Below are 57,671 nucleotides of genomic sequence, written 5' to 3' on the forward strand. Positions count from 1 at the left end.
TGGTTCAAGCCACTCTAAGCATGCAAACAGTCGTGCAAGTGAGTTGGGTATCGCTGGACTGGTTTCTCTGGTCAACGGTTGTACTGCGAACAACACGGTGGCGATTATTGTATCGGGTAGCGTTGCGCGTCAGTTAGCCGAAGAGAACAATGTCTCTCCTCGCCGCTCAGCAAGCTTGTTGGATATTTTCTCGTGTGTTGTGCAAGGTGTCTTACCTTACGGTGCACAGGTGCTGCTGCTAGGCTCAGTATTTAATTTGTCACCGCTGGAAGTGGTAGCAAATTCTTACTACTGTTTTGCACTGGCCATTGCCGCTATTGCTGCAGTATTTGTTAAGCACAAAGCTAGACAGCCAGAAGCGCAAACCGAACAATAACGACAAATTCAGAAGAGGCTCCAACAGGAGCCTTTTTTCATTCTGATAGAATATCTTTGCCTAACTGCAGATAGAAGATCTCAAACTACAGGCATCTTCCAAAGGAATATTCAAGTGTTGGCTTAGTTCGCTGAGCAGGCTGACTTGAGCCGCATTACTCTCGGCCAATCTTCCATTAGCGTCGAGATGGTTATTCTCAAAACCAACCCGAACATCGAGACCAAGCAGCATCGCAGACGTCAAACAATCCAACTCTTTTGCCCCAAAAGCACAAACGGCGCAGCGAATGCTCTCTTGTTTAAATCGCTCTAAATTCAGTCCTCGCAAATCCCACGGTGAAGACTGTTGCTGTTTGTGATACCGACCCAGTACAACAAGCGCATGTTGGTTAAAATTGGGCAATGCGCCCAATTTACGTAGGTGAAAGTAACGCTCAATATCCGCCTCATCGTAGAGAATTATTTGGCTGAGTATATTTTGCTCAGCAACCCAGTGGAAAAAGGCACTGCCTTCTCTTTCACTCTGCTTGTCAGGAAACAGCTCTCTTAATGCAAATGAAGCCGCTTCCGGCTGCACCGCTTTAATCAACGCTATCTGCTGCTCTGGGGAATACTGACCGACCGCTTCTGTGGTTAACTGAACCAGCATGTTCTCACCAACCGCTTCTTTCACGGCGTGATAAAGAGGCTCATTATCGTCAATGTCTAGCGAGTGCTTACCGTGGCCATCACGCGCATGCAAATGGATCATCGTAGCTCCTGCCGACTGACAGGCTCGCGCTTCAGTAATCAACTCCTCAGTGGTCATCGGCAAACTGACATGATCTTGCTTGGTTTTTCTCGCGCCATTCGGTGCCACTATTATCGCGACGGCCTCTCGATGAGGTGCTGAATCTATTGCCATGTACTTGATACCTCATTCAACGTGCGGGTCAGTTTTTCTATCAGTTCATCGACGTGAGCTGGCTGAAAAATGAAAGCCGGAGCGAGCAAAATATGGTGTCCGTTTACGCCGTCAATAGTGCCGCCCATGGGATAGCACATTAAGCCATTTTCCATCGCTCGCTGTTTAATTCGCTTATCTGCCATCGTGGCTTTGTTTAAAGGTGCTTTGCTCTCTTTATCCGCCACCAGCTCAATCCCTAAGAATAGACCTTTGCCTCGAATATCACCGATAAAAGGCAGTTCCGAAAGCGCTAAATTGAGCTCATTTCGCAATAACGCACCTTGTCGATTCACGGCTGTGAGTAGATCTTCCTCGAAGATCGTTTTGACGGTCGCAATCGCGGCTGCACAAGCAACGGGATGGGCCATAAAGGTATGACCGTGCTGGAAAAAACCACTTCCCGACTCAATCGCCCGGTACACTCTGTCGTTAGCCACAACGGCACCAATTGGCTGATAGCCCGCACCTAACCCTTTTGCCATGCAGACTAAATCTGGCTCGGCTTGCTCTTGTTCAAAAGCGAAGAAGCTACCACTACGACCAACGCCACACATGACTTCATCCATGATCAGAAGCACATCATATTGGTCGCAGATTTCTCGAATACGTTTGAAGTAACCGTCGGTTGCAGGTACCGCCCCGGCAGTCGCCCCCACGATTGGCTCAGCGATAAACGCCATCACATTTTCCGCGCCCAGTTGAAGAATTTTGACTTCTAACTCGTTCGCAGCGCGCAGTGAATATTCCAGCTCTGACTCATCCGCTTTCTGATAGCGGTAAGCGTAACAAGGCGCAATATGTTGGCCAGAGTGAAGAATTGGCCTGAACGGTTCACGTCGCCACTCATTCCCTCCTACCGACAATGCCCCAAGGGTATTGCCGTGGTAACTCTGTTGGCGGGCAATGAAATATTTTTTCTCTGGCTTGCCGGATTCGACAAAGTACTGGCGCGCCATTTTTAGCGCCGATTCAACCGCTTCAGAACCACCACTAACAAGGTAAACATGGTTGAATTGTTCTGGCATGTGCTGGCAAATTAACTCAGCAAGCTGTTCTCCGCTTTCGCTGGTAAAAAAGCCCGTATGAGCAAAAGGAACTCGCTCTATCTGCGCTAGCATCGCTTGTTTAACCGCTTGATGGCTGTGACCGAGGTTCGATACCGCAGCGCCGCCACACGCATCTAAATATTGTTTACCTTGTTTATCAAACAGGTACACCCCTTCTCCGCGGTCGATTACTGGCAACGTATTGTGACAATGACGATGAAAAACATAAGACATGTGAGTTCCTTCAAGTGAATGCCGTCTCGTCCCATCATCTTGAACAAACGTGATTCTCACAAGGGAATAAAATTCGACTGGTATGAGCTTTTGGAATACAGGAAACCCAAAACTATTAATTAATTGAAAATAAAACAATAAACATAAAAAAGACCAGCTTTATTAAAGGCTGGCCTATGGGTGACTAAAAGCTCTGTTCAGGTACGATGTTAGGCGTTTAGTGCCTGCTCTAAATCGGCCAAGATATCATCAATATGCTCAATACCCACTGACAGGCGAATCATCTCTGGCGACACGCCGGCTTGCTTTTGTTCTGCTTCGCTTAATTGGCGGTGAGTCGTAGATGCCGGATGACAAGCCAGTGATTTGGCATCACCGATATTGACCAAGCGCTTAAAGATTTTTAGTGCATCATAAAAACGAACACCCGCTTCGTAGCCGTCTTTGAGCCCGAACGACAAAATCGCTGAAGGCTTGCCTTTCATATATTTCTGCGCTAATTCATGGTGCTCTGATTCTGGCAAACCTGCGTAGCTGACCCAACTGACTTTCTCATGCTGGTTGAGATATTCCGCCACTTTCAACGCGTTCTCGGTGTGGCGCTCCATGCGTAAAGATAAGGTTTCTAATCCCTGCATTAACATAAACGCATTCATTGGCGAAAGCGCCGACCCCGTATTTCGTAACGGAACGGTTCGCGCGCGACCGATAAAGGCCGCATCACCAAATGCTTCGGTATACACCACACCATGATAGGACGGTTCAGGTTGATTAAACACCGGGAAGCGGTTGCTGTGCAGTGCCCAAGGGAACCTACCCGAATCGACAATCACTCCACCTAATGTCGTACCATGACCACCGACATATTTGGTCAGAGAGTGCACCACAATATCGGCTCCAAATTCGATTGGCTTACACAGCACCGGCGTTGCAACGGTGTTGTCCACTATCACAGGCACACCCTGTGCGTGAGCAAGATCGGCAACGCGCTCTAAATCAATGATGTTACCAGCAGGATTACCAATGCTTTCGCAGTACACAGCTTTGGTATTTTCATCGATAAGTTCAGCCAGACTTTCCGGTTTGTCGTCTTTGGCAAACTTCACTTGGATGCCCTGATTAGGCAACATGTGGGCGAACAAGGTGAAAGTGCCACCGTAAAGTTGCGGAGTCGATACGATGTTATCGCCCGCCTGTGCCAAAGTCAGAATCGCATAGTTAATTGCTGCACTGCCTGCGCTCACAACCAAACCTGCAATACCACCTTCCAAGGCGGCCATACGCTTTTCCAGAACATCATTGGTTGGGTTCATAATGCGTGTGTAAATATTGCCAGGTACTTCCAGGTTAAAAAGATCCGCACCATGCTGAGCGTTATCAAATTCATACGCGACGGTCTGGTAAATTGGGGTCGCCACGGACTTAGTGGTAGGATCCGTTTCATAACCAAAATGGATCGATAGCGTTTCGTCTTTCATGTTCTTCCTTGTGCGTTATCTCTAAAAATAGCCGTATTCATCATGCCTATTTTTCGCTCAAAGAACCTCGCTATTGGTCACAATGCATATCATTAACCCTGTCACTGTTATGGTAATGGGCAGCAGAAAATCACTTACCCAGTTGCCACTTGTTGTAGTAGCCAATGACGAAACTTTACTGTCGAGTCATTTTTGGTATTGGTGATCAAATAGTAACCGGCGTTGGCAGGTATTGGGGCAAAAGGCGATACCAAGCGTCGAGTGTCCAATTCATCTTCGATTAGCGCCATCCTTGCCATTGCGATTCCCACCCCCGCTTCTGCCGCAGACATGGCCATGTCAGTACGGTTAAAAAAGTGTCCGACATCGGTTTTAAAATCGAGCCCCATTGCCGAAGCCCAATAAAGCCACTCATAATCACGGGTCGCCTTGTCCCACGGCAGAGCATCATGCAATAACGTCGCCTCTTTCCACTGAGCACTTGAAGCTAAAGCATTATTTTTGTCTGACGTAGCTTTCAGCCATGCATGATCCTCAAGGTATTTAGGGCTCATCACTGGCAATAACTGTTCGTCTAACAGCAATTCAGCGTCTTTATGTCGATAAGGGTGTAACCCGTAATCGATAGCGACGTCGTAATCTTTCAAATCGCTGTTAACCAATGCCACTTCTGCAAAGATCTGCACTTGGATATCTGGGTGTTCCAGATGGAAACTCTCTAGCTTTGGCACCAGCCATTTGAAGGCAAACGACGGCGTCAGTTTGAGTTTAATTTCATTGTTTTGCTTGTCGACTTTCAGCTCATCAAGCAGTTTTCCCAGCTCATTAAAGTGAAACTGAGCCGCTTGTTGCAACTGAACTCCCTTTGCCGTTAAGCGGATACCACGAGAGTGGCGTTCAAATAGATTAAAACCTAATGTCTCTTCTAAGTGAATAATTTGTTGACTAATTGCCCCCGTAGTCAGGTGCAAAGACTTTGCAGCACCAGTAAAACTGCTATGTTCAGCAACTTGACTAAATAACCACAAACCGCTTACTAGATTACCTCTCATACACAACCCTATAGTTTTTCTAAACTCTATATGTAATTTATATCGATTGTTAACAAAAGGTAAGCAAAAGAAACTAGCGACAAATAATTATTGTGTGTGGAGTGCAAAATGGAAGTCATCGTATTAGGCAGCGGCGTTATCGGTTTAACATCGGCTTGGTATTTATCTCAGGCAGGTTACCAAGTAACTGTCATTGACCGTCAAGCAAGCAGTGCTATGGAAACCAGCTTTGCCAACGCTGGGCAAATTTCTTATGGCTACTCTTCGCCTTGGGCTGCGCCGGGTATTCCGCTTAAAGCGATCAAATGGCTAATGGAAGAGCATGCTCCGCTGAAAATAAAGCCAACGCTAAATTCGGACATGATCAGCTGGGCATCAAAAATGGTCGCTAACTGCACTTTGCCACGTTATCAAGTTAACAAAGCGCGTATGCTTTCTATCGCGAATCACAGCCGCGCTTGTCTTGAGCAGCTACGTAAAGAACATGCAATTGAATACCAAGGTCGCCAGTTCGGTACTCTACAAGTATTCCGTACAGAGCAGCAGCTAAAAGCTATTGAAAAAGACCTGAAACTACTTGAGCAAAGCGGTACACGTTTCCAGTTGATGGACGTTGAACAGTGCATCAAACAAGAACCTGGGCTTGCTCTAGTGCAAGAGAAGATCGTGGGTGGTTTGTACCTTCCAGATGATGAGACGGGTGACTGCTTCCAGTTCTGCCAACAGCTTACTGAGCTGGCAAAAGCACATGGTGTTAGATTTGAATTCAATACTGAAGTGAGCAATTGGGTTACTGAAGGCAAAAAGATCACAGGTGTCCAAACGAACCGTGGCCTGTTCAAAGCGGACCAATTTGTCGTGGCTTCAGGAAGCTATTCAACAGCGTTGCTTAAACAGCTAGATGTGAATATTCCGGTTTACCCAGTCAAAGGTTATTCACTGACGGTTCCAATCGAAAACGAGCAATACGCACCTCGCTCTACGGTAATGGATGAGACGTACAAAGTCGCCATGACGCGTTTTGACGATAGAATTCGTGTTGCAGGCACTGCAGAACTTGCTGGTTTTGATGGCTCTATCCCACAGAAAAGAAAGAACACGATTGAAATGGTCATTCGTGATCTATTCCCTCGTAGCGGAGACTTTAGCCAAGCTGAATTCTGGACAGGTTTCAGACCGATGACACCAGATGGCACGCCAATCATTGGAGCAACGCCGTACGAGAACCTGTTTACGAATACCGGACATGGTACGTTAGGCTGGACAATGGCATGTGGTTCAGGCCAGCTTTTAGCAAGCATAATGACGAAAGAAAACTCCAAGGTTATTGAACAATCAGAGCTTAACTTATTCCGTTACGCCTGATTAATAAACAGCCTATTAAACCACAATATGCATTTACGTTAGCATAATTAACTTTTGCATTTTTGAGTAAATTTTAATAAAGATATACTGCATACTTAGTCAAACAAGGAATCTTAGCTAGGAAATACATTGAATAAGCAATGGTAACCAGATATGAATGGTAGTCTATCATTCTGTGTTCACCGTCACGCTATCAAGGATTTTAAGCTAAAAAGGTTAACAATTACGTTACAAAAAAAGGTAATGTGTTGTTGGGAAAATAACCGCAAACACAACTAACAGGGAAAATACTCATGCAGTCATTAGTTGATTTTCTGAATGGAATTATCTGGAGCCCAGTACTTATCTACTTGTGCCTTGGTGCTGGTTTATTCTATTCAATCATGACTCGTTTCGTTCAAGTTCGTCATTTCTTCGAAATGTGGCGTTTATTGCTATCAGGAAAGAGTTCAACAAAGGGGATTTCATCATTTCAGGCACTTGCCGTATCGCTATCTGGCCGTGTAGGTACAGGTAACATTGCCGGTGTTGCAGCCGCTATCGGTTTTGGTGGCCCGGGTGCCGTATTCTGGATGTGGGTAGTTGCGTTCTTCGGTGCTGCAACTGCTTACGCAGAATCAACACTAGCTCAAATTTATAAAGAAGAAGACGAAGGCGAATTCCGTGGTGGTCCTGCTTACTACATTGAAAAAGCAATGGGACAAAAATGGTACGCTTGGATCTTCGCAATCTCGACTATCTTTGCGTGTGGTGTTCTACTTCCAGGCGTTCAATCGAACAGCATTGGTAACGCAGTAGAAGCAGCATTCGGCACTGGTGACATGATCGAAACCGCTATCGGTACCATCAGTTTTGCTAAAATTTTAACTGGTACGGTTGTCTGTGTCATTCTTGCTTTCATCATCTTTGGTGGTGTAAAACGTATTGCAAACTTTACTCAAATCGTTGTTCCGTTTATGGCACTGGCTTACATCGTTACTGCCTTTGTTATTATTCTTCTGAACATCGGTGAGGTTCCACGCATCTTCGGTATGATCATTGGTGACGCGTTCACACCAATGGCAGGTATCGGTGCAGCTATCGGTTGGGGTGTAAAACGTGGTGTTTACTCTAACGAAGCTGGTCAAGGTACTGGTCCTCATGCAGCGGCAGCAGCAAGCGTAGAGCACCCAGCTCAACAAGGTCTTGTTCAGTCGTTCTCTATCTACATCGATACACTGCTTGTTTGTTCAGCAACAGCATTCATGATTCTTATCACTGGTGCTTACAACGTTCACGGTGCAGTGGAAGGTGCCTTCCTGGTACAAAACCTACCAGCAGATATTGGCGCTAACGGTCCTGTATTTACTCAGATGGCGATTGAAAGTGCGCTTCCGGGCGTGGGCAAATCATTTATTGCTGTTGCTCTGTTCTTCTTCGCATTTACAACGATTCTGGCTTACTACTACATTGCAGAAACAAACATCGCTTACATTCGCCGTACGTTTAAAGTGGATGGTCTAATGTTTGTTCTGAAGCTAATCCTTCTGTCAGCGGTATTCTACGGAACAGTGAAAACCGCAAACCTGGCATGGGCGATGGGTGACGTAGGCGTAGGCTTGATGGCATGGTTAAACATCGTCGGTATTCTGATTATCTTCTTCATGTCTAAGCCAGCACTTAAAGCGCTGACCGATTACGAAAGACAACAGAAAGAAGGCGTGACTGAATATACGTTCAACCCGGTAGCGCTTGGTATCAAAGGTGCTGATTACTGGGAAGAGAAATACAAACGTAAGACAGGTAAATCTGCTCACACTGCCGCTGTTGAAGCGACACAAAAAACAGCAGAAGAAACGTCTCTATAAATTTACAAAAATAAATACAGCATTACACAACAACAAGGGCCAGCAATTCGCTGGCCCTTTTATTTTCTTCATCAGAAACCGGCAGACTAGAAGTCGGGGTAGATATCTCGCATATCCTGCAATATGCCATCAAACAGCGCTGTCGCGCTCTGCGTCATAATATCCCTCTTCGGACGTACGACTGAAATGACGCTATCTGGGATATTGTCCAGCAGTGGCACTACCGCAAATTCATTTTTGATGTAATCCAAATCAAGCGATTCAGTAGAAAACAGGGCGGAAAAATCGGCGTTTTGAATCAGTGAACGGGCTAACGTCATCGAAGTACATTCACGAATACGCGATGGCAATGGTAGGCCATTAACGGAAAACAACTGGTAAAAATAGGTACTCGGATCATCGGGAGAGTCCAGCGTCAGCCAGTCACTCTGATGTAATGTCCTCAACGACCGAGTATTACACAGCGGATGGGACTTACGGGTCACCACGACATTAGGGATACGACAAACCGCTTGCCACTCCAGCGCACTATCAATCACCGGTATTTGCGATGTGATAGCAAAATCCACTTCTCCCTGACGCAAATGTGTCAGTAGAGGAGCAGGACGCAACTCTACGATACGCAGAGAAACTTCCGGATAACGCTGCATGAACGTGTTCAGACTGGAAGCCAATGACTTAAGTAATGAAGCAACGGGGGTCACTCCTATAGTTACGCTGCCGTTAGGAACCCCGCGCATGGTGTCAATCTCTTGCTTGGCGCGTCGGGCGGTTTCGTTCATTAAACGTGCGTATCCCATCAAGCGCTCACCATATGGCGTGAGAGTTAACCCACCAGCAGAACGCTCGAATAGAGCGACACCATATTGCTGTTCCAGTTCTTTAATGGCTTTGCTTAGGGCGGGCTGCGTCAGATGCAGTTGTTCTGCTGCTGCTTTCAGGCTCCCCGCCTGACTCACAGCCAGAAATGCTCTAACTTGATGTAACTTCATCTGTTATATACCCTCATTGTCCTTAATCAAAGCCATTCTACACCACTTATTCGCTGCTCAGGTATTCACTCACCAGCTCAACCCAACAAGCCGCACCAATCGTAACTAGCTGATCATTAAAATCATAGCCAGGGTTGTGTACAGAACAGCCATGCCAGTCGCCTACCCCATTAGCGAGGAAGAAATAACATCCCGGACGTTCTTTCAGCATCCAGGCAAAATCTTCACTGCCCGGAACAACTGGTGCTTCATCGCCAGCAACATTGTCTTCACCAAGCACAGCCTTGACCACTTTGCGAGCTCGAAGAGTTTCCTCTGATGAATTGAACACTGAAGGCACCTGACGCAGGTATTCAACTTCTCCCTGGATACCAAACGCCTGACACTGTCCAGCCACTACCTCACGAATTCGCTGCTCAATCAAATCCTGATTCGCTTCACTGAAATTACGTACTGAAAGCTTCATTAACGCATCATTTGGAATCACATTCGCTGTTTTTCCTGCCTCAATCTGACCAATGCTGATAATACTTTGGTCAGCTGGGTTTATATTGCGCGACACAATGCTTTGCAGCCCAAGAATGATATGACCAATGGCAATGGTGACATCATTTGATAGATGGGGCATTGCTGCGTGACCACCCTTCCCTGTCAGACGAATAGTCACCTTATCTGACGATGCTAACGATGCTCCACTGCGTACGGTTGCCTGCCCGACCTCATTGCCCGGCATATTGTGCAAAGCGAAGACCGCATCACAAGGGAAGCGATCAAACAAACCATCGTCAATCATCGCTTTTGCTCCCGATAACCCTTCTTCATCAGGCTGGAAGATGAGGTTAATCGTGCCGTCAAAAGAGACATGCTTCGCGATGTAATGGGCCGCAGCCAGCAAGATTGCGGTATGACCATCATGACCACAAGCGTGCATGTGTCCATCTATCTTACTGGCGTAAGGTAACCCTGTTTCTTCCTGAATAGGCAGAGCATCCATATCTGCACGGATACCAATACAGCGCTGCGAAGTGCCCTGCTTTAGAACACCGACCACACCATATCCGCCAATACCAGTATGAGTTTCATAGCCCCACTCTGTTAACAGTTCCGCCACCAGCTTAGCCGTGTTAGGAACTTCTGCTCCCAGCTCTGGATGGGCATGAATGGCATGGCGAGTCTGAATAAATGGCTCACAACTGGCAACAAAATCGGCGTTTTTGAGTAGCGATAATTCAGGTAATGTCATCATCAATTCCTTTTATTAATTTGGTTCTTTTAGCGGAGAGGATTATTGAGGCGCTTTCGCAGGGAAACGCCACATGGCCAGAGAGCTCACCACAATCGCAGTCATCAGATAAAACGCAGGGGCCATTTTATTGCCGCTAAACTCGATCAAAGTAGCGACTAACAGTGGAGTGAAGCCACCGAAAACGGTCACGCCAAAGCCATAAATCATTGAGATGCCACTCGCGCGGTACTGCTGAGTAAAGGCTTCCATAATCAGCACCAGTAACGATGCATTAGCCAGAGCAAATAACGTGATTAAACCACCGATGATCAGTAATGCTTTAGGTAGAGAGGCTTCACCACCAAGCAACGCGAACGCAGGATAAATACAGACAAAAGCACCGAACATACCAACCAGCGGCAAGGTTTTACGACTTTGCAAACGATCTGCCCATTTACCAAATAAAGGCATCAGCATCATCAACATAAAACCCGCCATCACCGCGACCGCAAAAGCCGTCGTCGGCGCGTAGCCCAACTCTTTAATCAGGTAAGTTGGCATGTAGAACACTTCAATATACATACATGCAGTACCACCCCAAATCATTAACATGCCAGTTAAGATCGTGCGGCCTTGTTTACGCAGAACGGTTTTAAATGGAGTATCTTTCGCGTGGGAATCTGCCTGATGTGACTCTTTTAGATGACGACGGATGTACCAACCTACAGGACCGATCAATAAACCAAGGATAAATGGAATACGCCAACCCCAGCTATGCACGTCCTCGGGTGTGAGCAGACCATTTACCGCAAAAGCAACGAGTGCACCAAACAGCGCAGCTGCACCTTGGCTTGCAAGCTGCCAACTCACCATGTAACAACGGCGCTTGTAGTTGTTTGACTCCATCAATGCCGCAGACGCAGCGCCAATTTCACCACCAGCAGACAAGCCCTGTAACAGGCGTCCAACCACCAAAATAATGGTTGCGGCTATACCGATACTTTCATAGGTAGGCGTCAGTGCAATCATGCCAGTACCGATCGTCATTAAAGCAATCGTGAGGGTCAGAGCGGCTTTACGTCCATGTTTATCCGCATAGTTACCAATCAGTACCGCACCGAGTGGACGCATAACAAACCCAACACCAAACGTAGCCAGTGATAACAATAACCCGGCCGCTGCACCACCGACGTTAAAAAATAACTCGCCAATAATGACGGCAAAAAAGCTGTATACCGTAAAGTCATACATCTCTAATCCATTGCCAAGTGAGATGGCAAAGATCGCTTTACGAGGTTCTGAAGAAGACTTATCGGCTTGACCAGCCGCGGTGGTCAATTCTGGTTCCAGTGAACTTGATAGTGTGCTACTCATGGTTTCCCTTCCTTGTACTAATGGCGACTCATTCGACATTGACTGTCTAGATAATAGCCAAGACAAGAAGCCTCACCACAAACCAAAAGTTATCCTCATAACCAAACATAAAAAACAAATACTCTTCTAAATGATCGCTCAGTGATCATGCGCTCTTGAACGGTGCAAACCCAATAGAGCAACAGAAGAAAAATCTGTGTAAGCAAAATAAAAACAGCAAAATAAACAAAAACACAAAATAAAAACTAAAGTGCAGTAGATTAACTAAAACTCATACTGATAAAAAAAAGAAAGGGGTTACCCTATGGATAACCCCTTTCTTATACAGAGATAGCACAAGCTATTTCGACGGATATATTTGTACCCAATCATTTTTCATATCCGCAACTAACCAGCCTTTCTCTTTTGCTTCGTCGAGACCCTTATCGAGTTTGCCTACGCTGGACTCACGATCGTACTTCCACTCTCGTTTCTCATCAGTATGGTGAACATACATTGCAAGACGCGGTCCGGGACCAGAGGTGGTCCACTGCAGCATTTGCAGGTCACCATCCGAGTTGCCAAATGAAGCAATTGGACGCTTACCGATGTGTTGATAAATCTGCAGTGGTTTTTCTACTTTGTCATTATTCACCACAACGCCCGGCATTCGCTTAACTTGATAGCTTCCGTCCACATTCACAAACTCAGTTGCAAGTTGGGTCCCAATAATTCGCTCCGACGGAATGTTATAGACATCGGAAGCCCAAGCGCGCATAAAAGCATTTCCTCCGCCAGAAACGATAAAGTTTTTGAATCCATTATCTTCCAAGAAATCTAAAAGCTCTAACATCGGCTGGAAAACCATGTCGGTGTATGGCGCGCCTGTTACTGGGTGTTTTGCCGTATTGATCCAGCTTTTAACCATAGCGGTAAATTCATCACTGATCACACCTGTATGAGTTTGTAGCACTAATTTGATGAGATCGTCTGCAGTCAATTTATCCAACTGGTCGTTCAATACGAGGGAGTAAGGGGTAGTGATTTTCCACTCTGGATGGTCCGCAGCTTGTGCTTTAATTTGGTCCAGAGCAAACAGTATCTGGAAGTACATCGGCTTTTCGGACCATAGCGTTCCATCGTTATCAAACGTAGCAATGCGATCCGCTGGAGCAACAAAATTAGCGGAATCTGAGTCGGTAACTTCGCTAACAAATTGGATGATAGCTTGTTTTGTCGAACCTTCATTCCAAGAAGGTAATGGATCGCTACTCTGAGCTAAGAGTGGAGATGAGATCACCGCAAAGGCGAATGTGAGAATAACTGACAAATGCTTTTTCATAGAATGTAACTCGTTGTATATGGATACGTAAATAATGAATTATTCTTTGAGAAAAAGCTCGCGTAATGTCACAACAATATATAAATCAGATAATTCCCACTTGGTGCAGTTAAGTTCAGACAATAAAAAAGCGGACCTGAGGTCCGCTTTTGAAATCTGCAAAATGTAGCGTTTAAGCCATTGCAACCGCTTCAACTTTACGAGCGATTTTAGCTTTGCCAACTGGTAGAACTTCACGACCAAACTCATTGTTTAGTACTTGAGCCATTGCGAAGTAAACCGCACTAGCACCACAGAAAATACCTTCAAAGCCAGCAATTGTACCGATCAGCTCGCTACCAGTGAAATCGCGCGCAGCAAGCAAGAAGAACAGAATAGTCAGAGAACCAAACACAACCTGTTTTGCTGTTGGGTAGCAAAGAGAGCCAATGAACATAAAGCCAGTAAAGATACCCCATAGTGCCAGGTACCAACCCATGAAGCTCGCTGGGCTTGCTGGTAGTCCCATGTGAGGCATAACAATCAGACCTACTAGAGTCAGCCAGAATAGGCCGTAAGATGTAAATGCAGTTGTACCGAACGTGTCACCGCGCTTAAAGCACATGATGCCAACGATAACTTGACTAAGGCCACCATAAAAGATGCCCATCGCTAGAATCATTGAGTCCAGTGGGAAAAATCCTGCATTATGAATGTTTAGCAGAATCGTGGTCATACCGAAACCCATTAGACCTAGCGGTGCTGGGTTAGCCAGTTTTGTCGACATGTACAAATACCTTTAAAAAAAGTTGATAAAAAATGCGCGCAAATTTTAATGGAGGCAGTCACAAAAGAGAAAAGCCGTTACTGGAAACTTAGATTTCACAAATAACCACCCACTGATTAAGAAACAACCTAATAACAAAGACGAAACCACCATCTACAGGTTTACTGGGGGAGTTACTGAAGGTTCAAGTTAGCGTGCTCAACTTTCTTTATCGTTGGCTAAAAAAGCGGGAGCTTAATAGCTCCCGATTTATGGTGACTTTTGCGCTAGCTCTCTGAGGTAAGCGGCTCGGCTTCCCTGTGTTGATTCTGTTTTGAGATGATAAAGTAAATAGCAAACTGCGCAGCAACTGCCAGCAATACAATAATCGGTGATGCGGCCACTCCTGCGATAAGAAAACACACCAGCGCTACAGCACCATTCAATAAAGCGTATGGTAGTTGAGTTCTAAAGTGCTCATATTGCTCACATCCAGCCCCTGTAGAAGACAGAATGGTGGTCTCAGATATTGGCGAGCAATGATCACCAAACAAGCCCCCAGAGAGTACTGCACCAATACAAACTAACAATGGGGCATCAATAGCGATGGCTGTAGGAATCACCAAAGGCATCATAATCGCAAATGTTCCCCATGATGAACCTGTCGCAAATGAAATAATTCCCGCTAATAGGAAGGCAACAGCAGGTAACAACCAATTAGGAAAGCCCGTTTGTGCCTGCTCGGCAATATAAGCAGCAGCCCCAAGCTCTTTGCCAACAGAGCTTAGTGACCATGCTAATACGAGTATTACCGCAACCGACATCATGTTCGACATACCTTTTAAGTACACCTGAATGCCATCTGATAACTTTCTAACGCCATAAAATGCCATCAGTGCAATAAGAGTAAATGCGGCAAAAAAGTAGGCTGATGAAAGCGCGGCACGGAATGTCGAACCCGCTACCTTTTGCAAAGGGAAACCATGCGGTACGAGAATAGTGCACAGAACAAGCAACATCACCAAGAGTGGAGCCCACACAAAGCTAGATTTTGCATTTTTATGCGTAAACACATTTAGTGACTCTTGAACTTTCCCAAAATCATCGCCCTGCTCTGCGAGTTTTTCTGCTTTGGCCATTGGTCCGAAGTCGAGTTTAAAAAAGGAAACGATGGGTACGATAGCAATCGCTAAGAACGCATAAAACTGGTAAGGAATGGCTCCAATGAAAGCATCCCAATCACTCATACTCACATTCAGTGCAGTGAACTCTTTTTGGATTAAGCCCATGATGTAAACGCCCCACCCGATAAAAGGAATCAAGATTGCGACGGGAGAGGAAGTGGAATCGATAATAAAAGCTAATTTTTGACGTGATACTTTTAGCTTATCAAATAAAGGTCGGAACACTGGGCCAACAATCAAGGGCGTACCAAGGTCTGAGAAGAATATTACTACACCGCCAAACCATGCAGAGATCTGAGCTTGGCATTTACTCGCCACCCATTGCGTTACCTTTTTAGCAAAGGCAACACCACCGCCAGACTTTTCCATTAAAGCGACGAAACCACCGATAAAGACTAATAACAAAATCACACCAGCGTTATAGCTGTCGGTAAGTTGCGGGAGTAGGTAACTTTTCATCAATGCACTAAACGATTCTAGCGGCCCTTTTTCAACAAATGTGCCTTCAAGCATGGCGACACCACTAACCACACCCGCGAATAAACCAACGACAACATTTCGTGTAGTCAGAGCGAGAAAAAGAGTAATAAGGATGGGAATGAGAGAGGTAACTTCAGCCTGTTCCATAGCAATACCATTTATATAATTAAACAATAAATATGAATATACATTCATTTTAACTGAGTGTATATAATCGCTAAGAAAAAACTGACGATTTCGATTCGAAGATTTTAGATATAAAAAAACCAGCCCGAAGGCTGGTTCTATCAAACAAAATCTTTGGGAATTATTCCCACTCGATTGTCGCTGGTGGCTTACCAGAAATGTCGTAAACAACACGTGAAATGCCATCAACTTCGTTAATAATGCGGTTAGAAACCTTACCTAGGAAGTCGTATGGTAGGTGCGCCCAATGCGCTGTCATAAAGTCGATGGTTTCTACTGCACGTAGAGATACAACCCAATCGTACTTACGGCCATCGCCCATTACGCCAACTGAACGTACAGGTAGGAATACCGTGAACGCTTGAGATACTTTGTTGTATAGGTCTGCTGCGTGAAGCTCTTCAATAAAGATAGCGTCAGCGCGACGTAGCAAATCACAGTACTCTTTCTTGATCTCGCCAAGAACACGAACACCTAGACCAGGACCCGGGAATGGGTGGCGGTAAAGCATGTTGTAAGGAAGACCTAACTCAAGGCCAATCTTACGAACTTCATCTTTAAATAGCTCACGTAGAGGCTCAACAAGACCCATTTCCATATCTTCAGGTAGGCCGCCCACGTTGTGGTGTGATTTAATCACGTGCGCTTTACCAGTTTTAGAAGCTGCTGATTCGATTACGTCTGGGTAGATAGTACCCTGAGCTAGCCATTTTGCATTAGCCAGTTTCTTAGACTCTTCATCGAATACGTCTACGAATACGTGACCGATTGTCTTACGCTTATCTTCTGGGTCAGACTTGCCTTTTAGCGCGTCAAGGAAACGATCTTCTGCGTCAACTTTGATGATGTTTAAACCGAACTTGTCGCCAAACATATCCATTACTTGCTGGCCTTCGTTTAGACGAAGTAGACCGTTGTCAACGAATACACACGTTAGCTTGTCGCCAATAGCGCGGTGAACCAACATAGCAACAACCGATGAATCCACACCACCAGACAGACCTAGGATAACTTCGTCGTCACCTACTTGCTCTTTAATGCGAGCGACTGCGTCTTCGATGATAGATTCAGAGGTCCATAGACGCTCACAACCACATACGCCAAGAACAAAGTTCTCTAGAATTTGTAGGCCTTGTTTTGTGTGCGTTACTTCTGGGTGGAACTGAACGCCGTAGTATTTCTTCTCTTCATTCGCCATCGCAGCGTAAGGACATGTATCTGTCTCACCTACTTTTACGAAGTCTGCTGGGATTTCTACTACTTTGTCACCGTGGCTCATCCATACGTCTTGAGTTGCTTCAAGATCTTTGAATAGTGCAGATTCGCCAGAAACTTTAACTTGTGCGTAGCCAAACTCACGCTCGTTTGAGCCTGCGACTTTACCACCTAGCTGCTCTGCCATGGTCTGCATGCCGTAACATACACCAAGAACAGGAACACCTGAGTCAAATACATATTGAGGAGCGCGTGGAGAGTTTTCTTCCGTTACGCTTTCAGGGCCGCCAGATAGGATGATGCCATCTGGGTTGAATTCACGAATATCCGCTTCTTCTACGTCCCAGCTCCATAGTTCACAGTAAACGCCGATTTCACGTACGCGACGAGCAACTAATTGAGTGTACTGAGAACCGAAGTCCAAGATCAGAATACGTTGGTCATGGATATTTTTAGTCATTTTGAGCAGTCTTTTTAGGCTAAGTGATTAAAACCGAGGCGAGTGTACTCGCCTCTTCTTAATGCTTCAAGGAAAAAGCAAACGTTTACTCTAGGCAATTAGTTACCTAGGCGGTAGTTTGGCGCTTCCTTAGTAATCTGAACGTCATGTACATGAGACTCTTGCATACCTGCACCAGAGATACGTACAAATTCAGCTTTAGTACGCATATCTTCGATAGTTGCAGACCCCGTTAGACCCATGCTTGAACGTAGACCACCCATTTGCTGGTGTACGATCTCTTTCAGACGACCTTTGTATGCGATACGACCTTCGATACCTTCAGGTACAAGCTTGTCTGCAGCGTTGTCAGACTGGAAGTAACGGTCAGAAGAACCTTGAGACATTGCACCCAAAGAACCCATGCCGCGGTAAGCTTTGTAAGAACGGCCGTTGTAAAGAATAACTTCGCCCGGTGCTTCTTCTGTACCTGCAAACATAGAACCAACCATCACACATGATGCGCCAGCTACGATTGCTTTACAGATGTCACCTGAGAAACGGATACCGCCATCTGCGATAACAGGAACACCGTATTCATTCGCTACTTCAGCCGCATCTGCGATTGCTGTAATTTGAGGAACACCAACACCAGTTACGATACGAGTCGTACAGATAGAACCAGGGCCGATACCAACTTTTACTGCGCTTACGCCAGCTTCGATAAGTGCTTTCGCGCCAGCACCTGTTGCAACGTTACCGCCGATGATATCTAGATCTGGGTAAGCAGCACGAGTATCACGAATACGTTGTAGAACGCCTTCAGAGTGACCGTGAGAAGAGTCGATTAGCAGTACGTCAACGCCAGCTTCAACTAGTGCAGCAACACGTTCTTCGTTACCTGCACCAGCACCAACTGCTGCACCAACGCGTAGACGACCACGTCCATCTTTACATGCATTTGGTTTACGTTCTGCTTTGTGGAAGTCTTTCGCTGTGATCATACCAGTCAGTTTGAAATCATCATTTACAACCAGTACTTTCTCTACACGTGCTTCGTGCATTTTTTCCTGCACTTCTTCACGAGTCGCACCTTCTTCTACAGCCGCCAATTTTTCTTTTGGCGTCATAACAGAAGATACTTTCTTAGAAAGGTCAGTAACAAAGCGAACGTCACGGCCAGTGATGATACCAACAAGTTCATTGTGCTCAGTGACAACAGGGAAGCCAGCAAAACCGTGTTTTTCAGTCAGTGCGACTACGTCAGCGATGGTTGCATCAGGGTTTACTGTCACAGGGTCTGTAACAACACCTGATTCGAATTTTTTAACTTTACGAACTTCAGCTGCCTGCTGCTCAATAGACATGTTTTTGTGGATAAAGCCAATGCCACCTTCCTGCGCAAGTGCAATAGCGAGACGAGCTTCCGTCACGGTATCCATAGACGCAGAAATCATTGGAATATTCAGAGCAATATTTTTCGTTAGCTGAGTGCGAAGATCAGCTGTGTTTGGGAGAACGGTGGAGTGTGCTGGCACTAGCAGTACGTCGTCGAATGTCAGCGCTTCTTTGGCAATTCTTAGCATTTGCAATATCTCACAATTAGAGGAGTAAAAAAAACAATCCAAAGTCTCATCGTTTCGCATAATGAGGGTAACCGTTTTGGTCAACGAGTTACATTTGGATTAGATATTGCGGAGGGATTATACGTTCAAGACAATCGATTGACTACAAGTTTTTTAATTTTTTTCTTGCAATTACCCCCTTGCTATGTATTATATTGCCGCTAATTTCCATACTCACGTCTACGAGATTAGCTGTGCTCTCCCAGACCAATCAAAACATTTTCACCGTTTCTCGTCTTAATGCAGAAGTCCGCCTCCTGTTGGAAAATGAAATGGGGATCGTCTGGCTTGTCGGAGAGATTTCAAACTTCTCAGCCCCTGTCTCTGGTCATTGGTACCTCACGCTAAAAGACTCTCGCGCGCAAGTTAAATGTGCCATGTTTCGTGGCAACAATCGTCGTGTGACTTTCAAGCCAGCAAACGGTAACCAAGTATTAGTAAAAGCACGCCTGTCTCTGTATGAGCCTCGTGGCGACTACCAACTTATCATCGAAAGTATGCAGCCAGAAGGCGATGGCCGTCTGCAGCAAGAGTTTGAAGAACTCAAGATGAAACTGGCAGCAGAAGGTTTGTTTGCCCAAACGAACAAACAGATTTTGCCAGAGCACCCAAAACGCGTGGGCGTAATCACCTCTAAAACCGGTGCGGCACTTTACGATATCCTCGATGTATTAAAACGCCGTGACCCTTCTCTTCCCGTTGTAATTTATCCGACCATGGTTCAGGGAGAAGATGCCGCTATTCAAATCGCACAAGCAATCGGTCGTGCAAACAGCCGTAATGAATGTGACGTGCTTATTGTTGGCCGTGGTGGTGGTTCATTAGAAGATTTATGGTGCTTTAACAACGAGATCCTTGCGCGTACGATCTCGGCCAGCCAAATCCCAATCATTAGTGCCGTGGGCCACGAAGTCGATGTAACGATTGCTGACTTTGTTGCCGACGTACGAGCACCGACGCCTTCGGCAGCTGCGGAGCTGGTGAGCCGCGATAATAGTCATAAAGATCAAGCCCTCGTTACTCGTCAACATAAATTGGCGAGCGCAATGCGTTACTATTTGGCGGAACAAAAACAGCAAGCAGCGCAACTTCTCCACCGTTTAGAGCGTCAACATCCCAGCTATCAGTTGCAGCGTCAATCGCAGCAATTAGATGAACTAGATGTACGACTGCGCAGAGCAATGCAACGCTTCATCGATACTCGTCAGCAAGCGATTGAGCGTAAACACCACCGTCTGCAATTGAATTCTCCTGTCAGGCACTTAGCTCAGCAAAAATCGAGACTAGACCGTGTCGAGCAAAAGCTGTTGGATGCCATGGATCGCAAATTACTGACTGTGCGTCATCAACTGGCAATGGCTGCAGAAAAGCTGGAGGCAGTGAGCCCTCTTGCAACTCTCAAACGTGGCTACTCCATCACGCAAACAGAGCAAGGCAAGGTGATTACCCAGGCTGAAGATGTGAAAACGGGCGACCGTCTGGTCACCCGTTTAGCAAATGGCGAGATTCGCTCGACCGTCAACTAACCCAGTTTAGCGTTAGTCAATCTTTTGAAACTCAAATCGAACTCGAGATTTTGATTTGAGTTCATTACAAGTATTACAGAAGTAGTTCGCCGCCCCACAAGCCTGAAGCTTTTCCAGTTCAGCGTCACAACCGGGACAAAACCCTACCTTTTTGAAATCGGACTCACACTGGTTACAGTGATACTGACCCGTCCACTCTAATTCAACGTCACAAGTCGGACAAATATTCTGCTGCATACGCCTTTACCTTACTCATTTCTTAATCTCATTATTCAAAATTTGCCACACTAAACAATGATCGCCGTCACTGCTTTTGAGATCTCGGATTGATGCGTCATTCGTTCAGGCATATAAAGATCTTATTCTGATCGTCGGATATTACCCACTTGATCAGCGATCACCCCCTAAAAGAATATTTATATAACCACACACCGAAAGCATAAGTTACATATTCTGCATTTCAATTTAAATCAGATAAAAACCCCAAACATAAAGTAAAAATACAAAGTAGGCAGAATTTAATAAAAAGATCTAATTGTCTGAAAACGCTTTTACTTCGGTGTGCATTTCAATAGTTTGTGGGTCACATTCTATTAAGGTTACTTGTATTGAGGCAAACTCATTTAAGTGTCCGGCATGCGTTCCACCACAAGGGATCACAGCGATTTCCCCTTCTCCCAGATCGCACTTCCAATAGCGAGAATCGGTAAGATTATCACCATGACACTCTATAATAATCGTCTCATTGTTCTGAAGCCATTCTGACAACTGAGCATTGACCTTATGTTCTATTTCACTGAGGTCCGACAGCATATCTGCGCTGTTTAGCCCTCTTTTTCGGAGTGTTTTACCTAAACGATACGTATCCACGCACTTGTCCGGCGTAACGAAGCTTGTCTCCTGAGCATAGCTGTTAAAATCATAATAACCATGAGGGTCTTTACGGTCGGCGTCTTTACGCCAATAACCATCGGCCAGTACTTTATTTAATGCTAAGTAAGCCAGATGTCCGGCACTGTGACCACGACTCAGAGAAAGCTGATAGGATTTATCCACTTGCAAAGCAACCATCATATCTGGCTCAAGTGAGTCGACTCTTGGTAGCACATGCACGACAACAAACGTCCAGCCTGCTGTATCTCGTTTTACAGGAATTGCAGTTCCAACATACAGTGTGTTGGAGGCTTGCTCTACCGCACCAACCTGACAGTCGAGAACCGTGAATAACGTTCCGTCTATCTCAATCGAGCCTTTATCAGCAGGGTGATCGGGCCAAATGTGGCTTACGGGATGAAAAGGAGTGGTTTCAGTCACCAGATAGCTTACATCATCGTTATGCTCGATGAGTTGAATTGGGGATTCTAGCTGCCATGTCTGATGACAGAAGCGAATTTTAGTCGCAGTAATCGTCATAGTTGTTGTTCTGTGTTTTGAAGATAAAAAAATACCCAAGCAAAACTTGGGTATTTTTGAACTCGATTATTTATTACGGTTTTTAACCGCAGACATCATACGCTTGCGCTTACGTTCCTGAGAAAGCGTAAGTTTGTTGGTACGGTTCTCAAATGGGTTCTCACTGTTCTGGAAGTTAATACGGATTGGTGTACCCATGATTTCCAGAGACTTGCGGAAATAGTTCATCAGATAGCGCTTGTACGAATCTGGTAACTCACGAACCATATTACCGTGAATGACCACGATTGGTGGATTATAGCCACCAGCGTGTGCGTATTTCAGTTTAATGCGGCGACCACGAATCATAGGTGGTTGGTGATCATCAACGGCCATTTTCATGATACGAGTCAGCACTGAAGTACCGACACGTGTCGTTGCTGATTTATAGGCTTCCTGAATTGACTCAAACAAGTGACCAACACCAGTACCGTGCAACGCTGAGATGAAGTGAATACGAGCGAAGTCTACAAAGCCCAGACGACGGTCTAGCTCTTTCTTCACGTTCTCTTTCACGTCGTTATCCAGGCCATCCCACTTGTTTACAGCAAGTACGATAGAACGACCAGCGTTCAGAGCAAAACCAAGCAGACTCAAGTCTTGATCCGAAATGTTCTCACGCGCGTCGATAACGAGCAGAACCACGTTGGCATCTTCTACAGCCTTCAACGTTTTAACTACTGAGAATTTCTCAACCGTTTCGTTGATACGACCACGACGACGTACGCCCGCTGTATCAATAAGTACGTATTCACGACCATCACGTTCCATTGGAATGTAGATAGAGTCACGTGTAGTGCCTGGCATGTCGTAAACAACAACACGCTCTTCACCCAAAATACGGTTGGTCAACGTTGATTTACCAACGTTTGGACGGCCAATGATTGCAAGCTTGATTGGCTGATCTTGCAAACGTTGAAACTCTTGTTCCGCTTCTTCTTCGCTGTACTCTTCTTCGAGGATTTCCGCATCTTCAAATTCAGTCAGATCTTCAATCTCGCCTTCTTCTGACTCGCTGCCCAGCAAGTCATCAAAGAACGGTGCAAGAGCACGCTCAAGAAGAGCAGTCACACCACGGCCATGAGCGGCAGCGATCTGGTACATGTCGTCGACACCCAACTGCCAGAAATCGGCACAAGCAGCATCGGCATCAATACCGTCAATTTTGTTTACTACCAGCATGGCTGGCTTTTCAATTTTACGCAGGTGCGCCGCAATCGCTTCATCAGAAGGCGTAAGACCAGCACGACCGTCAACTAGGAATAGCACAACGTCAGCTTCATCAATGGCCGCTAAAGACTGCTCCGCCATCTTTGTTTCAACGCCTTCTTCCGTACCGTCAATACCACCGGTATCGATGACGATGAATTCGTGCTCTTCACCAAGTTTAGCTTGGCCATATTTACGGTCTCGCGTCAGGCCAGGAAAGTCCGCAACCAAAGCGTCACGAGTGCGTGTCAATCGGTTAAATAGTGTAGATTTACCTACATTCGGACGCCCGACTAGGGCCACAACAGGTACCATAACAACCTCTACAATAATCTTTCTTCTGTAGTTATAGGTAACGACTTGCCCAATGCCAAATCAAACCAGGTTTTACCTATAACCACGTCAGGAATAACTTTTAATAAATAAACAATAATTTCAAACAACAAAACGGCTCCTAACTGTCACCAGCCAGGAGCCGAATGTGAATTATATCACGATATTATTCGTTAATGGTTAGTTTCTTTACATCGCCGTTGCGAGTAGTAAGGACATAACCATCAGACAGCAACGTTGGACCAACAGCAAAACCACTGTCATCAATATATTGCTGTGCTACGAATTCACCAGTTGAGCGATCCATCCAGTGCAGGTAACCCAATGTGTCACCAACAACCAGATAGTTACCTATCACAACCGGCGCCGTCAGTTGACGGTGCTCTAGCAAGCTGTTTTCCCACAACTCAGTGCCACTTCGCGCATCAACGGCGACAACATGATCTTTTTCAGTAATGACAAACAGACGGCTACCATCCGTTGCCATGTCATTCGCCGATGAGTAATTACGCTTCCAAATCGGGTTTGCAGAGCGCAAGTCAACCGCAACTAGCTGACCATTAAAACCGATGGTGAAAAGAGTGCCGCCAAGTACGATTGGTGAAGCGTCAACGTCAACCAGACGGTCGATTTCCGTTGCACCTTTTGGCGTACCGATTGGTTGTTGCCAAATAAGCTGACCACGTTCCACAATCGCTGCTGCCAATCGGCCATTTGCCGTGCCCCAGAAAACACCACCACCAATCGCCACAGGTGTACTGTCACCACGTAGAGTCAGGTTAGGTACTTCAGTGCTCAATGCCCAGCGTTGCTCACCAGTGCTTTCGTTAAGAGCAACAAGTGTGCCTCGGCTGGTATTAATGATGATCAAACCAGAGTCAGCAACCGGTTTTGCGAGTACTTCTCCGCCGACCTTAACACGCCAGTTCACTTCACCAGTCTCTTGGGAAAGTGCAATAACATCACCGTTGTCAGAACCTATGTATAGGCTTCCGTAAGCGGCTGTGATACCTCCAGATAGACGAGCTACAACGCTCTCTTCTAGATCAACTTCCCAAAGCGGCTTGCCGTTTTCTGGATCCAGCGCTTTGACAATACCGTCACGACTTGCAACAAATAAAGTACCGTTGGCATAAACTGGAGACAGTTTAGAGAAGTAATGACCAACGCCATCACCCACCGACGTGCTCCATTCTGTATGAGTCGTAAACTCACTATCGACTTGAGGTAGCGGCGCCATAACAATGGTATCTTCTTCACTCGCACAACCTGCGAGGATGCCCATCGTTAACGCCCCTAACAAGGCTTTTTTAAAGACTCTTTTCATCCAATGCGGTCCTTATTTCGCCAGATCGTCCAATTTCATTTGCAGTGTCGGGCTTGCATCTGTCGCTTGCTGCGCTTCAGTATAAGCGGCATAAGCGGCATCTTCGTCACCTTGACGAAGCGCGATATCACCTCGAAGCTCCGAAATACGACCATTCCATGCGGCATCGGTTACTTTGCTTAGTTCAGACGTTGCTGCATCAAAGTTACCCAGTTCCGCTTCAATACGAGCAATGCGGTAACTGATAAGTGGTGACAATGCTGCATCTTTAGTGCTGCTTTGTGCCCACTTTAGTTGCTCAAGCGCAGCAGAAAGATCCTGTGCTTCAACTTGTGATTTCGCGAGTTGCAGAGCGGCCAATACTGAATATTCTTTTACTTCGCTTGAATCGATGAATGCCTGAACTTCAGCCTGTGCATCAACACCTTTTTCTTGCAATGCACTAATCGCTGTTGTATAGCTCTGTGAAGCTGCTTCACTCGCCTGAATCACTGAATCCTGGTAGTAACGCCAACCAAATAGACCACCTAAACCAACAACAGCACCGATGATGACGGCTTTACCGTTCTCTTTCCACCAGTCTTTAATGGCTTCAACTTGTTGTTCTTCAGTATCGTAAAGTTCCACTTCCTGTCCTCTTAAAACATGTAAATGGCAGCAAAGCTGCCATTGTTCCCATCTCGTTTAAAGGCTCCACATGTGGGAGCCTCAAATAACGAACCAGGATAAAATTACTAGCTTACTAAAAGACTTAAATCAGTGCTGCGATCTTTTCAGCAACTTCTGCTTGGTTGTAAGTGTGTTGCTCACCACCAGCCAAGTCTTTCAATACTACGGTGTTATCCGCAACTTCGTTCTCACCCAGAACCAATGCTACTACAGCACCAACTTTATCTGCGCGTTTAAACTGTTTCTTGAAGTTACCGCCACCAAAGTGATTCATCACACGTACGCCAGGTACTTCTTCACGAAGCTGCTCGGCAAGTTTCATCCCTGCCATCATGGTACCTTCGCCCGCGGTCACAACGTATACGTCAACGCTACGACGTACTTCCGTTAACTCTAGTGTTTCCAGCATAAGCACTAGGCGCTCAAGGCCCATAGCAAAACCAACTGCTGGCGTTGCTTTACCACCTAGCTGTTCAACCAGACCGTCATAACGACCACCACCACATACTGTACCTTGTGCACCTAAGCTTTCAGTGATCCACTCGAAAACAGTACGGTTGTAGTAGTCCAGACCACGAACAAGACGTTCGTTAACAGTGTATTCGATGCCTGCAGCATCAAGAAGTTCACACAGACCTGCAAAATGTTGCTTAGATTCTTCGTCTAAGTGCTCAGAAAGACGAGGAGCGTCACCTAAAATCGCCTGAACATCAGGGTTTTTAGAATCAAGAACACGCAGAGGGTTAGTGTGCATACGACGTTTGCAATCGTCATCCAGTACATCGATATGTTGTTCCAGAAACGCCACTAAAGCTTCATTGTAGTTTGCACGAGCTTCAGGCGAACCAATAGAGTTCAGCTCAAGACGAACGTGCTTGTCGATGCTAAGTTCACGCCACAGACGAGCGGTCATCATAATAAGTTCAGCATCTACATCAGGACCATTCAGGCCAAATACTTCCACGCCACACTGGTGGAACTGACGGTAACGGCCTTTCTGAGGACGCTCGTGACGGAACATCGGGCCCATGTACCAAACGCGTTGTTCTTGGTTGTACAGTAGACCGTTTTCGATCCCAGCACGTACACAACCTGCAGTACCTTCCGGACGAAGCGTCAGGCTATCGCCATTGCGATCTTCGAACGTGTACATCTCTTTCGAAACCACGTCAGTCTCTTCGCCAACAGCGCGGCTGAATAGATGGGTCATCTCAACGATTGGCATGCGCATTTCGTTGTAACCGTACGCGCTAATTACATTTTTCACTGTGTTTTCTAGCTTTTGCCACAGCGGTGATTGAGTTGGGAGGCAGTCGTTCATGCCTCGAATTGCTTGAATTGTTTTTGCCACAATACTTACCGTAATTCTCGTTGAGATTAATCTTGTACTTTTACTTCGATGCGACTTTCGCTGTCCATCATAGACGCTTTCGCACGGATTTTAGCTTCTAGCTGATCCACAAGGTCGTTGTTATCAAAGCGCTCTTTCTGACGTTTACCATCTTCATAAAAAGCACTCTTCTTGTTACTGCCCGCCAAGCCTAAATGAGAAACTTCCGCTTCACCAGGGCCATTGACGACACAACCGATAATCGAAACATCCATTGGGGTGATGATATCTTCTAAACGCTCTTCAAGTGCGTTCACAGTCCCGATAACATCAAATTCCTGACGAGAACAACTCGGACACGCAATGAAGTTGATTCCACGTGAGCGAATGCGTAGGGACTTAAGAATATCGAAACCTACTTTGATTTCTTCGACGGGATCTGCAGCAAGAGAGATACGCAAAGTATCGCCAATACCTTCAGCCAGCAGCATGCCCAAGCCTACAGAAGACTTCACGGCACCTGCACGTGCACCACCGGCTTCGGTAATGCCTAAGTGCAGTGGTTGGTCAATTTTCTTCGCTAACAGACGGTATGAGTCTACCGCAAGGAAAACATCGGATGCTTTCACGCTCACTTTGAATTGATCAAAGTTAAGACGATCTAGGTGATCCACATGACGCATTGCCGACTCAACCAACGCTTCTGGGGTTGGTTCACCGTACTTCATCTGCAGATCTTTTTCTAAAGAACCACCGTTGACACCAATACGGATTGGAATGTTTTTGTCACGGGCACAATCAACTACAGAACGAATACGCTCTTCATTGCCGATGTTACCTGGGTTGATACGCAGACAGTCAACACCGTACTCTGCTACTTTAAGCGCAATACGATAATCGAAATGAATATCAGCAACCAACGGAACAGACACTTGCTGTTTGATCAGTTTGAAGGCTTCAGCTGCATCCATTGTAGGTACAGAAACACGGACGATGTCTGCGCCCACTTTTTCTAGTGCTCGGATTTGTGCGACTGTCGCTTCCACGTCAGTCGTGCGAGTGTTGGTCATTGACTGTACAGCAATTGGAGCACCATCACCAATTGGCACATCACCCACATAAATACGCGTCGATTTACGACGAATAATAGGAGATTCGTGTTGCATAATTTTTTATAACGGTAAAGTGAATCTAGCGACTTTGCCTGAAGTATACCCAGAAAGGTCGACAGGTTCACTCGCAAATGTCATTGTAACCCCTTCCGGTGCGCCCAAAATCACTTTAAATGGTGCTTTTCCGGTAAGTTCTACATCCTGACCTGGTTTATGGGTGCCGCTCACCAGCGTTTTGCCATTGGTATCTTTCACCTGAATCCAGCAGTCTGCTTTAAATGTCATAGTGAGAAGGCTCATTCCCTCCGGCACGATGATAGCTGGCTCTTCAACGACCTCAGCCTCTTCAATCACTGCTACAGGCTCTTCAATATCTGTACTTGCCAGTTGATCACTAGGCAATACTTCTGTTGCTTCAGCAGAACTTAACGCTTCATCTGCTGCTACAGGCTGTTCAGCGGAAACTGTAATATCAGCGGGAGCGCTTGCGATTAATTCATCGGCACTCATCTGATCTATGTCCGCCAACTCTTGTGCGCTAGGCTCTGGCCCTTCTACACTGGAATCCGTCACAACCTGAGTCAGGCTATTATCTTGTTGGTTCTGCCACCACCAGGCAGCAGAGATCCCGGTAATCACGATGGCGATAACCCAGGTCAGGAACATAATTCGGCTGTTGTGCTTTTCATGCTTAGTTTTGCGAGAAAAGCTCTGCATTTCGATTTCTTGATCTTTCGGCTGGATATCGGCGGTTTGCTCTAGTGCTGTTAGTACTACTTTTTCATCAAGACCAACCACTTTGGCATACGAGCGCAAGTAACCACGAGTAAAGGTCGCTACTTGTTGTGATTCAAATCGATTGTTTTCAATATCTTCAATAACAGAAACGCGAAGTCTCAGGCGATCAGCAACTTGCTTTTGTGTCATTCCTAAAGATTCGCGTTTGTTTTTCAATAGTGTGCCCGCTTCAATGGAAAGCGGTACTTCATTTGTGTTTTCGTGTTCTGTCATAATGATGGTTTTTAGTCTGTTTTAGTGGCTAACACTGTTATTTATTTTCGTTGTTTTTCTTAAGACTCACTTAAAGATAGCCAGCCCAATCGTGTTAACCAAAGTAATAATTTTAAGAAATTCTCGGAGCTTTGAACGTGAATACTCGCCCTGCCGATATCAGCAAAACGTATGAGAGAATAAGCCGAGATTTCCCGATGCTGTCGTAAATGCTATACAACATGATAAGACAATGTATAACAAAGACAAAAACTCTTTCCACTCAAACTAACAGATTGCTCAAGCTTTTGTCCAAACTTTGACACTGTAATTGGAAATTATACGCAATTCCACTCTAAGCACAGGGTTATGATGCGAAACAACCTTCAGTAAGCGCCTCAGCATTGTTATTTTCCCACTATCAATGTAGTTGAAAAAACTATGCATCACCTCTCATGACAGCTATTTGCTTATCGCAATTTCTCTAAACAAAATAGCCAGAGCAAAAGGCTCTGGCTATTTTAAAATTCACACAACTTATACTGCTTTGACTTCAATGGTATCCGCGCCACGTGCCGCTTTTAACGCAGCGGTACGCTTGGTACGGTCAATAACGTCACCAACAAGCTGACCACATGCCGCATCGATATCGTCACCACGAGTCTTACGAATGGTAACAGTATGCTCGTACTGCATCAGAGTCTTTTGGAAGCGGTCAATACGAGAGTTGCTTGGCTTCTTGTACGGTGAACCTGGGTACGGGTTAAACGGAATCAAGTTGATCTTACATGGCGTGTCTTTCATCAGTTCAGCAAGCTCACGCGCGTGGTCCATGTCGTCATTGACATGATCAAGCAATACGTATTCTACCGTCACTTTGCCACGGTTTGCGTTAGACGAAGCGATGTAACGACGCACAGAGGCTAAGAAATCTTGAATATCCCAACGATCGTTGATTGGCATGATTTCACTGCGCAACTTATCGTTCGGCGCGTGAAGAGAGATTGCTAATGCAACATCAATTTTACCTGTCATCTGATCAAGACCAGATACAACACCCGATGTCGATACCGTCACACGGCGCTTAGATAAACCGAAGCCTAAGTCATCCAACATGATTTCCAGCGCAGGGATCAAGTTCTTCATGTTCAGAAGAGGCTCGCCCATGCCCATCATTACCACGTTGGTAATTGGACGACGTCCTGTTTCCTTCTCAAGGCCAACTTCACGTGCAGCACGCCACACCTGACCAATGATTTCAGACACTTTAAGGTTACGGTTAAAGCCTTGTTGAGCCGTTGAACAGAACTTACATTCCAGTGCACAACCAACCTGAGAAGACACACACAATGTAGCGCGATCATCTTCAGGGATGTAAACCGTTTCTACGTCTTGATCGCCAACCTTCATAGCCCATTTAATAGTGCCATCAGAAGAGTGTTGCGCTTCAGCTACAGTTGGTGCTTTGATTTCACACTTGTGCTGCAGTTTTTCACGTAGTTTCTTGTTGATGTTCGTCATATTGTCGAAGTCATCAACACCGAAATGGTAGATCCACTTCATAACCTGATCAGCACGAAACGCTTTCTCGCCTAGTTCTTCCGCGAAAAATTGACGCATGCCTTTGCGATCAAAGTCGAGTAGATTAATTTTTTCAGTAGTCATGTTGCCTCTCAATGACTGAAACAAGAATAAGGGCGCGAATTGTACAGCCTTTATGCAGCTACAACAAGGGGTCTAAAACCCTGAGTTTGCTAAGGCATTAAAATTATTCTGATTAAAATTTAAACAACTTTACTGTTGGAGCGAGTCTTCCTTCATAAACTAAAAAGCCCCGGAATTATCCGAGGCTTACTATCTTTACGAGCACAGGTTAATCCAAGATTAACGTGGGCAAATCTCCGACTCAGGGAAGAAGAACTCAATCTCACGAGCCGCCGACTCAGGGCTATCAGAGCCATGTACTGAGTTGTGGCGCATGCTTAGCGCGTAATCACAACGAAGTGTGCCAGCAGCCGCTTCTTCTGGGTTAGTTTTGCCCATCAGTTCACGGTAACGCGCAATTGCATTTTCACCTTCTAGAACCTGAACCATAATAGGGCCAGAGGTCATAAACTCTTTTAGAGGAGGGAAAAATTCTTTGCCTTCATGTTCTGCGTAAAAACCGCTCGCCTGCTCTTCAGTCAGATGAACCATCTTTGCAGCCACAATACGCAGACCCGCTTTTTCAATACGGTTGTAGATTTCACCGATTAGATTTCGTTCCACAGCGTCAGGCTTAACAATTGAAAACGTTCTTTCTAGAGCCATAAAGTTTCCTTTTTTGTACTTGTAATAATAGTTTTGTATCAAAGTGACTGATTAATGCGGCATCGGAAAGCCCAATGCCGCACATAAATTACTTGTCAGCTTGCTCGTTAAGAAGGCGAGCAAGAGTGCGAACACCCATACCAGTTGCACCAGCAGCCCATTTTTCAGACGCTGATTTACGGTACGTACCCGCACAGTCAAAGTGCAGCCAGCCTTTCTTGTAATCTTCAACAAAGTAAGACAGGAATGCCGCAGCGGTACTTGCGCCAGGTGAGTAGTCACCAGAGCTGATGTTTGATAAATCCGCGAAGTTTGATGGCAGCATGCCACGGTGGAAATCAGCCAGAGGCAGTGGCCATAAGCCTTCTTTCTCTTGATTTGCCGCCGTCAGAGCTTGATGAGACAGCTCGTCATCGAAACTCATTAGCGCGTGGTAATCATTACCCAGTGCGTTTTTCGCCGCGCCAGTCAATGTTGCGCAGTCAATAATGAGTTCAGGGTTCTGCTCGCTTGCGTAGATTAGACCATCTGCCAATACCAAACGACCTTCCGCATCGGTATTCATGATCTCAACGGTTTTACCATTTTTGTAGGTAATGATGTCACCCAGTTTAAGGGCACGACCTGATACCATGTTTTCCGCACAGCAAAGGATCAGTTTCACACGTTTATTCAACCCACGCAGAATCGCTAGGCCTAAACCACCGGTGATGGTACCAGAGCCGCCCATATCCGCTTTCATTGCGCTCATAAAGTTAGAAGGCTTTAGGCTGTAACCGCCCGAATCAAAAGTGATGCCTTTACCAACTAAACATGCGAATACTGGTGCGTTTTCATCGCCAGTTGGGTTGTAGTCCAACTGTAGCATTGCAGAAGTGCGCTCAGAACCACGGCCAACGGCATAAATACCTTCCCAGCCTTCTGCTAGAAGATCTTTGTCTTTAACGATACGTGCGGTAACGGTACCTTCTGGCGCGACAGATTTAATAAATTCCGCCGCCATGGTCGCAAGTTGACGAGGTGCAACCTCTTCGGCTGTTTTGTTGATGATATCGCGAGTGAAATCAGTAGCGGTAATACGCCCCTGAAGCTCAGCTTGATCGTCTTCAGATAACGCAACCCACTCTAGAGAGCCGTGTTTTTTCGGGTTACGGTAGCCTTGATGGAAAGCCCAGATACTCTCCAGGTCCCAGTTGTCACCAGAAAGTAGAATCGAATGAATTCCCTGACCATCAAGCTGACGAGCTGCGCGTTGAATTGCACCAAGATCATGGCCTTCACCTAAATGAATAGTCGCGCCAGTCTCGGCGAACGAAAGCAGGGCCTTTTCACCCCAATGTGGAGCTGCAGAATCTTGGCTTAAAAATACAGACATCTGTGTAGACATGGTTTCTCCTTGTCTTATAACGGCGTTGCCTACGCCGCTTGTTTTTTAGTAACTCACGGATGTTAGCATTATGTAGGGCAAAAATGTCAAAATGATAAAAAAACGGACCGAAGGGTCCGCTTTTTTTAGTAAAAATTGTTAACTCGGCTGCGTTTTACCGCCGAATTGAGCATCAGTCAGCTTCATCCATCCAGCACATAATAACGGCTTCCAGAATCTTTTCGTTGCAATGGTTTGGGTCATCCTCAAACTCATCCAGCTCCATGATCCATTGATGAAGGTCGGTAAAACGTACGGTTTGTGGGTCCACATCTGGAAACTTGTCACAAAGCTCAATCGCGATATCGCGAGAATCTGTCCATTTCATGCTCATCTTCCTTTTCTTTCCCTTATAACTTAAGGGATAGTTTTTAGTGATCTTCTGACGCGTGGTTTAGCGTGTATTTAGGAATCTCTACAACTAAGTCTTCATCCGCAATTCTTGCCTGACAACCAAGACGAGATTCAGGCTCAAGACCCCATGCTTTATCTAGCATGTCATCTTCTAGCTCTTCACTCTCTTCAAGAGAATCAAAACCTTCACGAATGATCACGTGGCAAGTGGTACAAGCACAGGATTTTTCACACGCGTGTTCAATACCGATACCATTCTTTAACGCTACGTCTAGAACCGTTTCACCAGTATTAGCTTCCAGCACAGCACCCTCTGGGCACAAATCTTCGTGTGGTAATACAATAATCTTAGGCATAACTACTTATCTCTTATATATCGTCTACTGATTGACCTGACAACGCAGCTCGAATCGATTTATCCATACGACGCGATGCAAAGTCTTGGCTCGCTTTATCGGTATCTTTAATGCCCTGCTCTATCGCATCAGCACTATCACCATTGCGCAGCTCAATCAGTGCTTCAATGGCTTTTATTAGATCTTGTTTCTCTTGCTCTGATAGTAGTTCATCACCATCAGCTTGCATTGCAGCAATCAGACCTTCAATAACGCGGTCAGCTTCGACGCGCTGCTCTGCTAACGCACGTGCTTGCATGTCTTCTTTCGCATGACTCATTGAGTCTCGCAACATGTTAGCCACTTCTGTGTCGCTCAAGCCGTATGAAGGCTTCACTTGAATTTCAGATTGCACACCAGTGCTCTTTTCCATTGCCGTAACAGAAAGAAGGCCATCGGCGTCGACTTGGTAGGTTACACGGATGTGCGCCGCACCTGCCGCCATTGGTGGAATGCCTTTAAGCGAGAAACGAGCCAGTGAACGACAATCATCAACCATTTCACGCTCACCTTGCACAACATGCACACTCATTGCCGTTTGACCGTCTTTGAATGTGGTAAATTCTTGTGCGCGTGCAACAGGAATCGTGGTGTTGCGAGGAATGATTTTTTCAACCAAACCGCCCATGGTTTCAATGCCCAATGACAATGGAATCACGTCCAGCAGCAGCATTTCAGAATCTGGCTTGTTACCTGCCAAAATATCCGCTTGGATACCTGCGCCAATTGCGACTACTTCATCCGGGTTAATGCTTGTCAGAGGTGTACGACCAAAGAATTCGCCAACCATCTCGCGAACCAATAGGGTACGAGTTGAACCACCAACCATGACTACTTCAAGTACTTCGTCGGCATCAACGTCAGCATCTTTCAGTGCACGGCGGCAAGACATGAGTGTCTTCTTCACTAGCGGACGGATCAGCTCTTCGAACTGCTCACGAGTCACTGTGCCTTTCCAGCCAAATACATCAACTTCTACGCTGTCTTGCTCGGAAAATGCAATTTTAGTTGCGGTTGCGATGTTCAGCAGTGTGCGGTTTTTCTCTGCAGAAAGAGGAGCTTCAAGACCAGCTTGCTCCATTAGGAAGTCAGCAAACAGATGGTCAAAGTCATCACCGCCTAGCGCTGAATCACCACCAGTTGCCAATACTTCAAAGACACCTTTAGACAGACGCAGGATAGAGATATCAAAGGTACCACCACCCAAATCGTAAACCGCAATCACGCCTTCCTGACCGGAGTCGAGACCGTAGGCGATTGCTGCTGCGGTAGGTTCGTTAAGAAGACGAAGAACGTGCAGACCAGCCAATTTAGCGGCATCTTTGGTACCCGCGCGCTGCGCATCATCAAAGTATGCTGGCACTGTGATCACCACGCCAGCAAGCTCACCGCCTAATGATTCTTCAGCACGTTTACCAAGAACTTTTAGGATATCAGCAGAGACTTCAATCGGGTTTTTATCACCTTGAGGCGTTTGTAGAACTGGTAGACCGTTATCGCTCTCTTTAAACTGGTAAGGTAACGACGGGTAACGAGATTGAATGTCTTTCAATGAACGGCCGATTAAACGTTTTACCGAGATAATGGTATTTTCTGGTTCAAACTCTGCCTTCGATTTTGCGTCATCACCTACGATGGTCGCTTCTGCTGAGTAGTTCACCACGGACGGCAGAATGCTGCGGCCCTGCTCATCCTGTAAAGTCGTTGCATCGCCACTGCGCACGGAAGCAACCAATGAGTTGGTCGTGCCTAAGTCGATACCTGCAGCTAACTTATGCTCATGAGGTGCCGAGCTTTGGCCCGGTTCTGCGATTTGAAGTAGTGCCATGATTGGTCCTTGTCACACTAACTAGCCGAGGAGTCTCTCTTCAGCCAGCTCAATTTCGTTCTTTAGTTTGGCAATGAATTTCAGCTTACGGACGCGGTCTGCGGCTTCTGCCCAAAGACCGTCATTGAGCTCTTGCTCGACGCTTGCCAAATGCTGTTTGTACATTTTGCTGACCTTAGAATCGAAGTCAAAAAGCGCTGATTCAGGATCAGAGCCGCCAGCAATATCTTCCAGTTCTTCACGCAGTTCCATTTGCTCCATTAAGAACATAGGATCTTGCATGGTTTGTTGTTCGCCACGAATTTCCGTACCCTGCTCAGCCAAGATGTACTCCGCTCGAGAGATTGGGTTTTTCAGGACTTGGTACGCATCGTTAATCTGCGCCGCTTTTTGCACGGCCATCAAGCGATCACGCTCAGACGCAGTAGCAAAGTTATCCGGGTGGAAACGTTTTTGTAGTTCTCGGAACTGAGAAGAAAGAAGGCTACCATCCAGCTTAAACTGACGTGGTAGCCCAAATAATTCAAAGTGATTCATTAAGTTCGGGTCCTAGTAAAGCCTTCCGGACTCGTTTGCCCAGAAGGACAATCAATTAGACGTTGAAGCTTTCACCACAACCACATTCACTTTTCGCGTTAGGGTTGTTGAACTCAAAACCTTCATTCAACCCTTCTTTCACGTAATCCAATTCGGTACCGTCTAGGTACACTAAGCTCTTTTTGTCGATGATGATCTTTACCCCTGAGAGGTCAAATACTTCATCTTCTTCAGCATTAAGCTCGTCAACAAACTCAAGCACATACGCCATACCGGAACAACCAGTCGTCTTCACTCCAAGACGTAAACCGATACCTTTACCTCGGTTATCCAGGAATGCTTTTACGCGACTTGCCGCTGTTTCTGTCATTGTGATGGCCATACTGCACCTTAGTCTGTCTAAATTTCGATTGGAATGGGAGCGTTAAAGGCTCCCATTATATTACGGAATAATTATTGTTGGTGTTTTTTCTTGTAGTCTGCAACCGCTGCTTTGATTGCATCTTCAGCAAGAATTGAACAGTGAACTTTCACAGGTGGAAGTTCTAGCTCTTCTGCAATTTCAGAGTTTTTGATTGCAGCTGCTTCATCAACAGACTTACCTTTAACCCATTCAGTTACTAGTGAGCTTGATGCGATTGCACTACCACAACCGTATGTTTTGAACTTCGCATCTTCAATGATACCTTCTGGTGTCACTTTGATTTGCAGTTTCATCACGTCACCACAAGCTGGAGCGCCAACCATGCCGCTACCTACTGATGGGTCTTCTTTGTCAAATGAACCAACGTTACGTGGGTTCTCGTAGTGATCAATTACTTTTTCGCTGTATGCCATGATAAATTACCTCGAATCCTCTATCTATCCCTGAGATTAATGGTGAGCCCATTCAACTGTGCTCAAATCAACCCCTTCCTTGTACATATCCCATAGAGGAGACATGTCGCGTAGCTTAGTCACTGCAACGCGGATCTGTTCAATTGCGTAATCAATTTCTTCTTCCGTCGTGAAACGACCGAATGAGAAACGAACCGAGCTGTGAGCCAATTCGTCGTCCATGCCCAGGGCACGTAGAACGTAAGATGGCTCTAGACTCGCAGAAGTACAAGCACTACCAGAAGATACCGCTAGATCTTTTAGCGACATCAGCAGTGATTCACCTTCTACGAAAGCAAAACTGATGTTCAGGTTTTGTGGTACGCGTTGCTCTAGGTCGCCGTTCACAGTCACAGCTTCTAGATCTTTCACACCATTCAGAAGACGGTTGCGAAGTGCAAGTGCGTGATCGTAGTCTTTCTGCATTTCTTCTTTTGCAATGCGGAAAGCTTCACCCATACCAACAATTTGGTGAGTCGCAAGTGTACCAGAGCGGAAACCACGCTCGTGACCACCACCGTGCATTTGCGCTTCAAGGCGAATACGTGGCTTACGACGTACGTAAAGCGCACCAATACCTTTAGGGCCGTAAATTTTGTGAGCTGATAGTGAAATCAAATCAACTTTCATTTCTTGAACGTCGATTGGCAATTTACCAGCAGATTGAGCCGCATCGACGTGGAATACGATTTTACGCTCACGACATAGCTCACCAATGGTTGTGATGTCTTGAATAACGCCGATTTCGTTGTTCACGTGCATGATAGAAACCAGTACGGTGTCATCACGCATTGCTGCTTTAAGTTTTTCTAGATCGATTAGGCCGTTTGATTCTGGCTCTAGGTAAGTCACTTCAAAACCTTCGCGCTCTAGTTGACGACATGGGTCAAGAACGGCTTTGTGTTCTGTTTTACAAGTGATTACGTGCTTACCCTTTTTAGAGTAAAAGTGAGCTGCACCTTTGATTGCAAGGTTATCAGACTCAGTCGCACCAGATGTGAATACGATTTCGCGTGGATCTGCATTTAGAAGGTCAGCAATTTGCTCACGAGCAGTATCCACTGCTTCTTCTGCCTGCCAGCCGTAACGGTGCGAACGAGACGCTGGGTTGCCAAATGTGCCATCCATTGTCATGTACTGAACCATTTTTTCAGCAACACGTGGATCAACTGGACATGTAGCGGAATAATCAAGATAAATCGGCAGTTTCATTCTCTACTCCAATGTAAAATGCTGACCGCTAAGAGCGGACGTTGATACCGATGGGCGCGGTAGTTGTATTTTTGTTGGAAAGCCCATTAGTCACCGCCAGATCAATATCCTGACGATCAGAAATTTCTAGTACTTCGTTGTCTTTCATCAACTCGCCGAGCGTGATGTTATTCAAGAAGTCACTGATACGAGAGCTTAAGTCACGCCAAAGTGTATGAGTAAGGCAACGAGTACCGCCTTGGCAGTCTCCTTTACCTTGGCATTTAGTTGCGTCGACTGACTCATCTACAGCTGCAATCACAGTACCAATTGCGATGTCGTTTGCGTCAGTACCAAGTCGATAACCACCACCAGGACCGCGAACACTGGCAACAAGGCCCGCTTTACGCAATTTCGAAAACAGCTGCTCTAAGTAAGAGAGCGAGATCCCCTGACGTTCTGAAATATCAGCAAGAGGTACAGGGTTTTGTTGCGAATGCAGTGCCACATCCAGCATGGCTGTCACCGCATATCTTCCTTTAGATGTAAGTTTCATACCACACCGTATCCACATGGTTTGTAATGATTATGATTTTTCCATACCTGAGTGTTTTAGTCAAGTATTTATCTGACCATTTTACTCAGGTATTTACCCTTACATTAAAGGCGGCTATTTTTTACTCAGCGCTTCTTCTCTATTGAGGTCAGGATGCCTCGAAGAATATTAAGCTCTTGAGCTTCAGGTCGAGCTCGATTGAACAAGCGACGCAGTTTATTCATCACCTGCCCCGGCTGTTCTTTACTAATAAACTGGGTTTCCACGATCACCTTTTCAAGGTGTTCAAAGAACATTTCTAGTTCTTTATGGCGTGGGTACTCTTCTTGCTCAACCGGAGAAAACTGACTTTTTTCCAGATTAAGATGAGCAACGCGAACTTCATAGCTGAGGGTTTGCACCGCCATAGCTAAGTTCAAGGAACTGTATTCCGGATTAGCTGGAATGCAAACATGATAGTGACATTTCTGTAACTCTTCGTTGGTCAAGCCTGTTCTCTCACGCCCAAATACCAGCGCTACTGGGTGCTTTTGACCTTCAACAGCGAACATCTCACCACACTCTCGCGGCTCCAACATTGGCCACTCTAAGGTACGTGAGCGCGCACTTGATCCTACGACCAGTCCACAATCCTGAACGGCTTCATCCAGCGAGCTAACAATCGTCGCATTTTGAGCGATATCACCGGCTCCGGCCGCTAATGCCAACGCTTGTTCATCCACTTCACATTGCGGATCAACCAATACAAGCTGGCTTAACCCCATGACTTTCATTGCACGGGCTGCAGAGCCAATATTGCCTGAATGAGAGGTACCTACGAGTACGATTTTTACTTGATCCAACATCTGTGTTTGCTACCTAATTAAAAACCGCAGGATATTAACATAATTTTTTAACACACCCTAGGGCGAAGCCGTGCCCTATTCGCATTCTCGTTAATTGATGTCGTATACCAAACAATAACAACTCTTCCTTGTTGCTTTTTAGCGTAAAAAATAACCACTTCCTTTTTCGTTTATCTTTGGTATACTCGCCGCCGCTTTTATTCGTTCTTTAACATCCGTTGGGAAATTCGTATGCATCCAATGCTAAACATTGCTATTCGCGCTGCGCGAAAGGCAGGCAATCATATTGCTAAATCATTAGAAAACACAGATAAAGTAGAATCTACACTTAAAGGCACTAATGACTTTGTCACTAACGTAGACAAAGAAGCAGAATACATCATCATCGATACAATCAAGCAGTCTTACCCTGAGCACTGTATCGTTGCTGAAGAACAAGGTCTTATCGAAGGTAAAGATAAAGACGTACAATGGATCATCGACCCACTGGATGGCACTAATAACTTTGTAAAAGGTTACCCACACTTCGCTGTTTCTATTGCAGTTCGTATCAAAGGCAAAACTGAAGTTGCTTGTGTATACGATCCAATGCAAAACGAGCTATTCACGGCTCAACGTGGTGCTGGTGCACAGCTAAACAGCGCACGTATCCGTGTTACTCCGCTAAAAGACCTTCAAGGTACTGTTTTAGCAACTGGTTTCCCATTCAAGCAGAAGCAACACTCTGAGTCTTTCATCAAGATCATCGGCTCTCTATTCACTGAGTGTTCTGATTTCCGTCGTAGCGGCTCTGCTGCACTTGACCTATGTTACGTGGCTGCTGGCCGTGTTGATGGTTACTTCGAGCTAGGTCTAAAACCTTGGGATATGGCTGCTGGTGAGCTTATTGCTCGTGAAGCTGGTGCAATCCTAACTGACTTCTCTGGCGGTACTGACTACATGAAGTCTGGCAACATTGTTGCTTCTAGCGCTCGTGGCGTGAAATCTATCCTTAAGCACATTCGCGAAAACGGTAACAGCGCGATCCTTAAGTAATAGATTTTGAAGTCATACTAGCCCGTCACGCTGATGACTTTGAATAGCCCTGCTCTTTGAGCGGGGCTTTTTTATATCTGAATATCACTATTTAGGGCTGGCCATCTAAAAGCTTCCCCAATAGTTTTTCCTTTAAGTATAAAAAAACCGCTGATTGCTCAGCGGTTTTTAAACTTCGATTCTTAATCTGCCTTATGGCATTTCGTCGAACTCTGCACCTTCTTTTTCTACTTGAGGTGGCATTAAGTGCTCTTTCTGGATGCCCAGTTTTAGCGCTAGTGCCGATGCAACGTAGATAGAAGAATAAGTACCTACCGTGATACCAAGTAGCAATGCGGTTGCGAAGCCGTGAATCATAGCGCCGCCCTGAACGAACAGTGCGATAACTACGAACAACGTAGTACCAGAAGTAATCAATGTACGGCTCAATGTTTGGGTGATGGAAGCGTCCATGATGTCAGCTGGTTCACCCTTACGCATTTTGCGGAAGTTCTCACGAATACGGTCAAATACAACAATGGTATCGTTGAGCGAGTAACCGACAACCGTTAGTAGTGCTGCAACGATAGTCAGGTCAACCTCGATTTGCATGAACGAGAACACACCAAGCGTAATAATGATATCGTGCGCCAGTGCCAATACCGCACCCGCCGCAAGACGCCATTCAAAACGCATTGATACGTAGATCAGAATACAGATCAACGACACAAGTATTGCCAGACCACCAGCTTCTGTTAGCTCATCACCAACGTTTGGACCGACGAACTCAATTCGGCGCATCTCTACGCTTTCACCAGTACCATCTTTGATTGCACCAATGATTTGGTTACCCAGTGTTTCACCAGATACATCATCACGAGGACGAAGACGAACCATCACATCGCGTGCACTACCAAAGTTCTGTACTGTTGCGTCACCGAAACCTTGTGCATCCAAAGCCGTACGGATTTTTTCCAGATTAGCTGGCTTTTCAAAACCAACTTCAATCAGCGTACCGCCTGTGAAGTCCAGACCCCAGTTCAGCCATTTGGTTGACAACGTGAAGATAGAAGCAGCAATCATAAAGATTGAGAATACGAAGGCTACTTTCGACCAACGCATAAAGCCGATCGTCTTCTCTGCTTTTAGAATTTGAAACATATTAATTCCCAGCCTTAGATCGACAGTTTATCAACGCGTTTGCCACCATACAGTAGGTTCACGATACAACGTGTACCAATGATAGCGGTGAACATTGAAGTTAAGATACCGATGGATAGTGTTACCGCGAAACCTTTCACTGCACCTGTACCGACGGCAAACAAGATGATTGCAGTGATAAGTGTCGTGATGTTCGCATCGGCAATGGTACTGAACGCGTTCGCGTAACCTTGGTGAATCGCTTGCTGCGGATTGCGGCCATCGCGAATCTCTTCCCGGATACGTTCAAAGATCAGCACGTTTGCATCGACAGCCATACCAACGGTTAATACGATACCGGCGATACCTGGCAGCGTCATCGTTGCACCTGGAATCATCGACATCACACCGATAATTAGGACTAAGTTAGCCATCAGTGCGATGTTGGCAATCAGACCAAATCCACGGTAGTAAAGCAGAGTAAATAGCATTACCGCTACCATACCCCAGATACATGCCTGAATACCCATATCGATGTTTTGCTGACCCATTGATGGACCAATGGTGCGCTCTTCAACGATAGAAATAGGTGCGATTAGAGCACCTGCACGCAGTAGTAGCGCAAGGTTGTGAGCTTCTGCCGCAGAGTCGATACCGGTAATACGGAAGTTACGACCAAGCGCAGACTGAATCGTCGCTTGGTTGATGACTTCTTCGTGCTTAGTCAGGATCACTTTGCCTTCAGGCGTCTTACGGCCGCTATCTTTGTACTCAGCAAACACGGTAGCCATCAGCTTACCGATGTTCTTTTTCGAGAACGCAGACATCTTGTTACCACCTTCGCTGTCTAGCGAGATGTTAACTTGAGGACGACCATATTCATCAACACTTGAGCTTGCATCCGTGATGCTTGAACCACCCAGGATAACGCGCTTTTTCAATACAACAGGACGACCATCGCGATCCTGTTTGATTTCGCTGCCAGCTGGCGCACGACCATTGGCTGCCGCTGATAAATCAGCTTTATCATCAACTTCGCGGAATTCCAGTGTTGCTGTCGCACCCAAGATTTCTTTCGCACGAGCGGTATCCTGAACACCAGGAAGCTCAACCACGATACGGCTTGCACCTTGACGTTGAACAAGTGGCTCCGCAACACCGAGTTCGTTTACACGGTTACGTAGAATAGTAATGTTTTGTTCTACTGCGTAGTTACGAATCTCTTGTAGACGTTGCTCGGTGAAAGTAGCGACAAGTGCAAAACGACCATTAGAATCAGAATCGACAAAGTTCATGTCAGGGTGATTCTTTTCTAATGTACTTTTCGCTTCAGCCAATTGCTCTTCATTACGAAGTAGTACTTCAACTGATTCATTTCCTGAAGGGCGAATAGCACGGTAACGAATCTTGGCATCGCGAAGTTCGCTACGAAACGCTTCTTCTTGCTGACCAACCAGTTTTTCCATAGCGGCATCCATATCCACTTCCATTAAGAAGTGAACACCACCACGCAGGTCAAGACCCAGTTTCAGTGGAGACGCGCCAATCGCTTCTAACCAGTCTGGAGTAGAAGGAGCAAGGTTAAGTGCAACAATTTTGTCTTTGCCAAGCGCTTCGCTGATGACATCACGGGCACTAATCTGAGTATCAGTGTCGGTAAAACGGACAAGAATTGATCCATTCTCTAGAGCAATGGATTTATGAGAGAGTTGCTCTTTATCAAGAGCAGTAGTGACAGCATCCAGCGTTGACATATCTACAGAGGCGCCACGCGCCCCTGTAACTTGAATAGCCGGATCTTCACCGTAGATATTTGGAAGTGCATATAATGCAGCGGTAATGATGGCAAAAAACACCATCAAATACTTCCATAATGGGTAACGGTTTAGCACAGCGAGGACCCTTTAGCTGTTTTATAGAGACTTAAGCGTACCTTTAGGCAGCACTGCAGTTACGAAGTCTTTTTTGATTACAACTTCATTGTTTGCATTAAGCTCGATTGAAATGAAATCATTGTCTTCAGCAATCTTAGTAATTTTACCTACTAGACCACCGCTTGTTAGGACTTCGTCACCTTTGCCCATTGAAGACATTAGGTTCTTGTGTTCTTTTACACGCTTGCTTTGTGGGCGGTAAATCATGAAGTAAAAGATCACTGCGAACATGCCAAGCATGATTAGCATTTCAAAACCGCCGCCTGCTGGTGCGCCTTCTGCTGCTGCGTGAGCCTGAGAAATAAACATTAATACATCCTCATTATATTTTATTGATAATCCAACAAATTGGGCTTTCGCAGTTAAGATTCAAGTCTGAATGTGACTAATAGAGATCACTCTCTCAAAAATAACGTGCGTTAGCCTACTTTATTAGCAAAAGCCTTTGGCGACATGCCAAAGGCTTTAATTCTTTTAAGCTTTGCTTAGTGGTGGAACTTCGCGGTCACGACGAGCGTAAAACTCTTCAACGAACTCATCGAAACGATCTTCATCAATCGCCTTACGAATACTTTCCATCAAGCGCTGGTAGTAGCGCAGGTTGTGAATGGTATTCAGACGAGCACCCAGAATTTCGTTACAACGCTCCAGGTGGTGAAGATACGACTTGCTGTAGTTTTGACAAGTGTAACAGTCACAGTGCGGATCTAGCGGTGTAGTATCCGTTTTATGTTTCGCATTACGGATCTTGATCACACCACCAGTCACAAACAGGTGACCATTACGCGCGTTACGCGTTGGCATCACACAGTCAAACATGTCGATACCGCGGCGTACACCTTCTACTAAATCTTCTGGTTTGCCAACACCCATTAAGTAACGAGGTTTGTCTTCTGGCAATTGTGGGCAAGTATGCTCAAGAATACGGTGCATGTCTTCTTTCGGCTCACCAACGGCAAGACCACCAACTGCATAACCATCAAAACCGATTTCTGTTAAGCCTTTTACAGAAACATCGCGCAAGTCTTCGTAAACACCGCCCTGAACAATACCGAACAGGTTATTTGGGTTTTCTAGCTTATCAAAGTGGTCGCGTGAACGTTGAGCCCAACGAAGTGACATTTCCATCGATTTTTTCGCTTCGTCGTGTGTCGCTGGGTATGGCGTACACTCATCGAAGATCATCACGATATCAGAACCCAGGTCTTTTTGGATTTCCATCGACTTTTCTGCGTCCATGAAAATTTTGTCACCGTTTACCGGGTTACGGAAATGCACACCTTGTTCAGTGATGGTACGCATTTTACCCAGACTGAATACCTGGAAACCGCCTGAATCAGTAAGAATAGGACCATGCCAGTTCATGAAATCATGCAGGTCACCATGCATTTTCATTACTTCTTGACCAGGACGTAGCCATAGGTGGAATGTGTTACCTAGCAGAATTTCTGCGCCTGTACCTTTTACTTCTTCAGGCGTCATACCTTTAACGGTACCGTATGTACCTACTGGCATAAACGCTGGAGTCTGCACAGTGCCACGTTCGAAAGTCAATTGACCACGACGAGCAGTGCCGTTTTTCTTTTTAAGATCGAATTTTAATTTCACGATGCCTCCGGATGTCAGAGAAACAGTCTGACGATATTTTCGGGGTAATCCCCACTAAGGAGCGGTCGCCTTTCCTTGCGAGAGACAAAGCAGATGTTCTGCTTTATTTCCTAGCCTACTGCTAGCACTCGTAAATCTATTTTTAACTACGCAGTTTTCTTCTTGATGAACATTGAGTCACCGTATGAGAAAAAGCGATATTTATTTTCTACCGCATGCTTATAGGCATTCATGGTGTTGTCATAGCCTGCAAACGCACTCACCAACATGATCAAGGTTGATTCTGGTAGGTGGAAGTTAGTGATCAGACAATCCACCAGCTGGTATTCGTAACCTGGGTAGATAAAGATCTCGGTATCTCCAAAGAACGGAACCAGTTCGGTACCTTTTTTCAGCGCATCTTGCGCCGCACTTTCTAGCGAGCGAACTGAAGTCGTACCCACTGCAATGATGCGACCGCCACGAGCCTTAGTTGCATGAATCGCATCCACCACTTCTTGCGGTACTTCTACATACTCTGCATGCATGTGGTGATCATTGATATTGTCGACTTTAACTGGCTGGAACGTACCTGCACCGACATGCAAGGTAACATACGCAAACTCGGCACCTTTTGCTTTGATTTTGTCTAAAAGTACATCATCAAAGTGTAGACCTGCTGTTGGCGCAGCTACTGCACCCGGCTTTTGGTTATAAACCGTTTGGTAGCGTTCTTTATCGGCGTCTTCATCTGGGCGGTCGATGTACGGTGGAAGCGGCATGTGGCCGATTTCTTCCAGAATATCCAGAACCGTCTTATCAGAGTTAAACTTCAGCTCAAATAGTGCGTCGTGACGAGCCACCATTTCAGCAGCATATTCATCGTTCTCGCCAACAATAATGGTTGTGCCTGGCTTTGGTGACTTTGAGCAGCGAACATGCGCTAAGATGCTCTTTTCATCCAGCATACGCTCCACCAGCACCTCTAACTTACCGCCAGACTCTTTACGGCCAAACATACGTGCAGGAATAACACGGGTATTATTGAAAACCACTAGGTCACCCGGTTGAACTTGATCCAACACATCGGTAAATGTGCCATCAAGAATCTCACCAGTATTGCCGTCCATTTGTAATAGTCGGCTGGCAGTACGCTCCGGCTGTGGGTAGCGAGCGATGAGTTCATCTGGAAGGTCGAAATGGAAATCTGATACTTGCATGTTACTTGTCTTATATATTGGTCAAATTACGTCTAATACGACGATAAAATTGCGACGAGTTTTTCGCAGCAGACTAGTATATGGTTAGATGCTGCAATAGCAAGTGAATCCCCAGAATATCGCTGTAAAAGCTGCCTTAAAGAGTGTAATAAACAGTGAAATTAGAAGGTATGCAGGCAATAAAAAAGCAGCGTTCATCGCTGCTTTTCTATTGAAGCTTGACGAACAAGCTTTAGGTGTTTTGTTGTCTACGCCATGCTAGCAGCCCCAACAAGGATAAGAAGCCAAAGTTGAGACTACCACCGCCATCACTCGTGTCTCTGAAGTTACAATTATTGGTCGCAATACCGTCGTTGCAGTCATCGGTATTACCGTCTTCGATATCAGTAATAAACTCAGGTGCAATAATGTAACGACTTGGAGGGCCATCAGCCGTAATGTATGACTGCACCCAGTCATAATACTGACTGACTTTGGTATAAAAGCTCGGAATAGTCAGTGAGCCACAGGTCGGCAAAATCAACGGCGCACCGCTCACAATGCCAATTTGTTTTCCAGTTGTAATATCCACAAGCGGACCGCCGCTATCCCCTTTACACGCCGAATTTCCATATTGAGTGCGGCTCTCCTCTTCCAGAACGGTGTTGAAAGTGGGCAGCGTACAGATTTTTGTAACGTTTTTTCGGGAGTTAATGGTCCCAGGAAAGCTGCTGCCAATTTCCAAACGTTCATAACACTTATCCATCGGCAAAAAGCCAATCGCCGTCTTTTTCAATGTTATTGAAGCTTCATCTGCCATTGGCGTTGTCGCCCCCCAGCCAAAGACTTGTACATTAGCGGTTCGCTGATTGGTTTCATAGTTGTCGTTCCAATCGGCCGTAAGCCGAGCTTCTATGTCGACCATATCTTCTTTGGTCGCGAGGTTCGCAAAGGTGGCGTTGCTAACGGGGCGAGTCAGATATAACAACGCAATATCGCTGTCTAATGCGGTCTGAATAGGTTTAGCGTCACCATCACTGTCTATTTCAGCTTTCGCTATACGAGTGTATTTGGGATGCACGACTACGTGAGAAACCGAGTAATAGTTATCGATACTGGTGTCGTTTAGATCATGGACCTTCGCGGTAACGGCGAGTTCTCCTGGTTGAGTAACGTAGTAGCTCGCTTCGTTGGCTCCCTCCCCCATCACCACGCAGTGCGCTGCAGTCAACACCCATTGCTCGGTTAACAGGGTGCCACCACAAATCGGAAACTCAGCCATATTGCTGGCGCGAATTGACACTCGATCAGCCGGATTGGTTTCCTCTTGCCCCAGAATAATGGCATGCGCCGATTGCACACTTAGTGCAGTAGCCACTATCGCAAATAGTTTTTTGTACATAGTCGTCTTCAATTTAGTAAGCCTGAGCTTATCTTCTTCGACAGACCAAACAGGGAACATCGGACAAATACAAATGTGCGATTCAATTCATTGGATTACATTTTCCGCACATTCAATATCAGGTAGAAATGCAAACTCGGTCGCACAGAAATCAACCAACGAAAAGTGACAAAATTATAGATAATTCGTCCATTGCTTAGACAAAATATGATGTTATTTCATCTTTCTATTTAATTGATAAAAAACGGGGTGGCTCTCAGATATACAGCAAAATATTCTCTATATTTAAGTAAGGACAATGCTGCTGGAGGTTTCTATGATCAAGGTTGAAGACATGATGACTCGCCACCCTCATACCCTGTCGAAAGCGCATACCTTGCGTGACGCAAAAGAGATGATGGAGGCGCTTGATATTCGACACATTCCGGTTGTTGATGCCAATACACATTTACAAGGCTTGGTAACTCAACGCGATATTCTTGCGGCTCAAGAATCTAGTTTACACCCGGATCAGGCTGAACAATCTTTTACCCTCGATACGCCTCTCGAAAAAATGATGCACACCAACATCATGACTGCCGAACCGCGCGCCGGTTTAAAAGAGAGTGCCATCTATATGCAAAAGCACAAAGTTGGCTGTTTACCTGTTGTGAATAAAGGGCAATTAGTCGGCATTATCACAGACAGTGATTTTGTGACCATTGCAATTAATTTACTCGAACTTCAAGAAGAAGTTGAACCAGAAGAAATCGAACCAGACGAAGAAACACAATAACACCTGCATTGTGTCTAAGTTGGTTGGGGCTGAGAATCGATCCGCTCATAAGATAAAAAAAGAGCGGCAATAATGCCGCTCAATATGCCACTACTGGCGTCGTTTTGGGAAATCGAAATTTTGCCTAAGTAAGAAATTTGCCTAACTAATTAAAATTGGTCTTCTTCAGTCGAACCCGTTAGTGCCGTAACTGATGAGTTACCACCTTGGATCGTATTGGTCATTCTGTCGAAGTAACCTGTACCAACTTCTTGCTGGTGAGCTACGAATGTGTAACCTTTTTCTGCAGCCTGGAACTCTGGGCGCTGTACTTTCTCAACGTAGTGACGCATACCTTCACCTTGAGCATAAGCATGTGCCAGTTCAAACATGTTGAACCACATGTTGTGAATTCCCGCTAGAGTAATGAACTGGTACTTGTAGCCCATGTCTGCAAGCTCTTGCTGGAATTTAGCAATTGTCTCTGCATCCAGGTTTTTCTCCCAGTTGAACGATGGAGAACAGTTGTAAGCTAGCAGCTGATCTGGGTACTCTGCGTGAATCGCTTCTGCAAATTTACGCGCTTCTTCCAAACAAGGTGTTGCTGTTTCACACCAGATCAAATCTGCGTATGGTGCGTAAGCAAGACCACGAGAGATTGCTTGGTCAATACCAGCACGTACACGGTAGAAACCTTCTTGAGTACGCTCACCTTCGATAAAGTCTTTATCGTATGGGTCGCAATCTGACGTTAGTAGGTCAGCTGCGTTCGCATCAGTACGAGCGATAACAAGTGTTGTTGTACCTGCTACGTCTGCAGCCAGACGAGCCGCAACCAGTTTTTGTACCGCTTCTTGAGTCGGAACCAGTACTTTACCACCCATGTGACCACACTTCTTCACTGAAGCAAGTTGGTCTTCGAAGTGAACGCCCGCCGCACCTGCTTCAATCATAGATTTCATCAGTTCGTAAGCATTTAGTACACCACCAAAGCCCGCTTCAGCATCCGCTACGATAGGTAGGAAGTAATCGATGCCACCTTCATCTTCTGGAGACTTGCCGCCAGCCCACTGAATTTGGTCAGCACGACGGAAAGAGTTGTTGATACGCTTAACAACAGAAGGTACTGAATCTACTGGGTATAGCGATTGGTCTGGGTACATTGTCGATGCAGTGTTGTTATCTGCAGCAACCTGCCAACCAGAAAGGTAAATCGCTTCGATACCTGCTTTTGCTTGTTGAACCGCTTGGCCGCCAGTTAGCGCGCCCAGACAGTTTACGTAGCCTTTTTTCGCGCTACCGTTGACCAGTGACCACAATTTGTCTGCACCACGCTGTGCAATTGTGTTTGCAGGAACCATAGAGCCACGAAGTTCAACAACTTCTTCAGCAGTGTAAGTACGTTTCACGTTTTTCCAGCGTGGATTCGTTGCCCAGTCTTTTTCTAGAGCTTCAATTTGTTGGCGGCGAGTTAATGTCATTGGTCTATCCCTCTTTATAATTTGCACTTTTCGTATGTGCGTTGAGTTCTCGTTCTCAGGCAGTACATCCTTATCTGCCGTCAAATTTCTTCACGTTATTGGTTTTGTATTGTTTTCTGGTATTCGTATTCTTAGTCCAAGTAGTCATAACCTGGAATGGTTAAGAAGTTCGTTAGCTCGTCACTGGTTGTCAGCTTCGCCATCAATTGCGCAGCTTCCTCAAAGCGACCGGCTTGATAACGCTCTTCTCCGATTTCTTGTTTCACAACTTCTACTTCTTCTTTCAAGTAGGATTCGAACAGCTCTTTTGTAACTTGCTGGCCGTTATCCAGCGACTTACCATGTTGAATCCACTGCCAGATCGAAGCGCGGGAAATCTCTGCGGTAGCGGCATCTTCCATCAAGCCGTAGATTGGCACACAACCATTACCTGAAATCCAAGCTTCAATGTATTGCAGCGCAACACGGATGTTATGACGCATGCCCTGTTCTGTACGCTCGCCTTCACAAGGCTCAAGCAATTCAGCAGCGGTAATAGGCGCGTCTTCAGAGCGGCTGACTTCCAGCTGATTTGAACGCTCGCCAAGGATATTGCTGAATACTTCCATTGCAGTATCTGCCAGGCCTGGGTGAGCAACCCAAGTTCCGTCGTGGCCATTGTTCGCTTCTAATGACTTATCGTTATGAATCTTATCCAGAACCTTCTGGTTCTCTTCCTGGTCTTTTGCAGGAATGAAAGCTGCCATACCGCCCATCGCAAACGCACCGCGTTTATGACAAGTACGTACCAGTAGTCGTGAGTAAGCATTTAGGAACGGCTTATCCATCGTCACAACCTGACGGTCAGGTAGTACGCGGTCTGGGTGGTTCTTTAATGTTTTGATGTAGCTGAAAATGTAATCCCAGCGGCCACAGTTCAGACCTACGATATGCTCTTTAAGCGAGAACAGAATCTCATCCATTTCAAACACAGCAGGCAGTGTCTCGATAAGCACCGTCGCTTTGATCGTTCCGGTTTCTAGACCAAAGTATTCTTCGGTGAAATGGAACACTTCACTCCACCACTTCGCTTCGTGGTGAGATTGCAGCTTAGGAATGTAGAAGTAAGGGCCGCTGCCTTTTTGCAGTAGCGCTTTATAGTTGTTGTAGAAGTACAACGCGAAGTCAAACAGTGCGCCTGGAATGATCTGACCGTGCCACGTAACGTGTTTTTCTTTTAAATGAAGGCCGCGTACACGGCAGATCAACACCGCTGGGTCGTCTGCCAGCTGATAATGCTTACCGTTGCCAGGATTGGTGTAACTGATGGTGCCATTTACGGCATCACGCAGGTTCACCTGACCATCCAATACCTTGGTCCAAGCTGGAGACATCGAGTCTTCGAAGTCTGCCATAAATACTTTTACGTTCGCATTCAGAGCGTTAATCACCATTTTACGATCCGTTGGACCTGTGATTTCTACTCGGCGATCTTGCAGATCTTGCGGAATCCCTAAGATCTTCCAGCTTCCTTCACGAATGTCTTGTGTTTCTGGCAAAAAGTCTGGCAGTTCACCCGCATCGATGCGTGCTTGTTTTTCTTCTCGAGCTTGCAGCAGTTGTTCTACACGTCCGGCATATTTTTCACAAAGCAGTGATAAGAAGGTTTGGGCCTCTGAAGGGAAAATTGCCTGATGTTCCGGAGCAAGTGCACCAGTAACCTCAAGCATGCCTTGGGTCTGCTTCGTTGGTTGTGTTTTTTGTTCTGTCTGAGCAAGCATAATCATTCATCCTTAACGTGCTTTATCAATCTTGGGCAGTCAGCGAAAAGCTACATTTGTAAGTTACGAACAACAAACTACATCCTGAATATTTGTGTTCATCTCTTGAGGCCGTGTCTAGAGATTGCGTAAAAATGAGTGCGTTTGCAATCTAGACATAAGTCTTACCGGCCGTTAATTAAGCTATATCAACAAAGGGTTTAGAGGAACCCCCAAGATAAACAAAAGTTGAAATTCGAAGTTTTATTCGGCGCGGATCAAACGGTTGATTTTTGATGGTGTTTTGTAAGTTATTACGTAATTAAATTACATGATTTTTTTGATACAAATGTCACTTCAAACAGGTGTATGAATAGTTTGGTAGGGAGGAGATCCTTGTATTCACAAGGGTGGGCGCTAAGAATTCAAACAAAGATTAAACACTATGCATAAGTAGATGTGTAAAATTAACATTGTAAAATTTCACTATTTTATGAAATCTTCATCAAAGAAAAGCTGTAAAATTTTACAAGTCAAAGTTTACGAACAGCATAAAATGCTAAAAAGCACACCATTTACAGTGTGCTTTTGGAAGGATATCAGGACAGATTAGGCTAATACTAATAGCTAAAGCAGTTCAGAAACGACATCTGCAAGCTGATTAAAGGTGTTCGTACGTGACGAACTTGGACGCCAGACCAAACCAATTTCTCGATAGGCTTGTGTACCTGGTGGGTCGATAACCACTAAATTTTGGTTATGTAGCAGTCCGTGCTCAATGGCCATCTGAGGAATAAAAGTCGTCCCCAGACCGTTAGCCACCATTTGTACCAAGGTATGTAGACTTGTCGCCGTGAATGGATTGATTTTTTCTTTGTCCGTTAATTTACACGCAGAGACCGCATGTTCCGTGAGACAGTGTTCTTTCTCTAGAAGAAATACCGACTCATCTGGCAGATCCGCATAACGAATAGGTACCGGTACTGATGACGCTTGGCTAGCACTGATCACCATGCGGAATGGGTCTTTACCGACCACTCGGCTTTCCATTCCCTCAATTTCTACTGGTAACGCCAATATCAGCACATCCAACTCTCCATGCCTGAGGGCCTGTAACAAGTTGCTTGTGGTATCTTCTCTCAGTAGCAGGTTGAGTTGTGGGAAACGATAATTAACTTCCTGAACCAGATCACTCAGCAAAAAAGGAGCAATGGTTGGGATGCAACCGACTTTTAGCTGCCCCTGCATATCATCGCCCTGGCACATCCGTCCTAGCTCAACTAAGTCCTGTCCTTTCGCCAGCAGTTCACGACCGCGCTTCACGACCATTTCACCAGTTTGAGTGAAAACCAACGGGCTTTTTTTATCTTTCTTTTCATATAAAGGACAGCCAATCAAATCTTCTAGATTCTGAATGCCTTTACTCAGGGTAGACTGGCTGACAAAACAACGAACAGCCGCATCGCTAAAATGACGTGTTTCATGTAATGTCACCAGATAATACAGCTGCTTTAAACTAGGCCACTTATTCATAATTTTATTACTACCTACCACTACGGAAGTGATCAAGTTAAGAGTTTTGTGATTATCGCTTTTTTCGATTAACTCAATCTATTTAATTCGCTTTTTTCAATACTACAATCTGTACTATAGTTTGTCTCGATTTAATACGGACCAGGACGGCATAACTCTATTCGTCTTGGAACAAACCATACTTTTTAGGAGCAAAAAAATGGTACTAGTAGGTCGTCAAGCCCCTGATTTTACTGCTGCAGCTGTTCTAGGTAACGGTGAAATCGTTGATAACTTCAACTTTGCAGAATTCACTAAAGGTAAGAAAGCCGTTGTGTTCTTCTACCCACTAGATTTCACTTTCGTTTGCCCATCTGAGCTAATCGCATTCGACAACCGTCTAGCTGATTTCCAAGCTAAAGGCGTTGAAGTAATCGGCGTTTCTATCGATTCTCAATTCTCTCACAACGCATGGCGTAACACTGCAATCGCAGATGGCGGTATCGGTCAAGTTAAGTACCCACTAGTTGCTGACGTTAAGCACGAAATCTGTAAAGCTTACGATGTTGAGCACCCAGAAGCAGGCGTTGCTTTCCGTGGTTCTTTCCTAATCGACGAAGAAGGTACTGTACGTCATCAAGTAGTTAACGACCTACCACTAGGCCGTAACATCGACGAAATGCTACGTATGGTTGACGCTCTTAACTTCCACCAGAAGCACGGCGAAGTATGTCCTGCACAGTGGGAAGAAGGTAAAGCAGGTATGGACGCATCTCCAAAAGGTGTTGCAGCGTTCCTATCTGAGTACGCTGGTGACCTAGCGTAATCAACTAGACCTCACCCAAGCTCAACGGGTGAAATGGTTGGATATATATAAAGCAAAAGCTATAGCGGAAAACCGCAAACGCCAATCAGTCTAAGTAAAGTCTTATAAAAGCCCAGGGCATCTGCTCTGGGCTTTCTTTTTTCACTTTATAAACACAAACGAGGTAATGCCCTAGCGCTAACTTTACCTCTATTTCCCGAAGCGACCGTACAGATTCTCGCTCTTGTCCTTGTTACTATTTATCGAGAACATGCATTTGAGAAAACCACATGATTACTCAATTAGAAGTCTGTATCGACAACATTGAATCTCTCCACCATGCCATTTCTGGTGGTGCTACGCGTATTGAACTCTGCTCCTCACTTGCTTTAGGCGGACTAACCCCGAGTTGCGGTTTTATGCAGCAAGCAGCAAAGCTTTCCACGGTTCCCGTCTACGCCATGATTCGCCCACGTCAGGGAGACTTTCTCTATAACCAACAAGAAATCGAAATGATGCGTTGGGATATCGAAGCGGCATACCAGGCAGGCTTAAACGGGGTGGTTCTCGGCGTACTGACTCAAGACGGTGATATTCATATTCAGTATGCGACAGCTTTGTGTGAATTTGCGCTGGCGCTCGGATTAGGCGTTACATTCCACCGAGCTTTTGATCAGTGCCGTAACGCAGAGCAAGCTCTGGAGGATGTCATAAGCTTAGGTTGTGAGCGTATATTGACATCTGGGCTGGCACCATCAGCGCCTGCAGGCAGCGAAGTGATTAAATCATTAGTACGACAAGCAAATGGACGCATTCATATCATGGCGGGCGCTGGCATTAATTCTGATAACGTACGCGCTTTAGTAGAGAGGACTCTCGTACAAGAAGTGCACCTTTCAGGCAAGAGTACACGCCCAAGTGAGATGAACTTTATCGCCGAACAGAGCAAAATGGGCGCATCCGATGTTGATGACTTTGCGATTCCTGTTACCAGTACAGCCGCCATTGCCAGCGTGGTCTCAGCTCTCAAATAAAAGCCTAGATACCCCGACACCCGAAATTGAATGCTAACATATTGATAATCAAGGATTGAGGAATGAAGTATGTCTAAGCTGAAAAACAAGGAATACGAAAAAGAGCTCAAAAAGCTGCAAATCGAACTGGTTAAACTCCAGGAATGGGTGAAACACAAAGGATTAAAAGTCGTTGTCCTGTTCGAAGGTCGAGATGCAGCGGGAAAAGGTGGAGTCATCAAGCGAATTACCGAGAAGCTCAACCCGCGTGTATGTCGCGTCGTCGCTCTACCTGCTCCAACAGAGAAAGAAAAAACACAGTGGTATTTTCAACGTTATGTCACGCATTTGCCTTGCGCCGGGGAGATCGTCTTATTTGACCGCAGTTGGTATAACCGCGCTGGCGTTGAAAAAGTAATGGGCTTTTGCTCTGCGGATGAATACGAAGAATTCCTGCGTTCCTGTCCTGAATTTGAGCGTATGCTGCAGCGCTCAGGCATCATATTGATCAAATATTGGTTCTCCGTCTCAGATGAAGAGCAGGAGAAGCGATTCCTTGGGCGTATTAACACGCCGATAAAACGCTGGAAGTTCAGCCCGATGGATTTAGAATCCCGCCACCGCTGGGCCGAATACTCAGAAGCGAAAGATAAGATGTTTGCCTATACCGACACCAAAAACTGTCCTTGGTGGGTTGTGCCGTCCGATTCTAAAAAGAAAGCTCGGCTAAATTGCATCAGCCATCTTTTGAGTCAGATTGATTACAAATCACTTGAATATCCACCTGTTGAGCTTCCAGAGCTCAACAAAGAAGGTTACGTCAGAGCGCCAATCGACGATCAAACTTTTGTGCCAGATAAGTATTAGTCTTTCAGTTCAAATAAAAAAGACCAGCGCTATGCTGGTCTTTTTTATTTGATTTCATTTACTTCAAGACATCATCGATGCTCTGATCACCAAGGTGTCTCACATCTTTACCTTTTACGAAGTAGATGATGTATTCACAGATGTTCTGACAGCGGTCTCCCACTCGCTCAATAGCACGTGCTGACCACATCACCTGCAGAATATGTGGGATGTTTTTTGGATCTTCCATCATATAAGTCATTAACTGACGGATTACCGCTTCATATTCCGCATCGAGTTTATCATCCTGCTTGTGTACTTCGGCAGCGGCTTCCACATCCATACGTGCAAACGCATCAAGTACCTGATGCAGCATTTGAATCGCCTGACGGCAAAGTGGCTCTAACGACACCTGGAACTGGCGCTCTTTAGATGAAGGGCTTTCTATTGCGACATAAGCAATGCGCGTTGCTACATCCCCAATGCGCTCTAAATCGGTGATCGTTTTGATGATGGCCATGATTAAGCGCAAGTCTTTCGCTGTCGGCTGACGCTTGGCGATAATACGAGTGCACGCATCATCGATAGACACTTCCATCGCATTCACTTTGTGGTCATCACGCACAACCTTTCGCGCAAGCTCGATATCTTCTTTATTTAAGGCTTGAATAGCATACGACAGCTGCTGCTCAACCAAACCACCCATAGTTAAAACATGAGTACGAATCGATTCTAGCTCTACGTTAAATTGTCCTGAAATATGACGTCCAAAGTGCATAATTGTCCTTCTGTTTAATCTCGTCGCAGGCCTTAGCCGTAACGACCGGTAATGTAATCTTCAGTCTGAGTCTTGACCGGTGACGTGAAGATTGAGTCGGCATCGGAATACTCTATTAGCTTACCCATGTGAATGAATGCCGTATGGTCGCTAACTCGCGCCGCTTGCTGCATGTTGTGGGTAACAATAACCACAGTATATTGAGTTTTTAGCTCATTGATAAGCTCCTCAATAGTCAAAGTGGAGATTGGATCAAGTGCAGATGTCGGTTCATCCAATAAAAGGACTTCTGGCTCAATCGCGATCGCACGAGCGATGACCAAACGTTGCTGCTGACCGCCTGACAAACCAAATGCGTTCTCATGCAAACGGTCTTTCACTTCATCCCACAAAGCCGCTGAACGCAAAGAACGTTCAACCGCGTCATCCAAAGAGCGGCTATTCTTCACTCCTTGTAAGCGAAGTCCATAGACCACATTTTCGTAGATCGATTTAGGGAATGGATTTGGTCGCTGGAAGACCATACCAACGCGGCGTCTGAGCGTTGCTACATCAACATTAGGATGATAGACGTTCTTGCCATGCAGACGCACTTCGCCAGTGACCTTACAGCCTTCAACTAAATCGTTCATGCGGTTAATACAACGCAACAGAGTCGATTTACCACAGCCCGATGGTCCGATAAACGCCGTTACTCTGCCTTTAGGAATGCGCATTGAGATATCATGTAACGCCTGCGTTTGTCCGTAGAAAAGATTAAGTTTCTCTATTGAGATGGCTGTCTGTTCATCCGTCAGGTTATGCACGTCTAACGGCGGCTCATAACCCAATGTATTATCAAAATTAAACATACTTAATCTTGTCCTAACGTTCTGTATTTTTCACGTAAGTCATTACGAATACTGATTGCTGTTAAGTTTAGTCCGACAATCACAGTAATGAGCAGGAAAGAGGTGGCGTACACCAGCGGACGCGCTGCTTCAATATTGGAGGTCTGAAAGCCGACATCATAAATATGGAAGCCCAAGTGCATGAACTTTCGGTCTAAGTGTACATACGGAAACTGCCCATC

General features: G+C 45.7%; 53 protein-coding genes (2 of these 53 cut by a window edge). 9 read left to right on the forward strand and 44 right to left on the reverse strand.

Features of this window, described 5'->3' with window-relative positions; translation table 11 throughout:
• Positions 1 to 376: the 3' end of a Na+/H+ antiporter NhaC family protein gene (locus V1U08_RS19915; RefSeq protein ID WP_065296398.1), read on the forward strand. The gene continues 992 nt to the left of window position 1, outside the view; 376 of the gene's 1,368 nt are visible here — the last part of the coding sequence; its start codon lies beyond the left edge, outside the window; it ends in the stop codon at positions 374 to 376.
• 60 nt (positions 377 to 436) lie between these two features.
• Here V1U08_RS19915 and V1U08_RS19920 read toward each other — a convergent pair whose 3' ends face one another.
• The 4 genes from V1U08_RS19920 to V1U08_RS19935 all read right to left on the reverse strand — a co-directional run bounded on the left by V1U08_RS19920 (position 437) and on the right by V1U08_RS19935 (position 5,131).
• The gene (locus tag V1U08_RS19920; RefSeq protein ID WP_330471302.1) at positions 437 to 1,279 is read right to left on the reverse strand and encodes a 3-keto-5-aminohexanoate cleavage protein; all 843 of its coding nucleotides are present in this window, start codon (positions 1,277 to 1,279) and stop codon (positions 437 to 439) included.
• Positions 1,270 to 2,601, reverse strand: a complete 1,332-nt coding sequence (locus tag V1U08_RS19925) for an aspartate aminotransferase family protein (RefSeq protein WP_330471303.1) — start codon at positions 2,599 to 2,601, stop codon at positions 1,270 to 1,272. The genes V1U08_RS19920 and V1U08_RS19925 overlap by 10 nt, the downstream gene beginning before the upstream one ends.
• A 209-nt stretch (positions 2,602 to 2,810) precedes the next feature.
• Positions 2,811 to 4,079, reverse strand: a complete 1,269-nt coding sequence (locus V1U08_RS19930; protein WP_330471304.1) for an O-acetylhomoserine aminocarboxypropyltransferase/cysteine synthase family protein — start codon at positions 4,077 to 4,079, stop codon at positions 2,811 to 2,813.
• A gap of 134 nt (positions 4,080 to 4,213) precedes the next feature.
• Positions 4,214 to 5,131 (reverse strand): LysR substrate-binding domain-containing protein, encoded by a 918-nt coding sequence (locus V1U08_RS19935; RefSeq protein ID WP_330471305.1) that lies wholly within the window; start codon positions 5,129 to 5,131, stop codon positions 4,214 to 4,216.
• 108 nt (positions 5,132 to 5,239) lie between these two features.
• On the opposite strand from V1U08_RS19935, the gene V1U08_RS19940 reads away from it, so the two are divergent.
• The gene (locus tag V1U08_RS19940) at positions 5,240 to 6,496 is read left to right on the forward strand and encodes a D-amino acid dehydrogenase (protein ID WP_065301998.1); all 1,257 of its coding nucleotides are present in this window, start codon (positions 5,240 to 5,242) and stop codon (positions 6,494 to 6,496) included.
• A 293-nt stretch (positions 6,497 to 6,789) separates the two neighbouring features.
• Entirely contained in the window at positions 6,790 to 8,343 is a 1,554-nt protein-coding gene (locus V1U08_RS19945) for an alanine/glycine:cation symporter family protein (RefSeq protein ID WP_065296394.1), read from the forward strand.
• 86 nt (positions 8,344 to 8,429) lie between these two features.
• On the opposite strand, the gene V1U08_RS19950 is transcribed toward V1U08_RS19945, so the two are convergent.
• The 8 genes from V1U08_RS19950 to guaB form a co-directional block, all read right to left on the reverse strand.
• Positions 8,430 to 9,335, reverse strand: coding sequence for a LysR family transcriptional regulator (locus tag V1U08_RS19950; protein ID WP_330471306.1), 906 nt, complete (start codon positions 9,333 to 9,335; stop codon positions 8,430 to 8,432).
• A 46-nt stretch (positions 9,336 to 9,381) separates the two neighbouring features.
• Entirely contained in the window at positions 9,382 to 10,578 is a 1,197-nt protein-coding gene (locus V1U08_RS19955; RefSeq protein ID WP_330471307.1) for a M20 aminoacylase family protein, read from the reverse strand.
• A gap of 42 nt (positions 10,579 to 10,620) precedes the next feature.
• Positions 10,621 to 11,934, reverse strand: coding sequence for an MFS transporter (locus tag V1U08_RS19960; RefSeq protein WP_330471308.1), 1,314 nt, complete (start codon positions 11,932 to 11,934; stop codon positions 10,621 to 10,623).
• Positions 11,935 to 12,274: 340 nt separating this feature from the next.
• On the reverse strand, positions 12,275 to 13,255 hold the full coding sequence (locus V1U08_RS19965; protein ID WP_330471309.1) for an HAD family hydrolase: 981 nt from the start codon (positions 13,253 to 13,255) through the stop codon (positions 12,275 to 12,277).
• A gap of 172 nt (positions 13,256 to 13,427) precedes the next feature.
• The gene (locus V1U08_RS19970; protein WP_014230950.1) at positions 13,428 to 14,021 is read right to left on the reverse strand and encodes an acetate uptake transporter; all 594 of its coding nucleotides are present in this window, start codon (positions 14,019 to 14,021) and stop codon (positions 13,428 to 13,430) included.
• Between the two features lie 266 nt (positions 14,022 to 14,287).
• Complete coding sequence (locus tag V1U08_RS19975; RefSeq protein WP_330471310.1) at positions 14,288 to 15,811, reverse strand: Na+/H+ antiporter NhaC family protein; 1,524 nt, start codon at positions 15,809 to 15,811, stop codon at positions 14,288 to 14,290.
• Between the two features lie 160 nt (positions 15,812 to 15,971).
• Positions 15,972 to 17,525, reverse strand: coding sequence for a glutamine-hydrolyzing GMP synthase (guaA, locus tag V1U08_RS19980; RefSeq protein WP_014230949.1), 1,554 nt, complete (start codon positions 17,523 to 17,525; stop codon positions 15,972 to 15,974).
• Positions 17,526 to 17,623: 98 nt separating this feature from the next.
• Positions 17,624 to 19,090 carry an IMP dehydrogenase gene (guaB, locus tag V1U08_RS19985; protein WP_020333650.1) on the reverse strand — a complete coding sequence of 489 codons (1,467 nt, stop codon included), beginning with the start codon at positions 19,088 to 19,090 and terminating at the stop codon, positions 17,624 to 17,626.
• A 233-nt stretch (positions 19,091 to 19,323) separates the two neighbouring features.
• Here guaB and xseA point away from each other — a divergent pair, with 233 nt between their 5' ends.
• Positions 19,324 to 20,655: an exodeoxyribonuclease VII large subunit gene (gene xseA / locus V1U08_RS19990; protein ID WP_024372697.1), complete on the forward strand. Its 1,332-nt coding sequence runs from the start codon at positions 19,324 to 19,326 to the stop codon at positions 20,653 to 20,655.
• Positions 20,656 to 20,667: 12 nt separating this feature from the next.
• On the opposite strand, the gene V1U08_RS19995 is transcribed toward xseA, so the two are convergent.
• The 20 genes from V1U08_RS19995 to trmJ form a co-directional block, all read right to left on the reverse strand.
• Complete coding sequence (locus V1U08_RS19995) at positions 20,668 to 20,892, reverse strand: zinc ribbon domain-containing protein (protein WP_330471311.1); 225 nt, start codon at positions 20,890 to 20,892, stop codon at positions 20,668 to 20,670.
• 294 nt (positions 20,893 to 21,186) lie between these two features.
• Positions 21,187 to 22,068 carry an alanyl-tRNA editing protein gene (locus V1U08_RS20000; protein WP_330471312.1) on the reverse strand — a complete coding sequence of 294 codons (882 nt, stop codon included), beginning with the start codon at positions 22,066 to 22,068 and terminating at the stop codon, positions 21,187 to 21,189.
• A gap of 66 nt (positions 22,069 to 22,134) precedes the next feature.
• Positions 22,135 to 23,631 (reverse strand): ribosome biogenesis GTPase Der, encoded by a 1,497-nt coding sequence (gene der / locus V1U08_RS20005; RefSeq protein ID WP_014230944.1) that lies wholly within the window; start codon positions 23,629 to 23,631, stop codon positions 22,135 to 22,137.
• A gap of 184 nt (positions 23,632 to 23,815) precedes the next feature.
• Positions 23,816 to 24,976 (reverse strand): outer membrane protein assembly factor BamB, encoded by a 1,161-nt coding sequence (bamB, locus tag V1U08_RS20010; protein ID WP_330471313.1) that lies wholly within the window; start codon positions 24,974 to 24,976, stop codon positions 23,816 to 23,818.
• Between the two features lie 12 nt (positions 24,977 to 24,988).
• Positions 24,989 to 25,603 (reverse strand): YfgM family protein, encoded by a 615-nt coding sequence (locus tag V1U08_RS20015; protein ID WP_330471314.1) that lies wholly within the window; start codon positions 25,601 to 25,603, stop codon positions 24,989 to 24,991.
• Between the two features lie 124 nt (positions 25,604 to 25,727).
• Entirely contained in the window at positions 25,728 to 26,996 is a 1,269-nt protein-coding gene (gene hisS / locus V1U08_RS20020; protein ID WP_014230941.1) for a histidine--tRNA ligase, read from the reverse strand.
• Positions 26,997 to 27,022: 26 nt separating this feature from the next.
• Positions 27,023 to 28,141: a flavodoxin-dependent (E)-4-hydroxy-3-methylbut-2-enyl-diphosphate synthase gene (gene ispG, locus V1U08_RS20025; RefSeq protein WP_014230940.1), complete on the reverse strand. Its 1,119-nt coding sequence runs from the start codon at positions 28,139 to 28,141 to the stop codon at positions 27,023 to 27,025.
• Positions 28,142 to 28,147: 6 nt separating this feature from the next.
• Positions 28,148 to 29,098, reverse strand: coding sequence for a cytoskeleton protein RodZ (rodZ, locus tag V1U08_RS20030; RefSeq protein ID WP_330471315.1), 951 nt, complete (start codon positions 29,096 to 29,098; stop codon positions 28,148 to 28,150).
• A 516-nt stretch (positions 29,099 to 29,614) separates the two neighbouring features.
• A complete protein-coding gene (locus tag V1U08_RS20035; RefSeq protein ID WP_014230938.1) occupies positions 29,615 to 30,742 on the reverse strand; it encodes a bifunctional tRNA (adenosine(37)-C2)-methyltransferase TrmG/ribosomal RNA large subunit methyltransferase RlmN in 1,128 nt (375 codons plus the stop codon).
• A 219-nt stretch (positions 30,743 to 30,961) separates the two neighbouring features.
• Entirely contained in the window at positions 30,962 to 31,387 is a 426-nt protein-coding gene (ndk, locus tag V1U08_RS20040; RefSeq protein WP_014230937.1) for a nucleoside-diphosphate kinase, read from the reverse strand.
• Between the two features lie 88 nt (positions 31,388 to 31,475).
• Positions 31,476 to 32,774, reverse strand: coding sequence for an aminopeptidase PepB (gene pepB / locus V1U08_RS20045; RefSeq protein WP_014230936.1), 1,299 nt, complete (start codon positions 32,772 to 32,774; stop codon positions 31,476 to 31,478).
• Between the two features lie 172 nt (positions 32,775 to 32,946).
• The gene (gene iscX / locus V1U08_RS20050; RefSeq protein WP_005391546.1) at positions 32,947 to 33,141 is read right to left on the reverse strand and encodes a Fe-S cluster assembly protein IscX; all 195 of its coding nucleotides are present in this window, start codon (positions 33,139 to 33,141) and stop codon (positions 32,947 to 32,949) included.
• A gap of 43 nt (positions 33,142 to 33,184) precedes the next feature.
• On the reverse strand, positions 33,185 to 33,523 hold the full coding sequence (gene fdx / locus V1U08_RS20055; protein ID WP_014230934.1) for an ISC system 2Fe-2S type ferredoxin: 339 nt from the start codon (positions 33,521 to 33,523) through the stop codon (positions 33,185 to 33,187).
• Positions 33,524 to 33,536: 13 nt separating this feature from the next.
• Positions 33,537 to 35,390 carry a Fe-S protein assembly chaperone HscA gene (gene hscA, locus V1U08_RS20060; RefSeq protein WP_329346842.1) on the reverse strand — a complete coding sequence of 618 codons (1,854 nt, stop codon included), beginning with the start codon at positions 35,388 to 35,390 and terminating at the stop codon, positions 33,537 to 33,539.
• A 21-nt stretch (positions 35,391 to 35,411) separates the two neighbouring features.
• Positions 35,412 to 35,927, reverse strand: a complete 516-nt coding sequence (hscB, locus tag V1U08_RS20065) for a co-chaperone HscB (protein ID WP_330471316.1) — start codon at positions 35,925 to 35,927, stop codon at positions 35,412 to 35,414.
• A gap of 55 nt (positions 35,928 to 35,982) precedes the next feature.
• On the reverse strand, positions 35,983 to 36,309 hold the full coding sequence (gene iscA, locus V1U08_RS20070; RefSeq protein WP_014230931.1) for an iron-sulfur cluster assembly protein IscA: 327 nt from the start codon (positions 36,307 to 36,309) through the stop codon (positions 35,983 to 35,985).
• Between the two features lie 71 nt (positions 36,310 to 36,380).
• The gene (gene iscU / locus V1U08_RS20075; RefSeq protein WP_014230930.1) at positions 36,381 to 36,764 is read right to left on the reverse strand and encodes a Fe-S cluster assembly scaffold IscU; all 384 of its coding nucleotides are present in this window, start codon (positions 36,762 to 36,764) and stop codon (positions 36,381 to 36,383) included.
• A gap of 36 nt (positions 36,765 to 36,800) precedes the next feature.
• Positions 36,801 to 38,015 carry an IscS subfamily cysteine desulfurase gene (locus V1U08_RS20080; protein WP_014230929.1) on the reverse strand — a complete coding sequence of 405 codons (1,215 nt, stop codon included), beginning with the start codon at positions 38,013 to 38,015 and terminating at the stop codon, positions 36,801 to 36,803.
• Positions 38,016 to 38,043: 28 nt separating this feature from the next.
• Positions 38,044 to 38,550, reverse strand: coding sequence for a Fe-S cluster assembly transcriptional regulator IscR (iscR, locus tag V1U08_RS20085; RefSeq protein WP_014230928.1), 507 nt, complete (start codon positions 38,548 to 38,550; stop codon positions 38,044 to 38,046).
• A 125-nt stretch (positions 38,551 to 38,675) separates the two neighbouring features.
• Positions 38,676 to 39,395 (reverse strand): tRNA (cytosine(32)/uridine(32)-2'-O)-methyltransferase TrmJ, encoded by a 720-nt coding sequence (gene trmJ, locus V1U08_RS20090; RefSeq protein ID WP_014230927.1) that lies wholly within the window; start codon positions 39,393 to 39,395, stop codon positions 38,676 to 38,678.
• A gap of 231 nt (positions 39,396 to 39,626) precedes the next feature.
• On the opposite strand from trmJ, the gene suhB reads away from it, so the two are divergent.
• Positions 39,627 to 40,430 carry an inositol-1-monophosphatase gene (gene suhB, locus V1U08_RS20095; protein ID WP_014230926.1) on the forward strand — a complete coding sequence of 268 codons (804 nt, stop codon included), beginning with the start codon at positions 39,627 to 39,629 and terminating at the stop codon, positions 40,428 to 40,430.
• 192 nt (positions 40,431 to 40,622) lie between these two features.
• Here suhB and secF read toward each other — a convergent pair whose 3' ends face one another.
• From secF to V1U08_RS20125, 6 genes are all read right to left on the reverse strand, one after another.
• Entirely contained in the window at positions 40,623 to 41,570 is a 948-nt protein-coding gene (gene secF, locus V1U08_RS20100; RefSeq protein ID WP_014230925.1) for a protein translocase subunit SecF, read from the reverse strand.
• Positions 41,571 to 41,584: 14 nt separating this feature from the next.
• On the reverse strand, positions 41,585 to 43,441 hold the full coding sequence (gene secD, locus V1U08_RS20105; protein ID WP_076633417.1) for a protein translocase subunit SecD: 1,857 nt from the start codon (positions 43,439 to 43,441) through the stop codon (positions 41,585 to 41,587).
• Positions 43,442 to 43,462: 21 nt separating this feature from the next.
• Positions 43,463 to 43,792 carry a preprotein translocase subunit YajC gene (yajC, locus tag V1U08_RS20110; protein WP_005424903.1) on the reverse strand — a complete coding sequence of 110 codons (330 nt, stop codon included), beginning with the start codon at positions 43,790 to 43,792 and terminating at the stop codon, positions 43,463 to 43,465.
• 165 nt (positions 43,793 to 43,957) lie between these two features.
• Complete coding sequence (gene tgt / locus V1U08_RS20115) at positions 43,958 to 45,091, reverse strand: tRNA guanosine(34) transglycosylase Tgt (protein WP_020333638.1); 1,134 nt, start codon at positions 45,089 to 45,091, stop codon at positions 43,958 to 43,960.
• Positions 45,092 to 45,237: 146 nt separating this feature from the next.
• Positions 45,238 to 46,290, reverse strand: coding sequence for a tRNA preQ1(34) S-adenosylmethionine ribosyltransferase-isomerase QueA (gene queA, locus V1U08_RS20120; protein WP_330471317.1), 1,053 nt, complete (start codon positions 46,288 to 46,290; stop codon positions 45,238 to 45,240).
• A 232-nt stretch (positions 46,291 to 46,522) separates the two neighbouring features.
• A complete protein-coding gene (locus V1U08_RS20125; RefSeq protein ID WP_330471318.1) occupies positions 46,523 to 47,671 on the reverse strand; it encodes a S1 family peptidase in 1,149 nt (382 codons plus the stop codon).
• Between the two features lie 316 nt (positions 47,672 to 47,987).
• Between V1U08_RS20125 and V1U08_RS20130 the strand changes: the two genes are divergently transcribed.
• Positions 47,988 to 48,446 (forward strand): CBS domain-containing protein, encoded by a 459-nt coding sequence (locus V1U08_RS20130; RefSeq protein WP_014230920.1) that lies wholly within the window; start codon positions 47,988 to 47,990, stop codon positions 48,444 to 48,446.
• A gap of 149 nt (positions 48,447 to 48,595) precedes the next feature.
• On the opposite strand, the gene aceA is transcribed toward V1U08_RS20130, so the two are convergent.
• From aceA to V1U08_RS20145, 3 genes are all read right to left on the reverse strand, one after another.
• Positions 48,596 to 49,906 (reverse strand): isocitrate lyase, encoded by a 1,311-nt coding sequence (gene aceA / locus V1U08_RS20135; RefSeq protein ID WP_020333635.1) that lies wholly within the window; start codon positions 49,904 to 49,906, stop codon positions 48,596 to 48,598.
• A 131-nt stretch (positions 49,907 to 50,037) separates the two neighbouring features.
• On the reverse strand, positions 50,038 to 51,666 hold the full coding sequence (gene aceB / locus V1U08_RS20140) for a malate synthase A (RefSeq protein WP_162889659.1): 1,629 nt from the start codon (positions 51,664 to 51,666) through the stop codon (positions 50,038 to 50,040).
• A 606-nt stretch (positions 51,667 to 52,272) separates the two neighbouring features.
• Positions 52,273 to 53,178, reverse strand: a complete 906-nt coding sequence (locus V1U08_RS20145; protein ID WP_014230917.1) for a hydrogen peroxide-inducible genes activator — start codon at positions 53,176 to 53,178, stop codon at positions 52,273 to 52,275.
• A 199-nt stretch (positions 53,179 to 53,377) separates the two neighbouring features.
• Here V1U08_RS20145 and V1U08_RS20150 point away from each other — a divergent pair, with 199 nt between their 5' ends.
• The 3 genes from V1U08_RS20150 to ppk2 all read left to right on the forward strand — a co-directional run bounded on the left by V1U08_RS20150 (position 53,378) and on the right by ppk2 (position 55,842).
• On the forward strand, positions 53,378 to 53,983 hold the full coding sequence (locus tag V1U08_RS20150) for a peroxiredoxin C (protein ID WP_014230916.1): 606 nt from the start codon (positions 53,378 to 53,380) through the stop codon (positions 53,981 to 53,983).
• Between the two features lie 269 nt (positions 53,984 to 54,252).
• Positions 54,253 to 54,996, forward strand: coding sequence for a copper homeostasis protein CutC (locus V1U08_RS20155; RefSeq protein WP_330471319.1), 744 nt, complete (start codon positions 54,253 to 54,255; stop codon positions 54,994 to 54,996).
• A gap of 69 nt (positions 54,997 to 55,065) precedes the next feature.
• Positions 55,066 to 55,842: a polyphosphate kinase 2 gene (gene ppk2 / locus V1U08_RS20160; RefSeq protein WP_014230914.1), complete on the forward strand. Its 777-nt coding sequence runs from the start codon at positions 55,066 to 55,068 to the stop codon at positions 55,840 to 55,842.
• 58 nt (positions 55,843 to 55,900) lie between these two features.
• On the opposite strand, the gene phoU is transcribed toward ppk2, so the two are convergent.
• The 3 genes in view from phoU to pstA are tightly spaced (at most 32 nt apart) and all read right to left on the reverse strand, a layout consistent with a single transcriptional unit that may run on beyond the window.
• Positions 55,901 to 56,599 carry a phosphate signaling complex protein PhoU gene (gene phoU / locus V1U08_RS20165; protein WP_014230913.1) on the reverse strand — a complete coding sequence of 233 codons (699 nt, stop codon included), beginning with the start codon at positions 56,597 to 56,599 and terminating at the stop codon, positions 55,901 to 55,903.
• 32 nt (positions 56,600 to 56,631) lie between these two features.
• Positions 56,632 to 57,450 (reverse strand): phosphate ABC transporter ATP-binding protein PstB, encoded by an 819-nt coding sequence (gene pstB / locus V1U08_RS20170; RefSeq protein WP_329346875.1) that lies wholly within the window; start codon positions 57,448 to 57,450, stop codon positions 56,632 to 56,634.
• 2 nt (positions 57,451 to 57,452) lie between these two features.
• Positions 57,453 to 57,671: the final stretch of a phosphate ABC transporter permease PstA gene (pstA, locus tag V1U08_RS20175; protein ID WP_412105054.1), read on the reverse strand. 1,017 nt of this gene lie beyond the right edge of the window; the window shows 219 of its 1,236 coding nt (coding positions 1,018-1,236); its start codon lies beyond the right edge, outside the window; its stop codon occupies positions 57,453 to 57,455.

The sequence above is a fragment of the Vibrio sp. YYF0003 genome (genome assembly GCF_036350715.1).
GTDB lineage: Bacteria > Pseudomonadota > Gammaproteobacteria > Enterobacterales > Vibrionaceae > Vibrio > Vibrio natriegens.

What these genes read in the sequence shown, in the direction of transcription:
- phoU (WP_014230913.1), bottom strand. Translation starts at nt 56,599, where the DNA reads ATGCACTTTGGACGTCATATTTCAGGACAATTTAACGTAGAGCTAGAA.
- V1U08_RS20000 (WP_330471312.1), bottom strand. Translation starts at nt 22,068, where the DNA reads ATGACGATTACTGCGACTAAAATTCGCTTCTGTCATCAGACATGGCAG.
- rodZ (WP_330471315.1), bottom strand. Translation starts at nt 29,098, where the DNA reads ATGACAGAACACGAAAACACAAATGAAGTACCGCTTTCCATTGAAGCG.
- ppk2 (WP_014230914.1), top strand. Translation starts at nt 55,066, where the DNA reads ATGTCTAAGCTGAAAAACAAGGAATACGAAAAAGAGCTCAAAAAGCTG.
- hscA (WP_329346842.1), bottom strand. Translation starts at nt 35,390, where the DNA reads ATGGCACTACTTCAAATCGCAGAACCGGGCCAAAGCTCGGCACCTCAT.
- V1U08_RS20150 (WP_014230916.1), top strand. Translation starts at nt 53,378, where the DNA reads ATGGTACTAGTAGGTCGTCAAGCCCCTGATTTTACTGCTGCAGCTGTT.
- V1U08_RS20035 (WP_014230938.1), bottom strand. Translation starts at nt 30,742, where the DNA reads ATGACTACTGAAAAAATTAATCTACTCGACTTTGATCGCAAAGGCATG.
- iscU (WP_014230930.1), bottom strand. Translation starts at nt 36,764, where the DNA reads ATGGCATACAGCGAAAAAGTAATTGATCACTACGAGAACCCACGTAAC.
- guaA (WP_014230949.1), bottom strand. Translation starts at nt 17,525, where the DNA reads ATGACTAAAAATATCCATGACCAACGTATTCTGATCTTGGACTTCGGT.
- fdx (WP_014230934.1), bottom strand. Translation starts at nt 33,523, where the DNA reads ATGCCTAAGATTATTGTATTACCACACGAAGATTTGTGCCCAGAGGGT.
- V1U08_RS19995 (WP_330471311.1), bottom strand. Translation starts at nt 20,892, where the DNA reads ATGCAGCAGAATATTTGTCCGACTTGTGACGTTGAATTAGAGTGGACG.
- iscX (WP_005391546.1), bottom strand. Translation starts at nt 33,141, where the DNA reads ATGAAATGGACAGATTCTCGCGATATCGCGATTGAGCTTTGTGACAAG.
- ispG (WP_014230940.1), bottom strand. Translation starts at nt 28,141, where the DNA reads ATGCAACACGAATCTCCTATTATTCGTCGTAAATCGACGCGTATTTAT.
- V1U08_RS20130 (WP_014230920.1), top strand. Translation starts at nt 47,988, where the DNA reads ATGATCAAGGTTGAAGACATGATGACTCGCCACCCTCATACCCTGTCG.
- V1U08_RS19940 (WP_065301998.1), top strand. Translation starts at nt 5,240, where the DNA reads ATGGAAGTCATCGTATTAGGCAGCGGCGTTATCGGTTTAACATCGGCT.
- V1U08_RS19935 (WP_330471305.1), bottom strand. Translation starts at nt 5,131, where the DNA reads ATGAGAGGTAATCTAGTAAGCGGTTTGTGGTTATTTAGTCAAGTTGCT.
- V1U08_RS19960 (WP_330471308.1), bottom strand. Translation starts at nt 11,934, where the DNA reads ATGAGTAGCACACTATCAAGTTCACTGGAACCAGAATTGACCACCGCG.
- V1U08_RS20125 (WP_330471318.1), bottom strand. Translation starts at nt 47,671, where the DNA reads ATGTACAAAAAACTATTTGCGATAGTGGCTACTGCACTAAGTGTGCAA.
- guaB (WP_020333650.1), bottom strand. Translation starts at nt 19,090, where the DNA reads ATGCTAAGAATTGCCAAAGAAGCGCTGACATTCGACGACGTACTGCTA.
- V1U08_RS19965 (WP_330471309.1), bottom strand. Translation starts at nt 13,255, where the DNA reads ATGAAAAAGCATTTGTCAGTTATTCTCACATTCGCCTTTGCGGTGATC.
- V1U08_RS20080 (WP_014230929.1), bottom strand. Translation starts at nt 38,015, where the DNA reads ATGAAACTGCCGATTTATCTTGATTATTCCGCTACATGTCCAGTTGAT.
- queA (WP_330471317.1), bottom strand. Translation starts at nt 46,290, where the DNA reads ATGCAAGTATCAGATTTCCATTTCGACCTTCCAGATGAACTCATCGCT.
- aceA (WP_020333635.1), bottom strand. Translation starts at nt 49,906, where the DNA reads ATGACATTAACTCGCCGCCAACAAATTGAAGCTCTAGAAAAAGACTGG.
- secF (WP_014230925.1), bottom strand. Translation starts at nt 41,570, where the DNA reads ATGTTTCAAATTCTAAAAGCAGAGAAGACGATCGGCTTTATGCGTTGG.
- pepB (WP_014230936.1), bottom strand. Translation starts at nt 32,774, where the DNA reads ATGTCTACACAGATGTCTGTATTTTTAAGCCAAGATTCTGCAGCTCCA.
- V1U08_RS20145 (WP_014230917.1), bottom strand. Translation starts at nt 53,178, where the DNA reads ATGAATAAGTGGCCTAGTTTAAAGCAGCTGTATTATCTGGTGACATTA.
- V1U08_RS19975 (WP_330471310.1), bottom strand. Translation starts at nt 15,811, where the DNA reads ATGGAACAGGCTGAAGTTACCTCTCTCATTCCCATCCTTATTACTCTT.
- V1U08_RS19955 (WP_330471307.1), bottom strand. Translation starts at nt 10,578, where the DNA reads ATGACATTACCTGAATTATCGCTACTCAAAAACGCCGATTTTGTTGCC.
- V1U08_RS20155 (WP_330471319.1), top strand. Translation starts at nt 54,253, where the DNA reads ATGATTACTCAATTAGAAGTCTGTATCGACAACATTGAATCTCTCCAC.
- hscB (WP_330471316.1), bottom strand. Translation starts at nt 35,927, where the DNA reads ATGAATCACTTTGAATTATTTGGGCTACCACGTCAGTTTAAGCTGGAT.
- V1U08_RS19930 (WP_330471304.1), bottom strand. Translation starts at nt 4,079, where the DNA reads ATGAAAGACGAAACGCTATCGATCCATTTTGGTTATGAAACGGATCCT.
- der (WP_014230944.1), bottom strand. Translation starts at nt 23,631, where the DNA reads ATGGTACCTGTTGTGGCCCTAGTCGGGCGTCCGAATGTAGGTAAATCT.
- iscR (WP_014230928.1), bottom strand. Translation starts at nt 38,550, where the DNA reads ATGAAACTTACATCTAAAGGAAGATATGCGGTGACAGCCATGCTGGAT.
- V1U08_RS19945 (WP_065296394.1), top strand. Translation starts at nt 6,790, where the DNA reads ATGCAGTCATTAGTTGATTTTCTGAATGGAATTATCTGGAGCCCAGTA.
- bamB (WP_330471313.1), bottom strand. Translation starts at nt 24,976, where the DNA reads ATGAAAAGAGTCTTTAAAAAAGCCTTGTTAGGGGCGTTAACGATGGGC.
- yajC (WP_005424903.1), bottom strand. Translation starts at nt 43,792, where the DNA reads ATGTTTATTTCTCAGGCTCACGCAGCAGCAGAAGGCGCACCAGCAGGC.
- V1U08_RS19920 (WP_330471302.1), bottom strand. Translation starts at nt 1,279, where the DNA reads ATGGCAATAGATTCAGCACCTCATCGAGAGGCCGTCGCGATAATAGTG.
- iscA (WP_014230931.1), bottom strand. Translation starts at nt 36,309, where the DNA reads ATGGCCATCACAATGACAGAAACAGCGGCAAGTCGCGTAAAAGCATTC.
- ndk (WP_014230937.1), bottom strand. Translation starts at nt 31,387, where the DNA reads ATGGCTCTAGAAAGAACGTTTTCAATTGTTAAGCCTGACGCTGTGGAA.
- aceB (WP_162889659.1), bottom strand. Translation starts at nt 51,666, where the DNA reads ATGCTTGCTCAGACAGAACAAAAAACACAACCAACGAAGCAGACCCAA.
- V1U08_RS19925 (WP_330471303.1), bottom strand. Translation starts at nt 2,601, where the DNA reads ATGTCTTATGTTTTTCATCGTCATTGTCACAATACGTTGCCAGTAATC.
- V1U08_RS19970 (WP_014230950.1), bottom strand. Translation starts at nt 14,021, where the DNA reads ATGTCGACAAAACTGGCTAACCCAGCACCGCTAGGTCTAATGGGTTTC.
- V1U08_RS19950 (WP_330471306.1), bottom strand. Translation starts at nt 9,335, where the DNA reads ATGAAGTTACATCAAGTTAGAGCATTTCTGGCTGTGAGTCAGGCGGGG.
- suhB (WP_014230926.1), top strand. Translation starts at nt 39,627, where the DNA reads ATGCATCCAATGCTAAACATTGCTATTCGCGCTGCGCGAAAGGCAGGC.
- pstB (WP_329346875.1), bottom strand. Translation starts at nt 57,450, where the DNA reads ATGTTTAATTTTGATAATACATTGGGTTATGAGCCGCCGTTAGACGTG.
- trmJ (WP_014230927.1), bottom strand. Translation starts at nt 39,395, where the DNA reads ATGTTGGATCAAGTAAAAATCGTACTCGTAGGTACCTCTCATTCAGGC.